Origin of the sequence: Streptococcus sp. X13SY08 (assembly GCF_001182825.2) — a bacterium.
Lineage (GTDB): Bacteria > Bacillota > Bacilli > Lactobacillales > Streptococcaceae > Streptococcus.
This window is the reverse complement of the sequence record NZ_LFYO02000003.1, coordinates 173,015-230,685: the sequence shown is the minus strand read 5'-3', so window position 1 is coordinate 230,685 and position 57,671 is coordinate 173,015. Positions and strand designations below refer to the sequence as shown.

54 protein-coding genes, 2 tRNA genes and 5 pseudogenes (2 of these 61 running past the window's edge) are annotated in these 57,671 nt (G+C 40.5%); 6 read left to right on the top strand and 55 right to left on the bottom strand.

What is annotated here, in order from left to right:
- The 15 genes from AEX56_RS06815 to truA all read right to left on the bottom strand — a co-directional run.
- A protein-coding gene (locus tag AEX56_RS06815) for a DAK2 domain-containing protein (RefSeq protein WP_049618458.1) crosses the window boundary here: on the bottom strand, positions 1 to 1,477 show its 5' portion. Its footprint begins 191 nt before the window's first position; only the first 1,477 of its 1,668 coding nucleotides appear in the window; its start codon is at positions 1,475 to 1,477; its stop codon lies beyond the left edge, outside the window.
- Positions 1,478 to 1,479: 2 nt separating this feature from the next.
- Positions 1,480 to 1,845 (bottom strand): Asp23/Gls24 family envelope stress response protein, encoded by a 366-nt coding sequence (locus AEX56_RS06810; RefSeq protein WP_049618457.1) that lies wholly within the window; start codon positions 1,843 to 1,845, stop codon positions 1,480 to 1,482.
- A 132-nt stretch (positions 1,846 to 1,977) separates the two neighbouring features.
- Positions 1,978 to 2,166, bottom strand: a complete 189-nt coding sequence (gene rpmB, locus AEX56_RS06805) for a 50S ribosomal protein L28 (protein WP_018164578.1) — start codon at positions 2,164 to 2,166, stop codon at positions 1,978 to 1,980.
- A gap of 282 nt (positions 2,167 to 2,448) precedes the next feature.
- Positions 2,449 to 2,521, bottom strand: a tRNA-Thr gene (locus AEX56_RS06800).
- Positions 2,522 to 2,600: 79 nt separating this feature from the next.
- Entirely contained in the window at positions 2,601 to 3,947 is a 1,347-nt protein-coding gene (locus AEX56_RS06795) for an APC family permease (protein WP_049618456.1), read from the bottom strand.
- Between the two features lie 160 nt (positions 3,948 to 4,107).
- Positions 4,108 to 5,412 carry a hypothetical protein gene (locus AEX56_RS06790; protein ID WP_049618455.1) on the bottom strand — a complete coding sequence of 435 codons (1,305 nt, stop codon included), beginning with the start codon at positions 5,410 to 5,412 and terminating at the stop codon, positions 4,108 to 4,110.
- A gap of 179 nt (positions 5,413 to 5,591) precedes the next feature.
- Positions 5,592 to 6,473 carry a class II fructose-bisphosphate aldolase gene (locus AEX56_RS06785; protein WP_049618454.1) on the bottom strand — a complete coding sequence of 294 codons (882 nt, stop codon included), beginning with the start codon at positions 6,471 to 6,473 and terminating at the stop codon, positions 5,592 to 5,594.
- 157 nt (positions 6,474 to 6,630) lie between these two features.
- Positions 6,631 to 6,716: transfer RNA gene (locus AEX56_RS06780), tRNA-Leu, on the bottom strand.
- Between the two features lie 100 nt (positions 6,717 to 6,816).
- Positions 6,817 to 8,424 carry a CTP synthase gene (locus AEX56_RS06775; protein ID WP_049618453.1) on the bottom strand — a complete coding sequence of 536 codons (1,608 nt, stop codon included), beginning with the start codon at positions 8,422 to 8,424 and terminating at the stop codon, positions 6,817 to 6,819.
- Between the two features lie 420 nt (positions 8,425 to 8,844).
- On the bottom strand, positions 8,845 to 9,426 hold the full coding sequence (gene rpoE, locus AEX56_RS06770; RefSeq protein WP_049618452.1) for a DNA-directed RNA polymerase subunit delta: 582 nt from the start codon (positions 9,424 to 9,426) through the stop codon (positions 8,845 to 8,847).
- Positions 9,427 to 9,546: 120 nt separating this feature from the next.
- Positions 9,547 to 10,830, bottom strand: a complete 1,284-nt coding sequence (tig, locus tag AEX56_RS06765) for a trigger factor (protein ID WP_049618451.1) — start codon at positions 10,828 to 10,830, stop codon at positions 9,547 to 9,549.
- A 139-nt stretch (positions 10,831 to 10,969) separates the two neighbouring features.
- Complete coding sequence (locus tag AEX56_RS06760; protein ID WP_049618450.1) at positions 10,970 to 11,533, bottom strand: TIGR01440 family protein; 564 nt, start codon at positions 11,531 to 11,533, stop codon at positions 10,970 to 10,972.
- A gap of 12 nt (positions 11,534 to 11,545) precedes the next feature.
- Positions 11,546 to 12,007 carry an ECF transporter S component gene (locus tag AEX56_RS06755; protein WP_049618449.1) on the bottom strand — a complete coding sequence of 154 codons (462 nt, stop codon included), beginning with the start codon at positions 12,005 to 12,007 and terminating at the stop codon, positions 11,546 to 11,548.
- Positions 11,988 to 12,758, bottom strand: a complete 771-nt coding sequence (locus tag AEX56_RS06750) for a bifunctional hydroxymethylpyrimidine kinase/phosphomethylpyrimidine kinase (RefSeq protein ID WP_049618448.1) — start codon at positions 12,756 to 12,758, stop codon at positions 11,988 to 11,990. The genes AEX56_RS06755 and AEX56_RS06750 overlap by 20 nt, the downstream gene beginning before the upstream one ends.
- Complete coding sequence (truA, locus tag AEX56_RS06745) at positions 12,748 to 13,497, bottom strand: tRNA pseudouridine(38-40) synthase TruA (RefSeq protein ID WP_049618447.1); 750 nt, start codon at positions 13,495 to 13,497, stop codon at positions 12,748 to 12,750. Before truA ends, AEX56_RS06750 begins: the two co-directional genes overlap by 11 nt.
- 132 nt (positions 13,498 to 13,629) lie before the next feature.
- Between truA and AEX56_RS06740 the strand changes: the two genes are divergently transcribed.
- A complete protein-coding gene (locus AEX56_RS06740; protein WP_049618446.1) occupies positions 13,630 to 14,079 on the top strand; it encodes a Fur family transcriptional regulator in 450 nt (149 codons plus the stop codon).
- A 90-nt stretch (positions 14,080 to 14,169) separates the two neighbouring features.
- Here the strand turns inward: AEX56_RS06740 and AEX56_RS06735 are convergent, their stop codons facing one another.
- The 25 genes and pseudogenes from AEX56_RS06735 to hisS all read right to left on the bottom strand — a co-directional run bounded on the left by AEX56_RS06735 (position 14,170) and on the right by hisS (position 40,547).
- On the bottom strand, positions 14,170 to 14,838 hold the full coding sequence (locus tag AEX56_RS06735; protein ID WP_049618445.1) for an amino acid ABC transporter permease: 669 nt from the start codon (positions 14,836 to 14,838) through the stop codon (positions 14,170 to 14,172).
- A 64-nt stretch (positions 14,839 to 14,902) separates the two neighbouring features.
- The gene (locus AEX56_RS06730) at positions 14,903 to 15,784 is read right to left on the bottom strand and encodes a transporter substrate-binding domain-containing protein (RefSeq protein WP_049618444.1); all 882 of its coding nucleotides are present in this window, start codon (positions 15,782 to 15,784) and stop codon (positions 14,903 to 14,905) included.
- 165 nt (positions 15,785 to 15,949) lie between these two features.
- Positions 15,950 to 17,389: an amidase gene (locus tag AEX56_RS06725; RefSeq protein WP_049618443.1), complete on the bottom strand. Its 1,440-nt coding sequence runs from the start codon at positions 17,387 to 17,389 to the stop codon at positions 15,950 to 15,952.
- A 119-nt stretch (positions 17,390 to 17,508) separates the two neighbouring features.
- Positions 17,509 to 18,657: a molecular chaperone DnaJ gene (gene dnaJ / locus AEX56_RS06720; RefSeq protein ID WP_049618442.1), complete on the bottom strand. Its 1,149-nt coding sequence runs from the start codon at positions 18,655 to 18,657 to the stop codon at positions 17,509 to 17,511.
- A gap of 570 nt (positions 18,658 to 19,227) precedes the next feature.
- Positions 19,228 to 21,051 (bottom strand): molecular chaperone DnaK, encoded by a 1,824-nt coding sequence (gene dnaK / locus AEX56_RS06715; RefSeq protein ID WP_049618441.1) that lies wholly within the window; start codon positions 21,049 to 21,051, stop codon positions 19,228 to 19,230.
- 351 nt (positions 21,052 to 21,402) lie between these two features.
- Positions 21,403 to 21,918: a nucleotide exchange factor GrpE gene (gene grpE / locus AEX56_RS06710; RefSeq protein WP_049618440.1), complete on the bottom strand. Its 516-nt coding sequence runs from the start codon at positions 21,916 to 21,918 to the stop codon at positions 21,403 to 21,405.
- A 64-nt stretch (positions 21,919 to 21,982) separates the two neighbouring features.
- The gene (gene hrcA, locus AEX56_RS06705) at positions 21,983 to 23,017 is read right to left on the bottom strand and encodes a heat-inducible transcriptional repressor HrcA (RefSeq protein ID WP_049618439.1); all 1,035 of its coding nucleotides are present in this window, start codon (positions 23,015 to 23,017) and stop codon (positions 21,983 to 21,985) included.
- An 87-nt stretch (positions 23,018 to 23,104) separates the two neighbouring features.
- Positions 23,105 to 23,785 (bottom strand): CPBP family intramembrane glutamic endopeptidase, encoded by a 681-nt coding sequence (locus tag AEX56_RS06700; protein WP_049618438.1) that lies wholly within the window; start codon positions 23,783 to 23,785, stop codon positions 23,105 to 23,107.
- Entirely contained in the window at positions 23,766 to 23,984 is a 219-nt protein-coding gene (locus AEX56_RS06695) for a hypothetical protein (protein ID WP_049618437.1), read from the bottom strand. The genes AEX56_RS06700 and AEX56_RS06695 overlap by 20 nt, the downstream gene beginning before the upstream one ends.
- Positions 23,981 to 24,415: a DUF2812 domain-containing protein gene (locus tag AEX56_RS06690; protein WP_049618436.1), complete on the bottom strand. Its 435-nt coding sequence runs from the start codon at positions 24,413 to 24,415 to the stop codon at positions 23,981 to 23,983. Before AEX56_RS06690 ends, AEX56_RS06695 begins: the two co-directional genes overlap by 4 nt.
- Positions 24,412 to 24,729: a hypothetical protein gene (locus AEX56_RS09120; protein ID WP_236683021.1), complete on the bottom strand. Its 318-nt coding sequence runs from the start codon at positions 24,727 to 24,729 to the stop codon at positions 24,412 to 24,414. Before AEX56_RS09120 ends, AEX56_RS06690 begins: the two co-directional genes overlap by 4 nt.
- A 159-nt stretch (positions 24,730 to 24,888) precedes the next feature.
- Positions 24,889 to 25,221 carry a PadR family transcriptional regulator gene (locus AEX56_RS06680; protein WP_049618434.1) on the bottom strand — a complete coding sequence of 111 codons (333 nt, stop codon included), beginning with the start codon at positions 25,219 to 25,221 and terminating at the stop codon, positions 24,889 to 24,891.
- 89 nt (positions 25,222 to 25,310) lie between these two features.
- Positions 25,311 to 26,012 (bottom strand): histidine phosphatase family protein, encoded by a 702-nt coding sequence (locus tag AEX56_RS06675; protein WP_049618433.1) that lies wholly within the window; start codon positions 26,010 to 26,012, stop codon positions 25,311 to 25,313.
- A gap of 104 nt (positions 26,013 to 26,116) precedes the next feature.
- Positions 26,117 to 27,454, bottom strand: coding sequence for a PFL family protein (locus AEX56_RS06670; RefSeq protein WP_049618432.1), 1,338 nt, complete (start codon positions 27,452 to 27,454; stop codon positions 26,117 to 26,119).
- Between the two features lie 10 nt (positions 27,455 to 27,464).
- Complete coding sequence (locus AEX56_RS06665) at positions 27,465 to 27,731, bottom strand: ACT domain-containing protein (RefSeq protein ID WP_049618431.1); 267 nt, start codon at positions 27,729 to 27,731, stop codon at positions 27,465 to 27,467.
- A 423-nt stretch (positions 27,732 to 28,154) separates the two neighbouring features.
- Positions 28,155 to 29,182, bottom strand: a pseudogene (locus AEX56_RS06660) (isopentenyl-diphosphate delta-isomerase).
- Between the two features lie 8 nt (positions 29,183 to 29,190).
- Positions 29,191 to 29,373 (bottom strand): hypothetical protein, encoded by a 183-nt coding sequence (locus tag AEX56_RS09115; protein WP_236683020.1) that lies wholly within the window; start codon positions 29,371 to 29,373, stop codon positions 29,191 to 29,193.
- A complete protein-coding gene (locus tag AEX56_RS06655) occupies positions 29,367 to 30,140 on the bottom strand; it encodes a phosphomevalonate kinase (RefSeq protein ID WP_236683019.1) in 774 nt (257 codons plus the stop codon). Before AEX56_RS06655 ends, AEX56_RS09115 begins: the two co-directional genes overlap by 7 nt.
- Complete coding sequence (mvaD, locus tag AEX56_RS06650) at positions 30,137 to 31,177, bottom strand: diphosphomevalonate decarboxylase (RefSeq protein WP_049618430.1); 1,041 nt, start codon at positions 31,175 to 31,177, stop codon at positions 30,137 to 30,139. The genes AEX56_RS06655 and mvaD overlap by 4 nt, the downstream gene beginning before the upstream one ends.
- Before the next feature lies 1 nt (position 31,178).
- Entirely contained in the window at positions 31,179 to 32,102 is a 924-nt protein-coding gene (gene mvk, locus AEX56_RS06645; protein ID WP_049618429.1) for a mevalonate kinase, read from the bottom strand.
- 147 nt (positions 32,103 to 32,249) lie between these two features.
- Entirely contained in the window at positions 32,250 to 33,530 is a 1,281-nt protein-coding gene (locus AEX56_RS06640) for an MATE family efflux transporter (protein WP_049618556.1), read from the bottom strand.
- 63 nt (positions 33,531 to 33,593) lie between these two features.
- Positions 33,594 to 35,081, bottom strand: coding sequence for a threonine synthase (gene thrC, locus AEX56_RS06635; RefSeq protein WP_049618428.1), 1,488 nt, complete (start codon positions 35,079 to 35,081; stop codon positions 33,594 to 33,596).
- A gap of 132 nt (positions 35,082 to 35,213) precedes the next feature.
- On the bottom strand, positions 35,214 to 35,921 hold the full coding sequence (locus AEX56_RS06630) for a hypothetical protein (protein ID WP_049618427.1): 708 nt from the start codon (positions 35,919 to 35,921) through the stop codon (positions 35,214 to 35,216).
- 491 nt (positions 35,922 to 36,412) lie between these two features.
- Positions 36,413 to 39,061, bottom strand: a complete 2,649-nt coding sequence (adhE, locus tag AEX56_RS06625; RefSeq protein ID WP_049618426.1) for a bifunctional acetaldehyde-CoA/alcohol dehydrogenase — start codon at positions 39,059 to 39,061, stop codon at positions 36,413 to 36,415.
- A gap of 251 nt (positions 39,062 to 39,312) precedes the next feature.
- Positions 39,313 to 40,547 (bottom strand): annotated as a pseudogene (gene hisS / locus AEX56_RS06620) (histidine--tRNA ligase).
- A gap of 305 nt (positions 40,548 to 40,852) precedes the next feature.
- Here hisS and rpmF point away from each other — a divergent pair.
- The 3 genes from rpmF (at position 40,853) to AEX56_RS06605 (ending at position 42,659) form a co-directional block, all read left to right on the top strand.
- Positions 40,853 to 41,035 (top strand): 50S ribosomal protein L32, encoded by a 183-nt coding sequence (rpmF, locus tag AEX56_RS06615; RefSeq protein ID WP_049618425.1) that lies wholly within the window; start codon positions 40,853 to 40,855, stop codon positions 41,033 to 41,035.
- 15 nt (positions 41,036 to 41,050) lie between these two features.
- Entirely contained in the window at positions 41,051 to 41,200 is a 150-nt protein-coding gene (rpmG, locus tag AEX56_RS06610; protein ID WP_049618424.1) for a 50S ribosomal protein L33, read from the top strand.
- 232 nt (positions 41,201 to 41,432) lie between these two features.
- Positions 41,433 to 42,659 carry a hypothetical protein gene (locus tag AEX56_RS06605; protein ID WP_201776494.1) on the top strand — a complete coding sequence of 409 codons (1,227 nt, stop codon included), beginning with the start codon at positions 41,433 to 41,435 and terminating at the stop codon, positions 42,657 to 42,659.
- Between the two features lie 42 nt (positions 42,660 to 42,701).
- Here the strand turns inward: AEX56_RS06605 and AEX56_RS06600 are convergent, their stop codons facing one another.
- Genes AEX56_RS06600 through AEX56_RS06585 form a run of 4 tightly spaced genes read right to left on the bottom strand, consistent with a single transcriptional unit; the run spans position 42,702 to position 46,532 of the window.
- Entirely contained in the window at positions 42,702 to 42,977 is a 276-nt protein-coding gene (locus AEX56_RS06600; RefSeq protein ID WP_236683018.1) for a hypothetical protein, read from the bottom strand.
- 9 nt (positions 42,978 to 42,986) lie between these two features.
- Complete coding sequence (locus tag AEX56_RS06595) at positions 42,987 to 44,822, bottom strand: hypothetical protein (RefSeq protein WP_049618422.1); 1,836 nt, start codon at positions 44,820 to 44,822, stop codon at positions 42,987 to 42,989.
- A 19-nt stretch (positions 44,823 to 44,841) separates the two neighbouring features.
- A complete protein-coding gene (locus tag AEX56_RS06590) occupies positions 44,842 to 46,071 on the bottom strand; it encodes an MvaI/BcnI family restriction endonuclease (protein WP_049618421.1) in 1,230 nt (409 codons plus the stop codon).
- Complete coding sequence (locus AEX56_RS06585) at positions 46,071 to 46,532, bottom strand: helix-turn-helix domain-containing protein (RefSeq protein ID WP_049618555.1); 462 nt, start codon at positions 46,530 to 46,532, stop codon at positions 46,071 to 46,073. Before AEX56_RS06585 ends, AEX56_RS06590 begins: the two co-directional genes overlap by 1 nt.
- Positions 46,533 to 46,722: 190 nt before the next feature.
- Between AEX56_RS06585 and AEX56_RS06580 the strand changes: the two genes are divergently transcribed.
- Positions 46,723 to 48,279, top strand: coding sequence for a DNA cytosine methyltransferase (locus AEX56_RS06580; RefSeq protein ID WP_049618420.1), 1,557 nt, complete (start codon positions 46,723 to 46,725; stop codon positions 48,277 to 48,279).
- 282 nt (positions 48,280 to 48,561) lie between these two features.
- Here AEX56_RS06580 and rpsI read toward each other — a convergent pair whose 3' ends face one another.
- The 6 genes and pseudogenes from rpsI to rlmB all read right to left on the bottom strand — a co-directional run bounded on the left by rpsI (position 48,562) and on the right by rlmB (position 52,049).
- Complete coding sequence (rpsI, locus tag AEX56_RS06575; RefSeq protein WP_049618419.1) at positions 48,562 to 48,954, bottom strand: 30S ribosomal protein S9; 393 nt, start codon at positions 48,952 to 48,954, stop codon at positions 48,562 to 48,564.
- 21 nt (positions 48,955 to 48,975) lie between these two features.
- Entirely contained in the window at positions 48,976 to 49,422 is a 447-nt protein-coding gene (gene rplM, locus AEX56_RS06570; protein ID WP_049618418.1) for a 50S ribosomal protein L13, read from the bottom strand.
- Positions 49,423 to 49,634: 212 nt separating this feature from the next.
- A complete protein-coding gene (locus tag AEX56_RS06565; protein ID WP_049618417.1) occupies positions 49,635 to 49,823 on the bottom strand; it encodes a helix-turn-helix transcriptional regulator in 189 nt (62 codons plus the stop codon).
- A gap of 95 nt (positions 49,824 to 49,918) precedes the next feature.
- Positions 49,919 to 50,779: a DegV family protein gene (locus tag AEX56_RS06560; RefSeq protein WP_049618416.1), complete on the bottom strand. Its 861-nt coding sequence runs from the start codon at positions 50,777 to 50,779 to the stop codon at positions 49,919 to 49,921.
- Positions 50,769 to 51,293: pseudogene (locus tag AEX56_RS06555) on the bottom strand (NYN domain-containing protein). Before AEX56_RS06555 ends, AEX56_RS06560 begins: the two are co-directional and overlap by 11 nt.
- Before the next feature lie 27 nt (positions 51,294 to 51,320).
- On the bottom strand, positions 51,321 to 52,049 hold the full coding sequence (rlmB, locus tag AEX56_RS06550) for a 23S rRNA (guanosine(2251)-2'-O)-methyltransferase RlmB (RefSeq protein ID WP_049618415.1): 729 nt from the start codon (positions 52,047 to 52,049) through the stop codon (positions 51,321 to 51,323).
- Between the two features lie 77 nt (positions 52,050 to 52,126).
- On the opposite strand from rlmB, the gene AEX56_RS06545 reads away from it, so the two are divergent.
- Positions 52,127 to 53,086, top strand: coding sequence for an aromatic acid exporter family protein (locus tag AEX56_RS06545; RefSeq protein WP_049618414.1), 960 nt, complete (start codon positions 52,127 to 52,129; stop codon positions 53,084 to 53,086).
- A 34-nt stretch (positions 53,087 to 53,120) separates the two neighbouring features.
- Here AEX56_RS06545 and AEX56_RS06540 read toward each other — a convergent pair whose 3' ends face one another.
- From AEX56_RS06540 to AEX56_RS09105, 5 genes and pseudogenes are all read right to left on the bottom strand, one after another.
- Complete coding sequence (locus AEX56_RS06540) at positions 53,121 to 54,500, bottom strand: glycoside hydrolase family 1 protein (protein WP_049618413.1); 1,380 nt, start codon at positions 54,498 to 54,500, stop codon at positions 53,121 to 53,123.
- 118 nt (positions 54,501 to 54,618) lie between these two features.
- Positions 54,619 to 55,636, bottom strand: a pseudogene (locus AEX56_RS06535) (ABC transporter ATP-binding protein).
- A gap of 117 nt (positions 55,637 to 55,753) precedes the next feature.
- Positions 55,754 to 56,623: a helix-turn-helix domain-containing protein gene (locus AEX56_RS06530; protein ID WP_053093950.1), complete on the bottom strand. Its 870-nt coding sequence runs from the start codon at positions 56,621 to 56,623 to the stop codon at positions 55,754 to 55,756.
- A 64-nt stretch (positions 56,624 to 56,687) separates the two neighbouring features.
- Complete coding sequence (locus tag AEX56_RS09110) at positions 56,688 to 57,119, bottom strand: helix-turn-helix domain-containing protein (protein ID WP_236683028.1); 432 nt, start codon at positions 57,117 to 57,119, stop codon at positions 56,688 to 56,690.
- Between the two features lie 468 nt (positions 57,120 to 57,587).
- Positions 57,588 to 57,671 (bottom strand): annotated as a pseudogene (locus AEX56_RS09105) (alpha-mannosidase); its annotated part runs 594 nt beyond the window's last position; the annotation flags it as partial.

Below are 57,671 nucleotides of genomic sequence, written 5' to 3'. Positions count from 1 at the left end.
TTTGCGTCATATCTGGATTTGACACGACGATTTTACCATCAACCATTCCCAAATTATCATTTTCATGAATTTCAAGACCGTCAATAGTCGTATCACGAACAGCCGTTGTCACGCTTCCGCTCTTCACATCTGCAAGTGACGCTGTCATGGTTTCAAAGTTAGCAGCGATATCTCGACTTGGATCAAAGGCCAACAAACTTGTTAAACCTTGAGGAACAGTACGTGTTTCAACAACTTTAATCGCCACTTCAGCAACTTCTGCTGCTGATTGAGCTGCCATGAAGATATTTTTATTGTTTGGCAAAATGATGACGTTACGTGCATTTACCAAATCAATAGCTTTAACAAAGTCTTCCGTTGATGGATTCATTGTTTGACCGCCAGAAATCACATAGTCTACACCTTGAGATTTCAATATTTCAGTCAAACCATTACCCGCTGCTACTGCAATAATAGCATATTCTTTTTGCTCAGTAGGACGTTGGAATTCATTTGTAACTTTTTCAACAACGGCGTCATGCTGTTCACGCATGTTGTCTACTTTCACTTTGACCAAACTACCATATTGAAGACCTGCTTGCATAACAAGTCCTGGGTCCTCTGTGTGGACGTGAACTTTTACGATTTCATCATCATTGACCACAAGAAGTGAATCCCCAAGATCGTTCAAATAATTACGGAAATCATCATAGTCGAATTCTTTTACGTAAGTCGGACCTTGACGAAGCGCCACCATAATCTCGGTACAGTAACCATATGTAATATCTTCCGTTGCAACATGACCCGCAACCGATTTATGATGTTCAGCATTGATCATTTCCGACATAACAGCAGGTGTTGCCTGAAAATCATCAGAAGCGATATATTCCCCTGTCAAAGCTGATAAGAAACCTTCATAAATATACACTAAACCTTGACCACCGGAGTCAACAACGCCAACTTCTTTCAATACTGGAAGCATTTCTGGAGTCTTTGCTAAGGCACGTTTAGCACCTTCAACAGTCGCACGCATAACCTCAACGGCATCATCTGTCTGCTCTGCTTTTTTAAGTGCCGCAGTCGCAGCGCCACGAGAAACTGTCAAGATAGTCCCTTCAACTGGTTTCATAACGGCTTTATAAGCTACTTCAACACCACTTTGGAAGGCTTGTGCCAAGTCTTTTCCATCTAGCTCTTCTTTGCCTTTGATAGATTGACCAAAGCCACGGAATAATTGAGAAGTAATAACGCCTGAATTCCCACGCGCACCCATAAGGAGACCTTTAGAAAGGATTTGACCGACCTCACCAACTGTATTAGCTGGTTTGTCCGCTACTTCTTTGGCACCATTTGTAATGGTCATGCCCATGTTGGTTCCTGTGTCACCATCTGGAACAGGAAAGACATTCAATGAATTTACATATTCGGCTTGTTTATTCAGACGGGTTGACGCAGCCTGCACCATTTCTTGAAATAAACTAGTTGTAATTTTAGACACAATTATTCTCCTACGACCTTAATATTTTGGATATAGACATTGACAGTATCCGCTGCGATACCTAATTGATTTTCCAAGTTGAATTTCACGCGCTCTTGGATATTGCGTGATACTTCAGAAATCTTGACACCGTAGCTCATGACCGTATAAACATCAACCACAATGCTACCTTCTTCAGTTGTTTTAACCACAACACCTTTTGCATAATTTTCTTTGCGAAGAAGGGCTTGGAAATTATCTTTGATAGCTGACTTACTTGCCATACCGACTACACCGAAAATCTCAGTCGTTGCACCGCCTACAACCGTAGCGATGACATCGTCTGTCAATTCAATTTGGCCGTCTTTTGTATTGATTTTAACAGTCATATTTTGTTACCTCAAATAGTTTTATCACACCATTTTATCATATTTTTAGGGAGCTGTAAAAAGAAGACTGTGACAACAGAAAAAGCAGGTTTCAGACAAAGAAAAAACAGCCCTAGTGGGCTGCTGTTTCTATTAAACGCGTTCAACTTTGCCTGATTTAAGAGCACGAGCTGAAGCCCAAACTTTCTTAGGTTTACCGTCGATCAAAACAGTAACTTTTTGAAGATTTGGTTTAACAGTACGTTTTGTTTGGTTCATCGCGTGTGAACGGTTGTTGCCTGATACAGTCTTACGACCTGTAAAGTAACATACTTTAGCCATTTGTATTTTCCTCCTACGTAGACATGTATATGTCCAGATTTTTCTAAATCAAAACAATATAAGGATGTGCTAGCACCACATACCTATCCATTCTATCAAAAGAAAGACCATTTGGCAATAGGCGCAAGCTATTTTTTTGAGACGAATTAAGAATAAGAAACTTTCTATAAAACAACAGAGTTCATCGTGCTTTATCCTATTTAACTGCTTTTGAACAAGTGTACTCTTCCTACAAATTGAAAAAAGCCTTCTCAAACAGAAGGCTTTTCGTCTTTTCCTAAATGCCGACTATAGGGATCGAACCTACGACCTACGCGTTACGAGTGCGTTGCTCTACCAACTGAGATAAGTCGGCTTACACCCCATATTTTATTCCTTCTCAAAAATTTGTCAACAGGATTTGAAAAAGAAAAAGTAGACTTTCATCTACTTTTCTAGTTTATTCCTTTTGTATTTTTCTTGTAAATAGCAAAGCTGATGAGACAAAGTCCCAGACAAACCAGAAGGAAGCAAGCTGCTGTGGCAAAGTTTGTCAATAGGCTTCCTACCAACAAAGTAATGGCAGAAATAATGGCTAAAATTGGTGCCACAAATCCTGTCAGACGATTTTTAATCTCGCCTTTTAAGAACAATCTCAAAACAATGAAATACAAGAAAATGAAGCAGGTATTATTGAAAACGATGGTAATTTCACTAATGTCACTTCTCGGAAGAAGATTGAACTTGCTCACCAAATAATGAATCCCCAACCAAACCAAGGTTACGCCTGCCACAGATAAGCTTGCTGGCACAGATAATTGGTATTTGAGATGGATTTTTGCCATTTTCTCACTCTTAATCCAGCCACGCTCCGCAAATGCCTGTGGCAACCGCATAGTTGCTAGTAGCATACCATTAGAGACACCCAAGACTGCGATAATGATGATGACCAAAAGGATTTTACTGATAAACGGACCATAGACCAGATTAGTCGCATGGATAACCGCATCATTACCGGTTGTCATGATATAAGTGGGTCCCAAAATTTGGGTCAAACCATAAAAGAAAATCAGGTAGAGCACCAAGATTAACATGGGTCCAATGATAAAGGCGCGAGAAAGATTACGCTTGGGATTTTTAATTTCTGGAGCAATATTAGCGACGACTGTCCACCCATCATAGGCAAAGTACAACGGCATCAGGGCTGAGAGCCAGCCAAAACCTACATCTCTTGGCTCAATAGGAGTCAATTCCTGAGGTAGTTGTGGCGCCTGCCCCTGCCAGAAAAGTCCGACCAAAGCAATAGCTAATAGTGGAACAATTTTAATCAGCGTAGACAGGGATTGAAAATAACCTGCAAGCATTTTAGAATAGATATTCAAGAACGTTAATATAACCAAGTAGAGAGCTGCTAACAAAGTCTGAGCTTCAAGACTTGATTGGCTACCCAGTGTAAAATTAGCTGCCACCCAAGCTACTACTGCAATCACCGTGGGCAGATAGACATAGGCTGAAAAAAGACCAAGAGAAGCTGCTAGTCCTGGACTAATATAGCGGGCATAGTAAGAAAAGATTCCCCCATTTTCATCATGGCGTGTTGCCAACTCAGAAATACCAAGGCTACCAAACACCACTGCAAAAGAGCCTAAAGCAATGACTAGCATCCCTAGCCAGACATTTCCACCAGCATATACTAAGATGTCATCCACCTTAAAATAAATTCCAGACCCAATCACCACTCCTACAATCATGGCAATAGCTGTCGTCAATCCATAAGTTTGAACAATTTCGTGTTTTTTCATTCGTTTATTTTCCTTAACAATCAATTTCCTATTCTGATTAACGATTGGTCAATCAATAGGATATCTCATTACAAATGTGTTTGGGACAAAAGTAATGCCAAGCCTCTTTTTGTAATAAAAAGCGAAAAGTGATAATCGCTCAGTGAACTCTAATGCATCGTTACCTTTGTATCATTTTTCGAGGGTAATTCCTACACTCCTGTAGGATATATAGTGATAACATAAAGAGAACATAAATAAATGGAACCAGAGTGCGATTTTTAGAGGCAAACATGGTAGCAGACATAGCCAAAGCTAATCTTGTTGCAAAGCCAATGACTAAGAAATAGAGCGCCCATATTCCTTTTCTCTTTTCTTTAAATAATCCATAAATCACTATTCCAATTAAGCAATACATGACGATATACAGAAGAGTGTAACGAATCGTCCGACCCGCAAGCAAATCTAGGTAAAATTTCTCTTTTGCCAAATGAATGACATGGCTCATATTATCCAGAAGATTAAACCCCAAATGGCTCATATTATCCAGAAGATTAAACCCCAATAGATTGAGGCAATCCGCTGCAATGAGCACACTTGGAATCATTCCCACAAGAAAAGCCAATCTACGTCTATTCCAGCAAGCAACTAGAAGCAACACCCCTAGGAATAGAAATAGAAACGGATAGGTAATAGCAAACAATTCATCACTAGTATGCATAAAGATCATCATGATTCGTTCCAGTAGACTAACCCGATCAAAATTTGGAAAGAAGACTGGAATTTCAGTTGCTTTTCGGATAGCATTGCCAGGACAGCACATTGCCGACCCCAGTCCAAGAAGTCCAATACCGAAAAAGATCATATTCCAATTCGTTAAGCTTCGTCTAATAAATAATTGATACACCATGATTAACAAAAGGAGTATCATAAACTGCTCCTGCATCATAGCCAAAATCAAGAAGGGAATTGATAGAGCTCTCATCCAAGGCAAGGGGCGACCTTTTAAATGAAAAGCGAAGCGAAAAGCAGCCATTGGAATATAATAATTGGTCATTGTGGCAACAAGACCCGCACTTACAAAAAATTGAATAGAAAACATTCCCAAAAACAGGATGGGAACCAAAAAACTCAACCAAGTCTGTCCAAATTTCTCTTCGAAATCCTTTACGTTAACCTTTATAAAGAAGAAAGTCGTGATAAAAATAGTGACAATAAACTGAACGATATGAACACTAAAATAAGCAGTCAACCCTTCCAGGAAAAAACGACTGGACCAAGTCATATAACGGTGCATCATAAAGCCAATATAGCCATAACGAAACTGCCCAATAATCTGAGCGAACCAAGCTTGATCTCCAGGATGAGATAATTGATCAATACAGATTATTGTAAACCAAAGCGCACTAAGTAAAATCAGCGCGGGCATAAGTATATGGCGATACTTCTCTATAATGTTTTTCACACCTATAAAAATTTTCTTCATCTAATTCATTACTATCTTCTTTTTAATATGTTCCATTATACTATATTCTCTATAAAAAGTCTCTACCTGTTTAAATATTTAAACACTCAATCTTTCTACTAAATAACAACCTAAATGGTGTATCAAAAAAGGCCTGTCCATTGGAACAAGCCTTTCTATTTTTATCGCATTAAATCGAATTAAGCTTTACCAGCTGAACCGAATACATCGATACGTTCTTCAACAGATTCTTGGATAGCTTTTACGCCATCAGCAAGGAATTTACGTGGGTCGAAGAGTTTTTTCTTGTCGTATTCTGCTTCGTTTGCTTCATAAGCAGCAGCAAATTTACGAGTTGCTTTCGCAAAGGCGATTTGACACTCAGTATTCACGTTAACTTTCGCAACACCAAGTTTGATAGCTGCTTGGATTTGATCGTCAGGAATACCTGAACCACCATGCAATACAATTGGGAAACCTGGAACGGCATCCGTCAATTTTTGCAAGTGCTCAAGATCAAGACCAGTCCAGTTTTCTGGGTAAGGACCGTGGATGTTACCGATGCCTGCTGCCAAGAAGTCGATTCCTGTAGCAACCATAGCAACTGCATCTTCGATTGGTGCCAATTCACCTGAACCAACGATACCGTCTTCTTCACCACCGATAGTACCAACTTCAGCCTCAACTGATACACCTTTAGCATGAGCCAATTCAACTACTTCTTTTGCTTTTGCAAGGTTTTCTTCAACTGGAAGGTGTGAACCATCAAACATGATAGAAGTGTAACCAACTTCGATACACTCAAGTGCATCTTCATAATGACCGTGGTCAAGGTGGATTGCAACTGGAACGGTGATGTTCATTGATTCAATCAAGTTTGCAATCAAGTTACGGGCAACTTTGTAACCACCCATGTATTTTGCAGCACCCATAGAAGTTTGGATAAGAACTGGAGCTTGTTTTGCTTCTGCTGCGCGCAAGATAGCTTGTGTCCACTCAAGGTTGTTTGTGTTGAATCCACCAACAGCATAGCCGTTTTCACGAGCTGCTTGGACGAATTTTTCTGCTGAAACTAATGGCATTAGTATCGCCTCCTAATAATTTTTTGGGCATAACCCATACCCTTTTATTCTACCACTTTTCGATTCAAAATGCTAGTTCAAATGTGATTTATTGCACAGTTTTCATTTTCTTTTTCAGAAAACAAAAAAAGACAGGTGCAAAACCTGCCTTACATGATGCGGAAAGGGGGACTTGAACCCCCACGACCTAAAGCGGTCACAGGATCCTTAGTCCTGTGCGTCTGCCAATTCCGCCATTTCCGCTGTCTCTTAACAACAGAAATTATTATATCAGTTGCTAGAAACAAAGTCAATACTTTTTTCAAAAACTATTTAAAATTTCTTGGAAAAATTGCTTAATCTTTTAGAGATTGTTTTCCATTGCAGCTGTAACAAAGGCTGTGTAAAGCTCTTCGGCGTGATTTGGACGGCTATGGTATTCTGGATGGTATTGAGCTGCCACGAAGAATTTTTTATCTGGAAGTTCCACGATTTCCATAAGACGGTTGTCTGGAGAGACGCCTGAAAAGACAAGGCCTGCTTTTTCAAAATCCTCACGGAATTTGGTATTGAATTCATAACGGTGACGATGGCGACGTTGCACCACCTCTTTATTTCCATAAGCCGCTGCTGCTTTCGAACCTACTTTTAACTTACATGGATAAAGACCGAGGCGGAGCGTGCCCCCCATATCTTCAATGTCAATCTGATCTCGCATGATATCAATGATTGGGTATTTTGTATCTGGATTAAGCTCAGCAGAGTTGGCATCTGTCATATGGAGAACGTGACGAGCAAATTCCACACAGGTCAGTTGCATGCCGAGACAGACCCCCAACGTTGGCACATCATTTTCGCGCGCATAACGAATGGCTTGAATTTTTCCTTCTGTTCCCCGTTGACCAAATCCACCTGGCACAATGATACCATCTGCATCAGCTAAGAGCTCTGCTGCATTTTCTGAGGTTACATCATTGGCATTGACCCAATCAATTTGAATAGCTGAATCGTTGACATAACCTGAATGTTTGAGAGCTTCAACCACAGACAAATAGGCATCTTGCAATTCCACGTATTTCCCAACCAAAGCAATCTTAGTTGTTTTCTTGAGGTTAAGAACCTTATCCACCATTGCAGTCCACGCTGTCATGTCTGCTTTTGGTGCATCCAATTTTAAATGATCACAAACGATTTGGTCCATCCCCTGCGCTTGCATATTAAGTGGTACTTGGTAGATGTGTTCCACATCCATGGATTCGATGACTGCCTCAGGTGCCACATCACAAAATTGAGCCAATTTATTTTTAACCCCTTGCTCAACAGGCTGCTCTGTACGGATCACCAACATGTTTGGCTGAATCCCTAAACCACGTAATTCTTTGACAGAATGTTGAGTTGGCTTAGTCTTCATTTCACCAGCAGCTTTTAGATAGGGAAGTAGAGTCGTATGGATATACATAACATTATCCGCACCAACATCAGCTTTCATCTGGCGAAGGGCTTCAAGAAATGGCAAGCTCTCAATGTCTCCAACTGTTCCACCAACTTCCGTAATAATAACATCAGAATCCGTGGTAATGGCTGCACGCTTAATTTTTTCCTTGAGTGCATCTGTAATATGAGGAATGACCTGTACAGTCGCACCTAAGTATTCTCCACGACGTTCCTTACGCAATACCTCACTGTAAATTTTACCCGTTGTTACATTTGAATATTTATTGAGATTGATATCAATAAATCGTTCATAGTGCCCCAAGTCAAGATCTGTTTCCGCACCATCATCCGTCACATAGACTTCACCATGTTGGTAAGGACTCATGGTTCCCGGATCAATATTGATATAAGGGTCAAACTTTTGAATCGTTACTTTGAGACCACGATTTTTCAAAAGACGCCCAAGGCTAGCCGCCACAATCCCTTTACCGATAGAAGAAACCACGCCACCTGTGACGAAGATATATTTTGTTGTCATAAGACCCTCCATTTTCTATTTTTGACAGTTGTCGAGTAATATCGATTGCAAAACATTGACCATCAATATTGCGTCACCCGAACATCCCCCACAACCATCATTTGAGCGACCTGTGGTCGCCACACAATTCTCTGGGAAAAACAAAAATAGCTCCCTAGAAACTAGGGAGCCTTTCTCTTGACCTCTAAATGAGGTGCCCGAACAATACTATATCGTAATTTTAAGAACTTGTCAACTTAGATGAAAAGGGAGTTAGATAAAAATCGGTCATTTCGTAGAAATTCGATTTTTCAGTACTTTTCATTTTAGAGTACTGACCTAAAACAGTCTACTAGACTGTTTTACTCCCACCTCCACACAGTTAGTCATTAAAATGAAATAAAAATAGAAAGCTGGGACTCTTATCCCAGCCTTTTCTTTTTATTCTTCCTCTTCAGAAAAATCGTCATCCTCATCATCTTCTTCATTCAATTCAACATCTTCATCCACGTCATCATCTGGAATGATTTTCTTGATTTCAGAATCGTATGATTCCACTTCGTCTTTTTCATCATCTGGATTTTCTTCATCATATTCTGAAGCATCTTCTGTTTCTTCGTATGAACCTTCATCTTCCGGATCATCGTTGCCATAATCAATGGCATCAGCATCGCCATCCATAAAGGCGTTGACGCGTTTTTTCTTACGTTTTGGTGCATCTTCATCGTCTTCTTCAAGTGTGATGACTTCTTCATCGATTTCATCAACACCATACCAAGAGCGGAGGCCCCATTTATTTTCACCGAGTGGGATAAAACTACCATCCACATTCAAGTCTGAGTAGAAAATTGGCAAAGCTGCACGGATTTCGCTGTTTGATTTTTCAAGATAGTTTTGAATCTCGTTAACCAAATCGTTGAAATACATTTCATTGTCACGGCCACGTTCCTCTAAAATGGCACGCGCTACTTCGATCATCGACAATTCACTTTTTTCTTGCCCTTTAAATACGTTTAATTCCAAGGTCTTTCTCCTTTTTTGTCTTTCCATACTATTTTACGCTAAAATACACAATTAGTCAAAGAGTTTATCAATGAAAAAACCAGACAAGCTTGTCTGATTTTTCCGGAGTCAGTTGAATCCTTATTTAACAGTTGCTGTTGAAGTGATAGCTTCTACTGCTTTTTTAACAGTAATATCATGTTTCAACATATCTTCTGAAAGGAGGCTACGTACTTGTGCTACTTCCATGTTGTAGTTTGCTGCTAATTCTTCGATTTCAGCTGTGATTTCCTCTTCAGTTGCGTCAAAGCCTTCTGCTTTTGCAATAGCTTCTACAACCAAGTTTGTTTTCGTACGTTTTTCAGCATCTTTTTCGTATTGAGCATGAAGATCATCTTTAGTTGTACCAGTAATTTGGAAGTACATTTCAGGTGAGATACCTTGTTGTTGCATGCTGCTCATGAATTCATTCATAGCACGGTGCACTTCTTCGTGAACCATTTCGCTTGGAAGGTCAACGATTTCAGCATTTTCAACAGCCAATTCAAGTGCTGCTGATTCAACTGCATCGTCAAATGCGATTTCTTTAGCTGCTTCCAATTCCTTACGGTACTTAGCTTTCAACTCATCAAGTGTTTCTACTTCTTCGTCAATATCTTTTGCCAATTCATCATCAAGAGCTGGAACTTCTTTTGCTTTTACTTCATGAACTGTTGTCACAAAGAGAGCATCTTTACCAGCCAAGTCAACTGCTTGGTAGTCTTCTGGGAATGTTACTTTCACATCAACTGTTTCGCCAGCTTTCGCACCGACCAATTGGTCTTCAAAATCTGGGATAAATTGGCCTGAACCAAGTTCAAGAGAGTAGTTTTCGCCTTTTCCGCCGTCAAATTCAACACCATCAACAGATCCAACAAAATCGATAACAACAGCATCACCGTTTGCTGCAGCATCTTCTTTGATCGTCAATTCAGCCAAGTTGTTGCGTTCACGTTCAATTTTAGCATCCACTTCTTCGTCAGTCACTTCTTTTGAAGCTTCTACAGATACTTCAAGGTTTTTGTAGTCACCCAATTTTACTTCAGGTTTTGTGACAACTTCAGCATTGACAGTCCAGTCTTGACCTTTTTCCATTGAAACAACATCAATTTTTGGTTGTGCAACGACTTCGATACCAGCTTCTTTAACTGCTGCTTCGTATGCTGCTGGCAAGAGTGCATTCACAACATCTTGATAAAGAGCTTCTTCGCCAAAACGTTGGTCAAAAATAGCACGAGTTACTTTCCCTTTACGGAAACCTGGAATGTTGATATCTTTTTTAACGTTGTTAAATACTTTTGTCAACTCTGGTTGGATTGCTTCTTGAGCGATAGTGAACGTCAAAACGCCACGGTTTGTTTCTTTTGATTCAAATGATACAGACATTGTGTCTTTCTCCTTAAAATTTTATTGTCATCCTACCAATTCTATCATAAAACAAGGAAAAATCAAAGGTTTTAACACATTTTATCATTAGCATACAAAATAAGCAGAGCTAGAACAGCCTGCTTGTTTGCATTTATTTTTACGCCTTTCGGATCGGGTCCGATTGATAGAGTGCTCGTGCACCACCAATTAATTTTGGTCGGCTAGCAAGTGCCGTCACATGTGCGCCGCCCAACTCACGTATAGTTGGTCGAACAGGAACCTGCACATGCTTGACGTGCATCCCAATGGAGGTATCGCCAATATCTAAACCTGCCTGTGCAGTGATGAATTCAACTTCGACAGGATCTTTCATGAATTTGAAAGCTGCTAATTGCCCACTGCCTCCCGCATGAAGACTGGGAAGAACATTGACAATTTCTAAGCCTTTTTGAATAGCGAGTTCACGTTCAACCACAAGCGCACGATTAAGATGTTCACAGCCTTGGACAGCAAGATAAATCCCACGTTTCGTTAAGATTTCTAAAATAGTAGCAACAATAACTTCTCCAACTTCCAGACTGGAATTTTTCCCTATATGCCCTCCTACGACTTCACTAGAGGATAAGCCCAAGACAAAAATGTGTCCAGACTGGATAGCTGACTTTTCAAGAACATTTTCTAATAGGAGTCTTGTCTTTTCTGCTAACAGTTCTAATTGCATACTATCTCCTTTCTAGGCTTTTAGACGTTTCAGTCCCATATAAAGCAAGTAACCGCCTATCATACCTACAATATTTTGCACGGTATTGGTCATAACTTCTGCAAGCGCAGCTCCTAGACCACTCATGACAGTAGATGCTAGAAAATAGATGGCAACCATAAAGACTGTCGCCCCCACCAAGCCTAGCGCACGCTTTTTGCCAGAAAAACCAGCTAAATACCCTTGACCTCCATGTGCCAAAAGGGAAATGAACATCCATTGGGGATAACCCGCTAAGAGGTCAAAGAGAAAGGCAGAAAACCCACCGACAATGGCTCCTTCTTTTCCACCTAAATAAAAGGCAGTGAAGAAAATCCCTACATCTAAGAGTGTGGTTACGCCAGTTGGGGTCGGGAGCGTGACAAACATACCGAGAACAATAGTGAGGGCAGTCAAAATGGCTAGCAGGGTCAAATCATTGGTTTTTGTTTTCATAAAGAGTTACTCCATAAGAATTTGCATGTTTGATGGTGCTTGTAACATAGCTTTTTGCTAGGGAAACCGCTGTAGAGATATCATCGCCTACTGCTAAATGACTCGCGATAGCAGAAGAGAAAGTACAACCTGCTCCGTTATTATTTTTATTCAATAGCGGAGCTTGAAATGTTTCCAGCCCATCCTCAGTTAGAAGGACATCTATGGCTTGATTCGTATCCAAACGATTGCCACCTTTGATAACGACATTGTGTGCTCCCCTATTTTTGAGCACTTGCGCGGCTATTTCCATGTCTGCAAGACTTGAGATTGACATGTCAGACAATATTTCTGCTTCTTTAAGATTAGGTGTAATGACAGTGACTTGTGTAAAAAATTCTTGAAAAATTTCTTGCATAGTAGACACACTATCATCATCATTTTCCTTAAATACAAGAACAGGGTCTAAGACGACAGGTACTTGCGGACGTGATTGAATGAAATCTAGAACCGCCAAGGCTATCTGCGGCGTTGGTAAGAGACCAATTTTGATGATTGCAAAGTCTACTGTTGACAGACTGTCCAATTGCTTTTGGAAAGGCACCAAGTCTGTCGGGATAATTTCAAAACCATCTGGACCATTCGCTGTCATACATGTTTGTGCCAAAAAACCAAACAAGCCATGGTTGGCAAAAGTAGCGAGATCGGCTTGAAAACCGCCACCGCTGAGAACATCGTTGCCTGCAATGGTCAAAATATAATTAGTCTTCATAACGAATCTCCTTCAGATAAAGACCATTTCCTGCTGCGGTTGGACCTGCCAATTCGCGATTTTTTGTTTCCAAAACTCTGCGAATTTGGCTGACAGGCATGCGTCCGTTGCCAATTTTTAGAAGAGTTCCAACCATGTTCCGCACTTGCTTGTAGAGAAAACCATTTCCAGAAAAGGTAAAAATCAGGAAATTTCGCTTCTCGTCATAGTGAATAGTGGCTTTTGTAATGGTACGAACCTTATTTTCCACGCTAGTACCCGATGCGGTAAAACCTGTAAAATCATGGGTCCCGACCAAGTCTTTGATTGCTTCTTTCATAGAAGCTATCCCTAGTGGGAAAGAATAATGCGTTGCATAGTTTCGCATCATGGGATTTTTAGGTCGCCCAATATCCACTAAAAATTCATAAGTTTTGCTATGTTTATGATAGCGAGCATGGAAATCGTCTGCTACTACTTCAACTGCTACGATATCAATATCCTCTGGGCATTGAGTATCCAGACCGAAGCGCAGCTTTTCCACATCCCTCTGACCTGGTAGATCAAAATGAATGACCTGCCCATAGGCATGAACACCGGCATCCGTCCGTCCTGCACCATGGACGGTCACTACTTGACCGCTATTCAGACGCAAGAGCGTCTTTTCAATCTCTTCTTGAACAGTGCGCGCATGAGGCTGACGCTGAAAGCCGCTAAAATTGGTCCCATCATAGGAAATAATCGCTTTGTATCTAGTCATAAAAGAATTGTACCTCAAGACAACCTATTTCACAAGTGGAGCAACCTCGAACTGTACTAGGACAGAAATTGTGTGATTTTTTGTCGCGTTTATGCATAAAATAGTGTATAATGACTGGAAAGGAGGCGTGCCATGACACATGCATTTGAACCAAAAACGACGGCTTATGAGCACGTCATTGACCATTTACGAACAAAAGGAATCCGCATCACAGAAACCCGAAAAGCGGTGCTAGCCTATCTGATTGATAGCAAGGAACATCCTAGCGCTGAAATGATTTATAGGGACCTGAGACCAGATTTTCCAAGTATGAGTCTCGCTACCGTTTACAACAATCTCAAGGTGCTAGTCGACGAAGGATTTGTCACAGAAATTAAGCGCAATAAGGACACGACCACCTATTACGACTTTATGGGGCACGACCATCTCAATGTCATCTGCGAAAAATGTGGTAAAATCACTGATATTGACGTGGATTTCCCATCCTTCAACCGCATTGCTCAAGAACAGACTGGCTACCGTATTACCAAGGAAGTCGTCACTATCTACGGCATCTGCCCAGATTGCATTGCAATAAACTAAGGAGCTTGACCTCGGTCCATGCTCCTATTTTTATGAGAAAGAACAGCAAAATGAAACTATTCTAACCAACAGACCATTCCAAATCTTAGCTTAATAGGTTGCCAAGCGTTTTTCCAGCGCAGCTTGCCCAAAAGCATATAAAGTACAAATCACCCAATAAAGCAAGGCAACGCAAATATAAACCGTCATATAATCTGACTTAGCTCCGCCGATGATTTTCGCCTGATTAAACATCTCCGGAACAGTAATCATAGCTGTCAAAGACGTACTTTTGACCATATCCAAGAGAACATTGCTAAGAGGTGGTAAAGCAATCCGAAAGGCTTGTGGGATAATGACCTTACGATAAATAATGGACTTCTTCAATCCGAGCGAACGCGCGGCTTCCCATTGACCATTGTCAATAGCCTTGAGAGAGGAACGGATAATTTCCGAAATATAGGCACTGGACATAAAGGTAAAAGCGATGATGGTGGACATGATAGCATCCAGCTCAATTCCCATAAATGGAAGTCCGAAATAAATGAAAAAGAGGAGAACCATTAGAGGAATGCCACGCATGAGTGAAACATGAAGACTGGAGATCCATCGAAAGAGCGGTAATGGAGACATCCGTAAAAGGGCTACAAAAAACCCAAAGAAGGTCCCCAAACCAAAACCAATGAGAGATAAAGCCAAGGTATAAGGCAGACCTTTTAGGATTTCAGGAATCGCCTCCAAAGCTAATGTCAGGTCGAAGAGCGCTTGCCAATTGATCATAGAAAACTCCTAGAGAAAAAGCTGGGCGTGCCCAACTCTCTCTATTTTATCATAAAATCTAAGTTTATTTGACGTCAGAAACGTCTACAACTGGCAAATCTTCTGTTCCTTCTGCTGGTTTTGTCAAATCTTGACCAGCATAATATTTCTCAGAGATACCTTTCAAAGTACCATCTTTTTTCATTTCTTCAATGACCTTGTCCAACTCTTTTTTCAAGCTATCGTCATCTTTTTTCATGACCATTCCTTGCTCAGTTGGATTATATTTTGCTTCACTCATCTTGACTTTGATATCTGGGAATTTTTCAGTGATGAGTTTAACAGCAATCACTTGTGTGTAGTAGTCATTTGGAATGAAGTCTGTACGACCAGTTGATACATCACGAAGGTAAACATCATTGGTCACATTGTCATAGATAACTGGATCAGCACCTAATTTTTCAGCGATTTTCATATACTGTGTACCAGCACCACCACCAGCTTTTTTGCCTTTCCAATCTGACAAATCAGCTGCGCTAATGTTGGAAGAGCCATCTTCGCGGACAATCATACCACTGATTGAATATTTGTAAGGAATAGAGAAGTTATACTTTTCGAGACGCTCTTTTGTTGTGTCAAAGTTGTTCACAGCCACATCCACTTTTCCACTATCCACAGATGTGAAGGCTTCTGCAACACCAATTTCTTGGTATTCGATTTCGACATCCAAACGCTCGCCGATTTCATTCATCATATCGATTTCATAACCAACTAATTTATTTTCATCATTGTAAAATGAAGTCGGATAAAGAGTACCGGGCGTTGCAACTTTCAAAACTCCAGCTTCTTTAATTTGTTCCCATTGGGTCATCTCAGCTTTTGAAGCATCTGTTGACGACTGATTCGAGCAAGCAGCAAGAGCCAACGAGGACAATAGCAAAGCGGAAGTAAGAATTTTCTTGAACATTATAAAATCTCCTTTTCTTTTGGTGTTAAATCACCAACGTTTTCAGGTTAACATAATGAAAAGGTTTTATCAATTATTTGAACTGATATTTTTTCACAATTTTTTCCACTTTTTTCGTGCAATTATGCTTCATAAGAAAAATAGTTTCTTATTTTCACAAATTATTTAAATCAAGCCATTTTCTTTCAATTGCTGAGCGACTTGCAAAAGTAGATCTTCGCGACCTTTGGCAGCTGTCAGTTGGACACCGATAGGAAATCCTGCTGCCGTTTGGTAAGTCGGCAAACTGATAGAAGGTTGTCCCGTCAAATTAGCCTGTTGAGTAAAAGGCGTCCAAGCTAGACTTTCCGCAAACATTTCCCAAATCAAGTCTTGCTGCTCATTCATTGAAAATTGATCCATGTGCAGCAACTTATCCTTTAGAGTTTCCTTCAAGTCAAATTGACCATGAAGCGGCGCTATATCCGCTACAGTGGGTGTCAATAGTAGATCATAGCTTTCGTGGAAAAGTGCCATCTGAGCACTATAACGGTCCCAATCCTGCAAAACTTTAGAATATACCTTGGCCGGAATGCTTTGTCCACTGCGGAAAATAGCCCAAGTCATGATTTCCATATCCTTAGGTTTCATATCACGCGCAAACCCTGCTTCAATCTCATCAAACATCTGCGCTGTCTCAACGCTATTCATGATATAGTACGATTTCATCGCTTCAATTCCATCCAGTGGTTGTCTAGTTAGTTCAACAACCTCATGCCCCAACACTTCTAATTGTTTCACCAGTCGATAAACAGCCTCCCGCGCATCTTCAGAAACAAGACTTCCAATAGGAGACTCAGTGCTAAAAGCAATCTTGAGCGTTTTTTTCAAAGAACTGGTCAATTGATCTTCATCCAAAAGCGGCAATGGGAAAGGACTTTCCAACTGGCAAGTTTGCATTCCCATCAGAAGATTCCGAGTATCGCGCACTGACTTGGTCAAGGCAAAATGACAGGAAGCCCCCTGCCAACCTCGGTAAGGGCCGGGACCAGCCGGCAAGCGCCCACGCGTTGGCTTGAGACCAATTAAACCATTAAAACTTGCCGGGATGCGGATAGAACCACCACCATCAGAAGCACCAGCAATTGGCACCATACCAGATGCTACTGCTGCTGCCGCACCACCGCTGGATCCACCAGCATTTCGACTAATATCAGCAGGTAGATTGACTGGACCGTGCAAAGAGCTATCCGAGATATTCTTAAACCCAAACTCTGGTGTATTGGTCCTTCCTAAAATGATGAATCCCAATTCTTGAAGCCGTTTGACATAGTTGTCTGTTTGACTTGCTTTGTTCTTCGCAAATAAACGAGAACCGAAAGTACTTGGCTGACTTGCTTGCGTTTGACCTAAATCTTTTATCAAAATCGGCACACCACCAAATGACTTCCCAGCAAAATTTCCTGACTCTGCACACCACAAAGCTTCTTCATATCGCTTGGAAACAAGAGCATCGAGACGTGGGTTCTCTGCTTCAATCTTTTCAATGGCATCTTCAACTAATTCTCTCGGGGATACTTGTTTGTCACGAATGGCTTCTGCCATCTCTGTCGCATCTTTCCACATAGACTTCTCCTTTCTTTGCCTTCAGACTAACATGTTTTAATGGAATGAGCAAGTCTCGCGCAGCAATTTTCCACAAGAAAAAGAGTTTGAAACCCTGAGATTTCAAACTCTAATACTTTTTATAATTCTTCAAAGGCGTCTTTGACTTTATCGAAAAAACCTTTTTTCTGTGGATTTACCGCGATGTTCCCTGCATTGGCAAATTCTTTCAAAGCTGCTTTCTGGCGATCATTGAGACCAGTTGGTGTAACCACATTGATGGTCACATACTGGTCGCCTTGGACTCCGCCACGAAGGCTTGGTGCACCTTTTCCTTTTAGACGGAATTTCTTACCAGTTTGTGCCCCTTCAGGAATGACCAAATCCACATCCCCGTGAACTGTCGGCACATGAACAGTATCGCCCAAGGCAGCCTGTACAAAGTTCAGATTGAGTTTATAGTGGATGGTCGTCCCATCACGCTCAAATTTGTCTGAAGCTTGAACTTGGATGACCACAAAAAGATCCCCATATGGCCCTCCATTGAAACCTGCTTCACCTTGACCAGCCAAACGAATTTGCTGACCAGTTTCAACCCCTGCCGGGATTTTCACGGTGACAGTGTGCGCTTCTTTTTCATGACCAGTTCCGCGACAAGTTGGACACGGTTCTTTAATTTCTTTACCGGTACCATGGCAGACATCACAAGTTACCTGACGACGCATGGTTCCAAGTGGCGTATGGGTATCTACGCTAATGACACCCGAACCATGACAGCGCCCACAAGTTACAGGACTAGTCCCTGGTTTAGCACCCGAACCTGTACACGTATGGCAAGTGGATTCACGATTGTAGCTAACTTCTTTTTCCGCACCAAAAATCGCTTCCTCAAACTTGAGATTGACACGATACTGAAGATCATCCCCTTGACGAGGTGCATTTGGATTGCGCGCTGCACCGCCACCAAAGAAAGAAGAAAAGATATCTTCAAATCCTCCGAAGCCACCAAAACCTCCGGCACCACCACCGAAGCCACCATTAGCTCCAGCACCACCACCGAAGCCACCATTAGCTCCAGCAGGACCATATTGGTCGTAAGCAGCACGCTTTTGAGTATCACTCAAGGTTTCGTAAGCCTCTTGAACATCCTTATATTTTTGCTCTGCACCCGCTTCCTTGTTGATATCTGGATGATATTTTTTTGACATTTTGCGGTATGCTTTTTTAATCTCGTCCTGTGACGCATCCTTGGAAACACCCAAACGATCGTAGTATTCTGTATTGTTCATAATTCAAGATACCAAGCCCGGAAAAAGCAAAGTGAAAATAGGAAATCGGCAGAAAATCCTGATTTTCTAGACGATTTATCTTTTTCACACAGTTTTTAGGGCGGGTTCATTTCCTTTCTATAATAAAGATTCTTCTCTCGATAAATTCCTAAGAAATAGGAGTTTTGATATCAGACGACTTGCGTTCAAAGAAAAACGATCTTTTTGGCACAGTCTGAAGCCCGTGTTCAGTTTAGAACACCTGTATTCCTTTCTGTAAAGATTTAAGCGGTCTTCGACCGCCTGCTGTCGAAGATAGCGCAGTAGATAATGGGCAGTCCACGACGCTTTCGCTTGTGACCGACCTCATCACTCTTGCGGAGATACGGCGACGAAATCGCAGTCTTGCTGACCAATTTCTGCCGTATTCTCAAAAACAGAGGCTGGTTTTCAACCTCTGAATTTGTACTTTATTTACAAGATGAATTGAGCACGACCTAAAATCCTAGTGAAAAAGAGAAACTTTCTTGTGAGCAAGCACACAGCGTCAGTTTCCTATTTTCATACAGATTTTTTAACGGTCTTTGCATCTTACTTTTCCGTAAATTCTCCGTCTACAACGTCATCATCTTGGCCGCCAGTGGCTTGGGCACCTTCTGCGCCACCTGCTGCTTGTTGTGCTGCGGCTGCTTGTTCGTAAAGTTTCACTGCAAGAGCTTGTGCTTTTTCGTTGAGAGCTTCCAATTTTGCTTTCATATCGTCGATATTATTTGCTTCTTGAGCTGCTTTTAATTCATCAAGAGCTGCTTGGGCTGCATCGCGTTCTGTGTCAAAGCCTTTGCCTTCTGTTTCCTTGATTGTTTTTTCAGTTGCAAAGATAGCTTGATCCACGTTATTGCGGAGATCCACTTCTTCTTTACGTTTAGCATCTGCTTCAGCATTTGCTTCCGCATCTTTCATCATGCGGTCAATTTCTTCGTCTGTTAAACCAGAGTTTGATTGGATAACGATATGTTGTTCTTTTTGAGTACCAAGATCTTTGGCTTTTACAGAAACGATACCATTTTTATCAATGTCAAATGTTACTTCAATTTGTGGAATACCGCGAGGAGCTGCAGGAATATCAGTCAATTGGAAACGTCCAAGAGTCTTGTTATCTGCTGCCATTGGGCGTTCACCTTGAAGGACATGAATATCAACAGCTGGTTGGTTGTCTGCTGCTGTTGAGAAGACTTGTGATTTAGAAGTTGGAATCGTTGTATTACGATCAATGAGTTTTGTAAAGACACCACCCATTGTTTCGATACCGAGTGATAATGGTGTTACGTCAAGAAGGACAACGTCTTTGACATCACCAGTGATGACACCACCTTGAATAGCAGCACCCATAGCCACTACTTCGTCAGGGTTCACAGATTTGTTAGGTTCTTTACCAGTTTCAGCTTTAACAGCTTCCACAACTGCAGGAATACGAGTTGAACCACCGACAAGGATTACTTCGTCGATTTCTGACAATGAGAGGCCAGCATCAGAAAGAGCTTGACGAACTGGAGTTTTCGTACGTTCTACAAGGTCACGAGTAAGGTCATCGAATTTAGCACGAGACAAGCTCATTTCCAAGTGAAGAGGTCCCGCAGCGCCAGCGGTAATAAACGGCAAGCTGATTTGAGTTGTTGTTACACCTGACAAATCTTTTTTAGCTTTTTCAGCAGCATCTTTCAAACGTTGCAAGGCCATTTTATCAGCAGCCAAGTCAATGCCGTTTTCTTTCTTGAATTCAGCTACTAACCAATCAATGATTTTTTGGTCGAAATCATCACCACCAAGTTTGTTATCCCCAGTAGTTGCCAAAACATCGAAGACACCATCACCGAGCTCTAGGATAGAAACGTCGAAAGTACCACCACCAAGGTCAAATACCAAGATTTTTTGGTATTTGTCTGTCTTATCCAAACCGTATGCAAGAGCTGCGGCAGTTGGTTCATTGACGATACGTTCTACTTCAAGACCAGCTATTTTACCAGCATCTTTTGTTGCTTGACGTTGCGCATCATTGAAGTAAGCAGGAACCGTGATAACGGCTTTCGTCACTTTTTCACCAAGGTAATCTTCTGCGTAGCCTTTCAAGTATTGAAGAATCATAGCTGAAATTTCTTGCGGTGTGTATTCTTTACCATTTGCTGAAACTTTTTCAGAAGATCCCATTTTTGATTTAATAGAGATAATGGTTTCTGGGTTTGTAACTGCTTGGCGTTTTGCTGCATCACCGACGATGATTTCGCCGTTTTTGAATGAGACTACTGAAGGTGTTGTGCGGTTACCTTCTGGGTTTGCGATGATTTTTGATTCAGTTCCTTCAAGAACTGCAACCGCTGAGTTAGTTGTTCCTAAGTCAATACCGATAATTTTACTCATGTTTGTTTTCCTCTTTTGATATTTTTTCTTTTTATGACACTCAGTTTAGGTGGTACGGACGCCATGAAACCTTCGGTTTCATGGCTAAGATTTGAGCCAAAGGTCTCAAATCTTCCGTGAGTTAGAACACCTATGTTCTAACTTTTTTACCACGACAGTGAGTGTCAGATTCAGTAAGCCTTCGGCTTACTCTCTGTTAACAATTTTAGGTAGTTTATAGTCATTTCGGACAAGTGTCTATTACGACGTAAAATAGCAAAATCGATATCATTTTGCTATCAAGCTAGTAAGGCAAGCCGCCATAGCGATTCCCGTTTTCTGATGAGGTGCTTCAGCACCTATAAGAAATAGCTAGTTATATACCACCACCATTGCCGGTCTCAATAGACGTTCATGGAGTTTGTAGCCTTTCTGGAAGACTTGTGCAATGCTATCTACCGGATGGTCCTCATCCGCTTGTAGCGTTTGAATAGCCATGTGAAAATTAGCATCAAAAGTTTGCGTTTCAATCTCTTCAATTCCCTCCTCTTTGAGAGCTTGGATTAAGCTTTCTTGAGTCATTTCAAGGCCTTTTCTAACATCTTCTGTCAAACCCTCAACCGCAAGCGCTCGCTCCAGATTATCCAAGCTTGGCAAAATTTTCTTAGCCAAATCTTGCGAACGATAACGTTGCAAGGTCTGGCGCTCCTCATTAGCACGGCGTTGAATATTTTGCATCTCGGCATGCGCTCGAAGATACTTGTTTTCAAGTTCATCTGCACGCTCATTTGCTAATTCTAATTCCGATTTCTCAGGAATTTCTTCTGCAACTGTTTCTGCCGCTTCAACTTCCTCAAGAACCTCTTCGTTTTTTATTTCTTCTGACACTAGAAACCTCCTTTTATATCATTAGCTTTGAGACATCCGCTTTTCTAAGCATCTTTCTCTTAGCTTAATTCATTTCATAATGATTACTATTTAAGTAACGATAGTAGTCGCTCAACTTCAAAAAAAGAACACGACTAATGATATTAATCAGACTCACTTGACGCCTGTAATCCATTTCCACAGGACCAATTAAGCTCATCTGTCCCATCCCTCGATAAGGTATAGGAAGTTGATGATGAATAACCGTTACATTTTTTAATTCGGAGTCTGAACTTTCTCCCACAAAGATACTGGTCTGCTCAAACTCGTTTCGATCAGCTCGTAGACTGAGAGCTAATGATTGCTCATTCTCTAAAAATTGGTAAGTTGCAAATGCCCCATATTCTAAAGCAGCTACTTTACCAGCCACAAAAACTGATTCCTGGAAAAGATTGGTAAAGATATAATCCATCAAATCGAGGACATTATCGGTTGTTGTGAAATATTTTTGCACTACCTGCGGAATTTCTGTACGCAATTTGTAATGGATATCGAGGACGGTTTTCCCACGAAAACGCTCATACACCAAATCCCTCAAAATCACCAAATCTTTTGCAAGAAAATTCTTTGGAATAGCAAACTGGACAGTCAGCGGACGCGAGTCATCCAAGGTCAAAACCGCTAGGGCATCGTGAGACGAAAGCTGCACGATATCAAAAGAGGTCAAAGTCTGAACTTTTGGCTCCACATCCAATATCACTGATGTGTAACCTGTCAAATCTGCCAAGACTTGACTAGTTCGCTCTAAGATATCTTCCAACTTGAAAGCCTCGAAATCAAACGCCTTCATCACCTGATAGATATCTTCTTCTTCAATCAAGTCACGATTGAGAGAATGGGTAACAAAGTACTGATAACCTGCTCGACTGGGTAAGCGCCCACTCGAGGTATGTGCTTTTTCAAGCAAGCCAAGCTGTTCTAACTTAGCCATATCATTACGAATGGTAGCACTACTAGAGGAAACGACTTCCTGCAAAGCCTTCGACCCTACAGGCTCATGATAGCGAGTGAAAAGGTCCACAATCAAATTCAAAATGTCATGTTGACGTTCTGTAATCATGAGAATCTCCTTTCTAGTTTTGAGTTAGCATTCTGACATATCGAGTGCTAAGTCTATGATTTCATTATACGCCGAAAAAATAGAATGTCAAGATAAAAACCACAACATATAAATACCTGCTAGGAGATTGTTTAAAAAATGAACAAAGATAGACTCTTTGATCTCTCCTCGACGCGCATAGGCTACAAACAGAACACTGCCCACCGCAAAATAAAAGAGTATTTCAAGGATAGTTGTAGAATGGAGAAAAGCAAAAATTCCTGTCGTCACCAGCCAAGATAACCAGCCCGTGGAGCCATTAAATAGCAGTTGGATATAATTCCCACGAAAAATCAATTCTTCCACAATTGGTGCAATGACAGCAATGACCAATATATAGAGAATAGCAAATGGCAGAAATCCACCTTTCATCATTTTGCCTAATTCCAATAAACCAGCATCATTTGCTGAAGTAGCCCGTCCAGACACTAACCGAATGAAGATAGTTCCCGCAATAGCAATCACCCGTCCAGACACTAACCAAAGAAAGGCAAAACCAATATCTCTCCACTTGATAGATAAATTACTTGGTTGCAAGCGGTGGTAATACTTCCATAAAAAGACCACAATCACCATCACTAAAACGACATAAAGAATAGCTAGACTGCATGACAGGCCTAAACTAAAAGCTTTCTGATATTGTAAAAAGAGCATGGGTGGTAAGTTTGTAACAAAGACAAGTGCCATTAGTCCAATCGCTTTTACTATTTTAATAAGATTTTGTTTCATTATTTCTTCCTTTTTGAAAAAGACCAAACAATTGATAGACTAGACCCGCTATGACTAACAATTGAAAAACTGCAATTCCATTTACAGCCCAATCCCAACCATTTTGAGGAGATAGACTCGTTCGCGGCCAGACAAATCCTCCGAAAGTCAGTACATTGAAAGCCAACACAAGAACTACTTTTTGATAATTTTCTTTCATTTAACTATCCCTTTCAATAATTTCTTTAGTTGGTAAAAACGCCAGCCAAGATACATCAATAGGGGAACAAGAACCGTTGAAAAACCGAAAACAAAACTTGGCTCTCGCCCTATCATAGTTGCCAAAACCAATAAATAAATCCCCAGCACAAGCAAGTAGCAACGTCTGAAAATCAGTTTGACCATTTGATACTGACTATCTCGATCACTGTAAATCTGATCTTCTTGGTCAGTCGAAAGAGCTTTTCGAAAAATAGAAAAATTATTGCAAGTGGCCACGTATTGCCAACCATAATCTTGGTAGATTTGCTGATAGGAGGCTTCATCGCTCCTATTTCCTTCCTTGAAATCCAAGCGATAGACCATATCCGCTGGTTCAACTGACTCAAAGTCTGTTATCCAGAACAACTTCCGTTTAGTTTTAGTTATCATGCTTCTTCCTTTCTCGCTTGATAAAATTGCCAGGTGAAATAGCCGACATAGGCTGACCAGCATAGCAAGACTAATATCAACCAGACAAATCTGGGCCATTTCCAGCTAGACATGGTCAACAAATCCATCGGACCAATCCCCAATATCAAAAAGGCAATACTCTTGCTAATCTGGAAAAATAAAATCCGTTTTTGATACTGTCGGAGACTGGATCTATCACTATACAATTCCAGCTCTTCTTCACTTGAGGCGAGCTCAGCTGGTTTTCGGAAAACAACGTAAGGCAAGAGCACACCAACCAACTCCCAACCCATTTATTTGGTGCCTGATAGAAGTCTAAACGATAAACGACATCTTCTGGTTGGCACGGCACAAATACCATCTTCCCCGTGAATGGACTAATTTCTTTGAGGGCTTGACCATTTTTATGTTGCTGCATCAGCAATTTTTCCATCTGTTGAGGTCGTAGCGGATTAAATCTTATCTTTTTCATACACAGCTCCTCGACTATTTTGATACAGGCGCTCAATGCGTGCCAGTTCCAAATTTAAAATTTCTTGCCCCAAATCCGTAATATGGTAGATTTTACGTTTATTTTCCTCACGAATAAAAGCGATCACCCCATCTTTCTCCATTTTAGACAAGGTTCCGTACATAGTTCCCGGACTGATTATCACCTGACCATCTGTCGTTTCCTTTGTTTTTTGGATGATGTCATAGCCGTGCCTCTCTTCTTGCAAAGCAAACAGGATATAAAATGCCGTTTCCGTCATGAGAACATAGACACGTTTTAATTTTTCATTCATAAATACCTTTCCGGATTTCGATATATCGCACCTCGATATAATTGTCAAGAATTTTCTACAAAAAAAGAAGGTCTCCCTTCTTTCCAACTTTATTTTGCTTCTAACTCGGCAATTATTTCCGCTCCACGTGCACGATAAGACATATCCCCGACTGTTTCAACTGTGAATTGATCATCTTTATAAGTTAGAACTGTTACACTACCATTGTCCAATGCTAAATCTTTTGGACGTTCTGGTTCCAGTAACTGAACCAAAGTTGCAATGGTCATTCCGTGACTCACTACAAAGGCATTGCCTCCGCCTTGCTTTTCCAAATCCTGAGCAATAGTGGTAAAACCATCCAAAATACGTCCACTCAATTGCTCCCATGTCTCCGCCCATTTGGCAGAATCCGCTTCATAAATACCATTGGCAATTTCTTCAAAAGTCATTCCTGAACCTTCTGCAATACCATTAATACGAGGTAGGACACCACTAAAGAGATCCGCATCATACATGCCTTCGTAGCTACCAAAGCACCATTCGCGAATGCGCTTATCTTGGTAATATGGAATTCCCCCTAAAATGCCCATCTCACGCTGCGCAATGGTAATAGTCTGAACTGTGCGCCCTAAATCGCTGGACACAGCAACATTGAAAGAAAGCCCTGCATCCTTGAGACCCAAACCGAGCTGACGAATTCCCTCCTCACCAACGGTGGTTAGTGGTGTATCACACCAACCTTGAATGCGTCCAATTGTATTAAACATAGTCCGTCCATGGCGGGCAATATATAATTTTGTCTCTGTCATGTCTGCTCCTCCTCACTTTTTTCCTATATTATAGCAAAAAAGAGTTGGGGACAAAAGGTTCCAAACTCTTTTTTATATGATTTATTTGTCTCACTCTTCTTGGACTAGTTTTTGAAGGAATGGATGGGTGCTGGGATTTGTCCACCACGCGCAATAAAATCTGCCGATGAATGGTGATTGACTTTCATAACAGGAGCCGTTCCTAAGAGCCCACCAAACTCAATCATATCCCCCTCTTTACCTTTTGGAATAATCCGTACTGCAGTGGTTTTTTGATTGATGACGCCGATAGCAGCTTCGTCCGCAATCATGGCCGCGATGGTTTCGTAAGGCGTATCTCCCGGAATAGCAATCATATCCAAGCCAACTGAACAAATCGCTGTCATAGCTTCTAATTTTTCCAAATTTAGCGAGCCAGTTTGCACCGCAGCAATCATCCCTTCATCCTCGGAAACAGGAATGAAGGCACCCGATAAACCACCAACTTGGTTACAAGCCATCACTCCACCTTTTTTGACTGCATCATTGAGAAGTGCCAGCGCAGCCGTTGTTCCGTGGGTTCCGACCATATCCAAGCCCATTTCTTCGAGAACACGCGCAACTGAGTCTCCCACTGCAGGAGTCGGTGCAAGCGATAAATCTACAATTCCGAATTTGACACCAAGGCGCTCAGATGCCATTTGACCCACTAACTGTCCAATCCGCGTGATTTTAAAAGCTGTTTTCTTGACCGTTTCTGCGACCATATCAAAACTCTCACCACGAACTTTTTCAAGAGCACGCTTGACCACACCAGGTCCAGATACACCGACATTAATGACCACATCAGCTTCTCCAATACCGTGAAAGGCACCCGCCATAAAGGGATTATCCTCCACTGCGTTAGCAAAAACAACCAACTTAGCCGCTCCCATATCAGAAGCATCCGCTGTCTCTTTAATAATTCGTCCCATATCACGGACAGCTGTCATGTTAATGCCAGATTTAGTGGAGCCAATATTGACCGATGCACAGACCTTACTAGTTTCTGCCAAAGCTTGTGGGATGGAGTTAATGAGAATTTCATCTCCCTTTTGATAGCCTTTTTGGACCAATGCAGAAAATCCGCCAATAAAATCCACTCCAATTTCATGCGCAGCTCTATCAAGCGTATGTGCCAATGGTAGATAGTCATCACTATCCGTCGCTGCACCAATCAGTGCAATCGGTGTAACAGATACTCGCTTATTGACAATAGGAATACCCAACTCAGTCGCAATGTCATTTCCGACCGCCACTAGGTTTGCTGCTTTGGTCGTAATTTTATCATAGATTTTTTGCGCAGCTTTCTCAATATCTGAATCAATACAATCAAGAAGAGAAATCCCCATCGTAATCGTCCGAATGTCAAAGTGCTGCTCCTCAATCATCTCAATTGTTTCACGAACTTGTCTAATATCCATCATTCACCTCTTATAAATTATACATAGCATCAAAAATGGCTGCGCTTTGAATATTAATTTTAACATTCAGAGTCTGACCAAACTGTTCCAATTCTGTGCGAAGAGCTGTGAAATCATAAGTTTCCTCAGTGGATACTACCGCCATCATGGTAAAATACTGATCCAAAACAGTCTGCGATATATCATCAATGTTGAGTCCTAAGGTAGCCAATTTCCCTGCTACTCCAGCAACAATTCCCTTACTGTCTTTCCCAACTACTGTCACAATTGCTTTCATCGTCAAACTCCTTTTTATTTTTTCTTATTTTATCATAAATATGCGTAAAAATGTATAAAAAAATGGAAACTGGATAAAAGTCTTACTTCGTTTCACTTTTTGAGCGATAGCAGTTCGACACAGTGATTGATTGGAAGTTCTAATTCTTGCACTGCAAGAGACAGCAGCCTCCCTCATCCACTTTACGCAGATGGGAGTAAAAAATCTGAGGATAGACCTTTTTAGGTTGAACACTTTAAAATAAGAAAGTGGAGACAAAATCGGAATCGTCATTTTACGTGATTTACCGCTCTTGACTTGCTCTCTTTTATTCAAGGATGAGAATACCGATTTACCAGTGGATTAAAGAATACTCCATCACCGCGTCTGCAAAATAAACGGTTCAAAAAAAGAATCTGGAACCATTTCTGTTCCAGATCCTTGTCAGTTTCTTTTCAAACGTGAACGGTTAGCATAAGATTGCCAATCAATTCCTCGTGCCTGACACCAGTTTTGGACATCGGACCCTAAAAGCATATCTTTTTGGCGCAACTCGGCAATCGTTTTCGCGCCTGCCAAGGTCATCAACTCACGTGTGAAATCTTTGAAAGAAATCATTTGATTGAGTGTGCTTTCTAGTTGATGAGTTTCACGGAAATATCTCAAGAAACGATTGGACATGCCGACCAGATCTGCACCGAGCGCCAAAGCCTTGACAATATCTAACGGATTTTTGACACCACCGGAGGCAATGATTTGCGGACGAATATCTTCAGGAAGAGACATGGCTTCGACAATCGATGTCACCGTTGATTGTCCCCATTGTCCTTCTAAAAAGTCATAAAAGTCCATAACACGACGCGTGTTTTCAATTTTAATAAAATCCGTACCACCCGTACCCGAAACATCCACCGTTTTAACACCGACCGAAGCTAATTGTTGGACCGTCTCACGACTCATCCCAAAGCCAACTTCTTTAACGATGACTGGAACTTCAATTTCCCTAACGATTTTTTCAATATTGGTCAACCACATGGAGAAATCGCGATCTCCTTCAGGCATGACGATTTCTTGCGGCGCATTGAGATGAATTTGAAGAGCGTTGGCTTCTAACAAATCCACTGCACGCTTAGCGTTTTCAACATCATGGTGAGCACCCAAATTAGCAAAGATAATCCCATCAGGATTTTCAAAGCGCAAGACTGAAAAAGTCTTTGCTACACTTGGGTCCTTGATGCCCGCACTGACAGAACCCGATGCTACGGGAATATTTGCTAAATAGCTAATCACGGTACATCCATCTTGATGCCGGCAACGGTCGTAGACATATCCACATCATCTACCTTCATTTCCGGTAGCGATTGATGAACAAAACGTGTTTCCGCAAAATCCTTAGCCGGTTCCATCGTAAATTGCCGATTTGCTAGACCCACATGCTGATCCTTGCGATTCATAGCTGTGTAATGATACATAATTCTCCTTAAGCCCTCGGGGCGATTGAAATAGTCAGTGGTTGAATCCCTTTTTGGCTCCATTCTTGGGCAATAGCGGAGCGCATAAGGGGCTGAGCCACAAAACAGATACCACAGTCTCCACCACCAGCGCCTGATGTTTTAGCTGGCGCACCGTGCCGACTAGCCACCTCACAAAGGGTCTTTAACAAGGGTGTCTCGATGACCAAGCCCATGGCCTGTGAAAATTCTTGTAAAAGCTGGCGATTTTCAAGAAGTGCTGAACCAATTGGTCCGTTGAAGCTGACGCCCCTGTCCATCCCACCATCAACTGAATAGACATTGGCAATTGAACTGCTCTAATCTCCAGATTTTTCCACTCTGAGTCCACAAGTTCCTTGATGGATTGCCTAGCCATAGCTTGGGACAACCAAGTACGATTGACAGAAGAATAGGCAATGACACCCCCAAAGCTAGATGCTGCTATATCCCCAAAAGATCCAGTCATTTCTAGCTTCATCTGAGCTAGGACTGCTAGTTTATAAATGACTAGCGGATGCTTAGAAAGACCATAATAGGCCAAGAGGGATTTTATAACTGCTACCGTTACCGCACCCGATGAACCGAGTCCGTACTTGGTTCCAGTTTCAGCGTGATCCAATTCAGAATCTACCGAAAGGTGGTAATGTCCTTGCGCCGAGCAGCCTTGCTCAACTGCATAAGTTTCCGCTGTCCTCATGGCACTTTCTATTGAAGCATAAGGATGCTTCATCGAGAAAGAAAGCTGTCCACTTTCCCTTTTCCACGCTAGCACCAGACTGGGATTTTGACTTGAATAAAGTCTGCCACTTTCAGATTTTTCAGCCGTCACTGTGATATATTGATCCATGGCAGCAATAAGAGCAGGATACCCCGCTTCTACAACTGCATATTCCCCAGCTAGATAGAGTTTCCCCGGCGCTTTTTCTTGAACTCTCATACCATGATTTCCTTCTGATTGTCTGCAAATGCGGCAAGAGACGAACGCCATTCCTTTTCTGTCAAAGTACGTGCACCATCACCTGGAAGAGAGGGGATGATTCGCTCAGCCGGCAGATAGGTTGCTAGGGCACTTTGGAGATCATCCATATCTTCTTGACGGCAGAGCACTTTGACATTTGGGCCCGCATCCATGGTCATATAGGCAGGAATTCCCAAATCCTCACGCACGTTTCGGACAGCTTCCTGTGCTTTCAAAGTATCTGTTGTCCAATAGGCAAAAGGCGGATTGGCCGAAAGAGTCGTCGCGTGCATTTTCATGCCGTTGTGCTCTGTAATGCGTCCAACTGCCTCGAAATCATGCGCCTTGATGGCTTCTTTAATCGCACGTAAATCCTCTTTAGCTGTCGCCACCCAAGCCTCATAGAATGACGAGGTTGCCACCGTATGATCCATACCAACACGACTAGCAATTTTTTTCTGATTAGTATCAACTGCCAAAATTAGCATCCCGATTCCCCAATCTGCATCGTCAATAGGACGAGCCATTGAATCTTCCGAACTAGTCCCCATGTCCCATTCGACAAAACCACCGAACAAGCTACGAGTGCTTGATCCTGAACCGCGACGAGCAAATGTAGATAATTGTTGTGATGACATCTGCAAGTCCAATGCCTGATTGATGGCCATGGCAAATGCTGCAAAGGCTGAAGCTGAACTAGCGAGTCCTGCTGCCGTTGGTACAAAATTCAAACTCTCCACGCAAGCAAATTTGTCCTCACCTATATATTCGCGAAATAAATCTAAAAAACGAGAAATTTTTTCAATTTCTTTTTGAGATTGTAATTTCCCATTGAGATAAAAGCTATCTGACTCAAATTTGTCATCAAAAATGACCTTTGTATCTGTATAAAAAGCATCCAAGGTCAAAGACAAACTCGAATTCATGGGCAAAAATAATTCTTTATCTCGTTTGCCCCAATATTTTATTAAAGCAATATTGGTATGTGCACGCGCGATACCTATTTTTTGCGTCATCTTATTCTCCTAAAAATTGTATCCAGGTTTGCTTGGCACTTGCTTCCATGAGTATATCTGCCAAGTCTCTAGCCTGTAACTGATCTTTTACCAAGGCAATCATGCATCCACCACGACCACCACCTGTTAATTTAGCACCGAGAGCACCATTTTCTTGAGCAATGGAAATAAATCCGTCCAGTAGAGGATCAGAGACACCCAAGTGTTGCAAATAAGTATGAGCTTGACTCATAATAGCTCCCAAATCTTCAGGCCGATTTTCCAGTAAACATCTCTTAGCCTCTTGGGTCAAGGCTCCCAATGCCTCAATCCACTCTTGCGCTACGGCATTTTCCGCCAACAACAGAGCTACATCCTCAATAGCTTCTAACGTATGACCCGTTTTACCTGTATCTGCCACTACCAAGTATGCATCTAAATGAACATTTATTGGTTCAATGGGTTGGTTTTTCACAAAAAAAACTGGTGAAGTTCCACTCGTTGTCGCCGCATCCACACCCGAAGGATTACCGTGGGCAATTTTTTCAGAAGACTGTACGATATCCCACAATTCCTCATTGGTCAACTCCTTGTCATAAAACGCAAAGAGAGAGCGTGCTACTGCAACCGCCACTGCTGCACTAGAACCCATTCCGCGTTCTGCAGGAATGGTCGACGTAATTTCGATATGAATAGCGGGATCAGTAGGCGCCCCGATGCGGTAAAGAGAAAAGCGAATAGCATGTTTTAAACTTTCCCATACTTTGGGCATCTCGTGAACTAAACCACTATAAAAATCACAGGAGACTGTAAGCGCCTGCCCAGCTTCTGTAACCGTTGATACGATTTCAATTGCAGAAAAAGGCATGGCAATAGCCGGCTGCCCATAGACAACCGCATGCTCCCCCATTAAAATAATTTTCCCAGTTGATTTCCCTTGAATCACAAAATTTCCCTCTTTAGTATGTTATCTTACCTATTATACCATTTTCTCTAAAAAGCAGAAAATTTCAGGAGACAAAGTCAAAGAGACCAAGTAAAACTTGGTCTCTTTGGGAGATATATGAAAAAGAATAACTTGAGTATACAAATGTTAACTTAAAGAAACCTTAAATTGTTTTAAAAACATGAAATATAAAAAGAACCAACGAAAAATGTTATCTAAAATCGTGGCAATCCATACGCCTGCTACTCCAAAATCAAGCATCTGCGTCAAAACATAGCCGACACCAATGCGAATACACCACATCCCAATGGTCGTTGCGTAAAATGGCAAGCGTGCGTTGCCTGCACCCTGCCAAGCCGCTGTGTAAATCAGTGTTCCAGCAGTTGCAGGAGTTCCCACAAAAGAGGCTAAAAGCACTATCAAACTAGCTGCTACCGCATCGGAATGATCCGTATAGAGATAAGTTAAAGATTGCCCAAACGAAAATAGGATTCCTGAAATCAGCAACATGAAAGTAAGAGAAAGTAGAAAACTTCGTTTGATAATCGATTTTACAGCAAGCAAATCCCCTGCTCCACGAGCATTGGCAACCAAGATAACAGTCGCCGTCGCGAATCCAAGTCCTGGCATATAATTGAATTGTGTCAGTGTCTCCCCAATGGAATTCCCCGCCACCGCAGCTGTTCCCAAAGAAACAATCAAGGCCACGATGACGACATCACCAGCCCGCATCATAAGGCGTTCACCAGCAGCAGAAAATGCTATGTGGAACAAATCAAGCTCCCATTTTTTTGTCAACCTTGGTAGCTTAAACGGCAAAAGTTTCCATAAGATCAAGGCTCCCACAGCTCTTGCAATGACTGTCCCAAGCGCCACACCTGCTACACCCCACTGGAGAATGAAAACAAAAAGCGCAGACAAAGCTAGATTAAGAGCGTTGGATAAAAGACCGACATACATGGGCACCTGCGTCCGTCCGCTAGCTCGTAAAATGCTACCCAAGGTCGTCATTAGCCCCAGAAATAGTGATGCTCCGCCAACCCAAGCTAGATAGAGACCTCCAATGCGAGCGACTACCGTTTCCGTCCCTAAAAGGGCTAGCATAGAATTTCCTCCAAAAAGGGAGAGCATTCCCAAAAACAAACTGAGAATTGTCGTCAATAGCAGAGCTTGACTGGATTGCTTAGCAACTTCCGCTTGATTTCCTTGCCCAAGATACTTGGCAATGACGGACGACACAGCTGCACCAAGCGCAATAAAAAGCGCCTGATAGATGCTGAGAATATTTCCAGCCACCGACACTCCTGATAGAGTGGAAATTCCTAAAAATGCAATTAAATAAGAATCCACCATACTCATCAGCATCTGTAAAAAATTCTCTGCCATCGCTGGTAAAGCCAGTCCTAAAATTTTCTTCGTTTCTGTCATATTATCGTTATACATCATTTCTGTACATTAGAAAAGAAGCAATTCGCTTCTTTTCTTTATTCTTTAGTTCAATCCCAGATAGTCTTCCACCTCGGTCTGCATTTGGTCAATAGAAACAACCGTATCATGCACGACTAATGCATTGTCTAATCCCTTAACAGCTGATGGGATCGCCACTTTTGAGAGGGCAAACAATTCCAAGACTGCTGTGAAATCATCTGTCGATTTTCTGCCGTTGATGGCTTCAACTACCACTTGAGGAAATTTATAAGGACTAGCTGTCGAGGCAATAATAGTCGGAGTTTTGTCTCCTGTACGCTCTACATAATCTCGGTAGACAGCTGATGCCACTGCCGTGTGAGGGTCTTCTACGTAACCAGTCTCATCGTAGACACGCTTAATTTCCTGCGCTGTCTCACTTTCTGTTGCATAGCCTGCTTCAAACAAATCCAAAATTTCTTGACTAGCATCTGTCAATCGATAGTTTTCTTTTTCCGAAAGTGACGTCATCAATTCCTTAGTCTTGGCCGCATCATTACCCACCAAATGGAAAATAAGACGTTCCAAGTTTGATGAAACTAAAATATCCATAGAAGGACTAGTTATCACCTTAAATTCACGTTTTTTATCATAGATTCCAGTCGCAAAGAAATCCGTCAAAACCTTATTTTCATTGGAAGCACAAATCAATTTATGGACAGGAAGCCCAATACGACTAGCGTAATAAGCCGCTAATATATTCCCAAAATCCCCCGTAGGAACCGTGATATTAATGGCATCACCTACCACAATAGCGCTTGTTTTCACCATTTGTGCATAAGCATAGACATAGTAGACAACCTGCGGTATCAAGCGACCGATATTCATAGAATTGGCTGAAGAAAACTGCGCTTGATGATCCCAGAGTTTTTGACGCAACTCCGCATCATTAAACATGCGTTTAACGTCCGTTTGAGCATCGTCAAAATTTCCTTTGATCGCAACCACATGTGTATTGGCACCTTCTTGCGTCGTCATTTGCAATTCTTGAATCTTGCTAACAGCACCATCTGGATAAAAGACAATAATTTCTGTCCCAGGGACATTTGCAAATCCTGCCATAGCAGCTTTTCCAGTGTCTCCAGAAGTAGCCGTCAAAATGACAATTTTACGGTCTACGCCTTGCTTTTTAGCTGCAGTGGTCAATAAATAAGGCAAGATAGACAAAGCCATATCTTTAAAAGCAATAGTCGATCCGTGGAATAGTTCTAAATTGTACTGATTACCCAGTTTAACAATCGGTGCAATGATATCTGTATCAAATTTGTCATCATAAGCAGATGCAATACAAACATCTAGCTCCTCTTCTGTAAAATCATCCAAGAAGACAGACAAAACAAGCTTGGCTACTTCCTGATAGCTGGCGTGTTTCAACTGGGAAAAATCTAGATTAACCTGCGGAAAGTCAACAGGGGTAAAGAGTCCACCGTCCACTGCCAAACCTTGCAAAATAGCCTGACTAGCTGTAACGCGATTGGTCGCGTCACGCGTTGATTGGTAGAGTAATGTCATGGGAAAACCTCTTCTCCATAGTCTTTTTACCATTATATCATAAAGTTAATACTAAATCGTCAGAAAATTTGCACTTATTTTCAAAACTATAAAAAATGAGTTTGGATTGCCGTCTCTCCAAACTCATTTCTTTTATTTGACTAATTCAAAAACCATATCTTTGCCGTCTACAGCCGCGCCATTCAAGACAAGTTTATCGCCACCTTCATAGATATAAGATTGCTTATCTCCGTCTTTCAGGCTATAGCCCGCTAGGCTATTCATGTCCGTCAACTCAATTACTCGGCTATTACGGTTAACCTTTCCTTTGAACAATTCAGTTGTAATCATTCCAGCTTCTTTATCATAAGTCCTGTCCATCCCAGAAGCCATCATTTCAAACGTTTGATCAATCAGCTCATTTAGTTTTTCTTCCGTTGGCATGGACTCATTGTAAAGTTTTTTTGAAGCATCATCCAATTCTTCATAGGTTAGTCCTGAAGAAGCTAATGATTCTTCCAATCCAGCCTTATATTCATCAGACATTGCTGTTAAAAATGCAGCGTGATCTACCATCATACTAATCTGCATCACAGCCTTATCGTTTTTTATCGATAAATCCACTGAAGCGTCCGTCAAAATTTCCGAAAAAGTATGATCTGAATAGGTAAATATTTCTTTAACATTTGCCTCACCCATAGCTTCTGATAACAATTCTTGTGCAGCAGTCGGGCTAGTCCACTTTCCATCAATGCTTTGACCTTTAAACAATGAACATGCTGCCAGACTCAACACAGCAAGAAGTGCAAAAAACGAGGCAAAAATTATTTTAAGACTTAGGTTCGATGATTCTTTTTTCATATTTCCTCCTAGGAGATCTCCGCTCCATAAAATAGTAATTTATTATACTACTTTTTTGAGAGCAACTCAACTATGCGTTGCATATCATTCAAAAACAAAAACAGCAACCTCTCCCTTGGTTGCTGTTTTGACTTGACACGTTTCACAACATTTCAAGTGGGAAATAAATAATATCAGAGAACTAAGTTAAGTTATGGTAGAGGATGCGCAAAGCAACACTCCACTCTGTAATACTGCTGTTTCTTTTGCTATATTCCAAAGGGGAAGGGAATATCTCACAGCAAATCTATCTTTCCAAGTCACAGATTTCAAAGATAGGCTAGGCAAGAAGTCGCAGCTTGGACTGAAGGTCAGCAAGACGACTTAGCAAAGACCCGCACCAAAAATCTTTACTTTTTAAAATCGATTTTTTCTATATAGTTTAAAGCAAGGCTTCTCGATAGAACTTAGCTCCATCGAGAAGCCTTAACGAAGAACTGGGATGAAAACATTTATTTCAAGCGACCTGGACGCTCAGCGTAACCATAGTAAGCATCCGCTAAAATTTCTTCCATATCTTTTACAAGTGGCAAGCGCGGGTTAGCAGGTGAACATTGGTCTTCGTAAGCAAGCATAGCAATTTCACGGAGGCCATCTTTCCAAACTTTTTCATCAATTCCTTGATCTTTAAAGTTCATCTTGATGCCGACAGCTTCACCGAGTTCGTAAACTGCTTTGGCATATGATTGAACCGCTTCTTCTGGAGTTGATGCTGGCAAGCCAAGCATGCGAGCGATATCTTGGAATTTTTCGTCTGCTTTCCAGTAGTTGTACTTAGGCCATGTTGTTGTTTTAGATGGACGAGTACCGTTGTAACGAATAACGTATGGCAATAGAATAGCATTTGTACGACCATGGACAGTATGGTGAATACCACCAATCTTATGCGCCATTGAGTGGCTCGTTCCAAGGAAAGCATTGGCGAAAGCCATACCAGCCATTGTAGAAGCGTTATGCATTTTTTCGCGTGCTTCTGGATCAGCTTCCAAAACAGATGCTTTCAAATATTGGAAGACCAATTTAATAGCTTGAAGTGCAATACCGTCTGTGTAATCATTCGCAAAGTTTGAAGTGTAAGCTTCTGTTGCGTGAGTCAATACGTCCATACCAGTATCTGCAGCGATAAAGCCAGGAACTGATTCTACCAAAGCAGGGTCAACAATAGCAATAGTTGGGGTCAATGAGTAGTCAGCAAGTGGGTATTTACGGTTGTTTGCTTTATCAGAAACCACGGCAAATGGTGTTACTTCAGAACCTGTACCAGATGTTGTTGGGATACCAATGTATTTCGCTTTCTTACCAAGTGAAGGGAATTTGAAAGCACGTTTACGGATATCCATGAATTTTTGGACAAGGTCACGGAAGTCCACTTCTGGTTGCTCGTAGAAGAGCCACATAATTTTAGCCGCATCCATTGGAGAACCACCACCAAGAGCGATAACTGTGTCAGGCTCGAAGGCTTTCATGACTTCAGCACCACGACGAACCGTTGTGATATCTGGATCTGGCTCAACATCTGAGAAGACTTGAACAGTTACTTTATTTGGACGCAAGTTCAATTGGTCAATAACACGTTGAACAAAACCGAGTTTTTCGATTGATTTATCTGTCACGATCATAACGCGTTCTAAACCTTCAGCAGTTTGGAGGTATTGGATAGAGTTACGTTCGAAGTAGATTTTTGAAGGAACTTTAAACCATTGCATATTATTTCTACGTTTCCCTACTTTCTTGATGTTAAGAAGGTTGATAGCTGATACGTTATCACCAACTGAGTTGCGGCCATATGAACCACATCCAAGTGTCAATGATGGAATGAATGCGTTGTAAACGTCCCCGATACCACCAAATGTAGATGGAGAGTTCCAGATGATACGCATTGCTTTCATTTCCGTACCGAAACGTTTTGCAAGTTCTTCGTCTTTTGTATGGATAGCAGCTGAGTGACCAAGACCGTTGAATTCAACCATTTGACGTGCTTTTTTGAGTCCGTCTTCCACATCTTCTGCTTTCAAGACTGCGATAACTGGAGACAATTTTTCACGAGTCAATGGCTCATCGACACCAACTTCTGCACATTCAGCAGCCAAGATATTTGTTCCTTCTGGAACAGCAAATCCTGCTTGTTCTGCAATCCAAGTTGCTGGTTTACCAACGATGTCTGCATTTAATTTAGCACCAGCACAGTTTTTGCTGTTGGCTTTTGTGCCGAAGCAGAATTCTTCAAGAAGAGCTTTTTCTTTTTTATTAACGAAGTAAGTTTTGTAAGATTTGAATTCAGCAACAAATTCGTCATAGATTTCTTTATCGATGATAACTGCTTGTTCTGAGGCACAAACCATACCATTGTCAAATGATTTAGACATCACGATATCGTGAGCTGCTTGACGGATATCTGCTGATTTTTCGATGTAGGCAGGTACGTTACCAGCACCTACACCAAGAGCAGGTTTACCACAAGAATAAGCTGCGCGAACCATTGCATTACCACCAGTCGCAAGAATTGTTGCGATACCATCGTGGTTCATGAGAGCGCCTGTTGCTTCCATAGATGATTTTGAAATCCATTGGATACAGTTTTCAGGAGCACCAGCTGCGATAGCTGCGTCACGAACGATGCGTGCTGCGTGAGCAGATGATTCTTGAGCAGATGGATGGAAACCAAATACGATTGGATTACGTGTTTTCAAAGCAATCAATGATTTGAAGATAGCTGTTGAAGTTGGGTTTGTTGTAGGCGTAACACCACAGATAACACCAACTGGCTCAGCAATTTTTGTCAAACCAGTCATTGGATCATCTTCGATAACACCAACCGTTTTGACACCACGCATGTTATTCACAACGTGTTCACAAGCAAAAAGGTTTTTAGTCGCTTTATCTTCAAAAACACCACGACCAGTTTCGTTGATAGCATGCTCTGCCAAGATACCGTGAGCATCAAGTGCTGCTACAGAAGCTTTCGCTACGATGTAGTCTACTTGCTCTTGGTTTAATTTACGGAATTCATCAAGAGCCACAAGCCCTTTTTGCACCAACTCATCTACGTGAGCCTGTGCTTCTGCCATTTTGTCTTCAGGTGATACATTTTTATCAGCCATTGAAAAGTTCCTCCAATATTTTTTCTGTTAACTATTATTTACTAACTTTTTCACAACCTTATTATATCGTATTTCCAGAACTTTGCAAAGAGTTTGTTAATAACTTCACAATTTGTTTTTGTTCAATTTGTGAAAACAGTATCAAATTCTTTTCGTTATCAGTTTTTTAGATAATCAATTGTGAAATGTTTTCCAAACTTTTTTTGTTTCACAAGAAAAAATCTTCCCTTTTCGGAAAGATTTCATTTTTATTATAGATTTTCTGAAGAATCATCATTTAATTTCGCGAGAATTCCTGAAAATTCACTTTCGATTTGTTCAAAAGTTGCAACAACTTCTCGACGCGTCGCATTATTTTTAACGATGACTTGACTTGCTTCCACTTCGCTCCCACCTAGAGCAATCAGGGCTGTAGCGTTGAAAACATCTGCGGATTTAAATTGGGCTTTCAGCTTGCGGTTAAGGACATCACGCTCTGCTTTAAAGCCTTGCTTGCGGATGGATTGAACAAGCTCCAGCGCTTTCCTATTAGCCTCCGCGCCTAAAACTGCGATATAAACGTCCATGGCGTCTTCAATAGGAAGAGCGATTCCTTGCTTATCAAGCACCAAAAGAAGGCGTTCCAAGCCGAGTCCAAATCCGAAACCTGATGTTTCTGGACCGCCAAAATACTCAACCAAACCATCGTAGCGACCGCCTGCACCAAGCCACGAACCATATTGGTATCGATGATATAAGGAATGTTGAGAGTTTCCAGCATGCTACGTACTTGATCAAAATGAGCTTGGCTCTCTTCATCTAAGAAATCCAAAATAGAAGGCGCATTTTCTACCACAATTTTATCTTCTTTTTCTTTGGAATCTAGTACGCGCAAGGGATTTTCATCCAAACGACGCTGGCTGTCTTTTGACAAGCTCTCACGCATAGGCGTTAAATAATCAATCAAGGCCTGACGGTAAGCCGCACGGCTAGACGGATTTCCTAGGCTATTGAGATGAAGAACAAGATCCTTAATCCCAAGCGTTTCAAAAAGGTGATAAGCCATGGCAATCGTTTCCACATCCGTCGCTGGATTTGGCGAACCAAAAGCTTCCACACCAATCTGGTGGAATTCACGTAAGCGCCCTGCCTGCGGACGTTCATAACGGAACATAGAGCCGATATAGTACATCTTGACAGGCTTTTGTACTTCTGGTGCAAAAAGTTTGTTTTCTACGAATGAACGAACAACCGGAGCAGTTCCTTCCGGACGAAGCGTGATATGACGGTCTCCCTTGTCATAGAAATCATACATTTCCTTGGTCACGATATCGGTCGTATCGCCCACTGAACGAGAGATGACTTCGTAGTGCTCAAACATAGGCGTACGGATTTCGCCATAATTGTATTGTTTAAAAATATCTCGCGCTAGATTTTCTACATATTGCCATTTAGCAGCTTCCTGAGGCAAGATGTCTTGGGTTCCTTTAGGTTTTTGTAATCGCATATTCAAGATACAAAGAGCGTCCAAAAACGAGACGAAAATAGGAAACCAATGCTGTGTCCTTAGACACGAGGCGGTTTATCTTTTTCGCGACATTTTTAGCTCGTGTTCAGTTTGAACACACGCTCGATTCCTTTCTCTTACTGATTTAATCTTTATTATTTTACCATGTTTCTAGCCCTTTTTGGAGAATAGCAGAGCTTTTTTTCAAAAAAATCTGTCAAGTAACTTTACTTTACAAAAATCTTCTGTTATACTATTAGAGTTGATGAAAATTAAAACCTAACATTCGAAAGGAAGACATAAAAATGGCAGTACCTGCACGTCGCACATCAAAAGCGAAGAAAAACAAACGTCGCACTCACTACAAAGTAACAACTCCAACTGTTAAATTTGATGAAACTACTGGAGATTACTCACGTTCTCACCGTGTATCTTTGAGAGGATACTACAAAGGACGTAAAATCGAAAAAGCAGCTTCAGCTGAATAATAGAAGGGAGATACCATGCGCGTAAATATTACACTTGAACACAAAGAATCTGGTGAACGCTTGTACCTTACTTCAAAAAACAAACGTAACACTCCGGACCGTATCCAATTGAAAAAATACTCACCAAAATTGCGTAAACATGTTGTGTTTACAGAAGTTAAATAATTGATTAAAGCAAGAGCCTATGAAACCAACGTTTCAAAGGCTTTTTTCTTTTGATTTTAGCAAAATAACTGAATTTTAACTGATTAAAACTATGGCCTTTAAGATATGACATAATTACCCTAAGAAAATTTTTTATGGAGATAAATATGAAAAAAATAATGGTGTAGATTATTTAGAAACAATACCAGAAATTTCCAAGAAAATTGAAAAAATAAAGATAACTGCTTTTTATATGTTAAGTACCGACTTGTACAAAATCAAAAATAGTAAGTTAACAGAAATAATAACTCAAAAATTCGAAAACCATCCCGCTACAATAATAGTGTTGATAGGCACTAAAGATAGTCAATTTTCCACCAAAAAACATAAATCTTGGGATGTTCCTTCTGATATAGCTAATTTAAAAGAGGAAATCGATAAAAAAAACAACGACTATTTAGATTTATACTTCACAAAGCTAGAGACGAAAAAACAAAATTGGTTATCTAATGTAGAAAGCAATCAATTTATTAAATTTGTCTTCACCCCTCTTATAGAAGTTGGTATAGATGATGAAATATATCTTTATTTCGTTACACTTACCGTTTACCAAAATGGTTCAATAATAATTGAATTATTTGAGGATTTGAGAGAGTCCTTTTATAATATCGACTTTCTTTACCCTTATACTAAAATGGCAGCCAGTCTATTTCCTGACTTTACAAAGAAAAAGAAATCTTACTCTTTAAACTCTGCCCAGCAATTAGACGATATTTTAAATTACATAATAAAAGAATTATCTTCAATAAATGGAGGGATTCAATTAAGCGAACGTTTTTTTATGTTGCACTTCATTACTAATATGAGTGCTATGAATACATTGGAGTTCTTTAAAAAAGACAAATTATACACATGGATGATTAACGCCCCATATAGTTTACAATCTCTATCTTCTAAAGAAAAATCAAGACACTATCTAACAAACTATTTTAATTTAGAGCCTATTAATTATATCAATAAAGGAGCAAATTACATCATTTGGAATAGCGATAATTCTAGTGATTTTGAATCTAATTTTCTACAACAAGCTAGCTTCTTTTTATCTTCTGCTACTCCCTTTTTCCAATTAATTTGTCTCGAAGAAACTATAATGGACGGTCTTGAAAAATTCCACCTCTCAAATGAAAAACATCTCATTCGCTTTAACGAATGGGTTCACAATTATAAAAAATCGTCTCTTTTTATGTATCGACTTCCTATTAGGAGTGTTTTTGACCTTTTCAGTCATCTTAAAGAAAATTCAGATTTCGCTCATGATGAATACATAGAAAAGTTGAAACAAGAGGAACTTAGCTTAATCAAAGAAAAACATCAATTTAACGATTCACAAAATACTAAGATTATGGAAATCATGCTTTTCATAATTGGTTCAGTATCCATTATTCAAGTAATAGACATCCTACTGCATTCTTATTACTAATAAGTATCCTGACTGCAATCATTTATCAACTAAAAGATAATATTAACCAAATTGTTCTTCAGTATTTAAGATTGGGAATGAAGATTCTATATCCTGTTTTATTTGTTCCAAATTATTAACAAATTCAATAACTTTTTGAATAATTTGACTAATAATTTCTTTTTCTACCGGATTTTTGATGTTATCAATCTCATCTTCCTTAGGAATCTGGATTGCATCTATATCTTCTAACTGGTAAATTTCATTGAACAATTTCAGCAAATTGCTTTTAGATAGGGCTTCTGGCTTTATCCTATCGTTATCTATCAAAAATAACACCCTTTATCATCAATTATTAAGATTTGTATATATCTCTCCTTTCTTAGTGTAGGAATCCATTCCAGACTCCATCGCTTCAATAAATTTATCGTGACTTTTTTCCTCAAGACCATTAATAGAGTCTTTTATTTTACTGGAACTGAATTCCCCTGACATAATAGAATAATTTCCATTATTGTCTTTTAAAGTGATAATCAAATAATCTGGCTCTAGTAATGTACCTAATGTAGAATTATGTGTTATAACAACAACCATACTATTTCTTGCAAGTTGCTTCAATTCTTTATTCAACTCATTTTTTATATAAGCGTTATCTAAAGATGATTCTGGCTCATCTATTAGTATAATCGGATTATTTTTAGCTTCATTTAATCTTAACATCAGAGCAAAACCTACAGCTTGCCCACCAGAAGCAGGAATCCCATCTGAATCAAGCAGACGTTCATTTTTTAACGAAGTCTCAGCAACAATACCTTTTAGAAATTCATTTATTTTTTTCTCTAATTGTTGCCTATGAATAACTTTGTTAATACTGCATTTTTGAACATTTGAAATTCCAGTACGAGCTGTAAGAGTAGTTTTGACCTCAACCATAACTTCATTAACTTTTTTCTTAATCTCGTTCTCTTGTTTGAATTTCAAGTATCGCTCTCTAAGCTCTGAATAAACATCAATAAAATTATTTTTCTTTTTAATACTATTTAGCAACAAACCCCATATTTCATCTTTTTCAATAACCTCTTTAATATTTACAAGTGCATTTTTTATAAACTCTATGTTGGATAATTCATATTCGGTTTCTTGAAATAATAAATATTTTTGACTTGATTGACTCCTAGCCATTTCATTAGCAAATTTTTTAACATCGTTCAAAAAGCCTCCAATGTTTTCTTGTTCCGTTTCATCATTATTTAAATAGTCTTTAACTTTCAAAAATTGAGTTTTATATTTTTCTTGCCAAGAATGTAGAGCCATTAAACTTTGTTCTTTTCTTTGTTTCTCAATATATTCGTCAGCACGAGCGGTTTCAAATTGTTTTATTTCATAGTATTTATCCTCGCTATACTCCTCCTTTATCTTTTCCAAAAAATGAGTTTTACCAGTCCCACGTTTTCCTACTACTAAGTTAAGACCTGAAGAAATATTTACTCCGTTAATGTTGATAACATCTTGCAAATTATCCTTATTTACACTTATTTTACTTCTATCACGCAAACATCTTTTTATATCCTCCAATTCACATGAATCAACCTGTAGATAGGTCTGTTTGTTTTGTAATTTTTGAATATCATTTCGGTCATCCGTATCATTATCTGTTGCGTGAGCATCACTAAATAAACAAGGGATTAAACTATCAGGATTATTATGAGCGACATTGAACCTTAGTTGGTTAGGGACACCACCAACATGTACAACGCTACTTAATACACTTGGAATTTTTTTAATTCCTTTACTCTTTCCGAGTTCAAATATATAGATACCTTGATTCCAACAAGGCAATTGTTCACATAACTGTTCGCTTGTTATGCTGTCTGACTGGGTTTGATGAATTTGAAATAACCAATCTGAAAAAACAGATAATTCATCAATGCAAGTAACAGGAAAGACGATATTTACATGTCCAACATCTAAGGCAAGCTCAATTCCAGGATAAACTTTAACTTCATCTAAAGCTACCGTAATTTCTTCAAAATTTTTCTTATCAAATAAGTCATGGTTTGTTATTGCTATAGCATCTAATTCTGTTGCTTCAACATATTTTTTCAGCCACTCTAACGAAAATACAACCCCAGAATCCTTTATACTTGAAACAGTATGGATATGAAAATCAATCTTTTTAGTCATTAAGCAACCCTCAACCTTTCTAACTGTTTACTTCATCTAATTGAATCACTTCTGTACTACCAAATAACAAACTTCTTTGCTTATTTTTTATCCGCCAAGCATTACCATGATTCTTGCCTGCGTACTTGCCTGACGGGGTTGTATAACCTCGCCAGTCATAGATAATTGCTCCTGATTTTATCAGAGAAAGAAAAGTCATAAATTGTGGTGAACGAGTTAACTCAGCCTCAACATACTTGAATCGACCTATTTCACCATCCATTTGAGATTCAACTTTCACCCATAAGGTAGCTGGGTGTTTTTTATGTAATTCTTCCTCCAATGCTTTAAATGTCCAAAAGGCAGACAAAACACTTCTCTTATTTTCTTGTTTTCGTAACTCGACAATATTATCTCCATCATTAACTGCCAGATAGAATCCTTGGTTATTTTGAGGATTTTCTTCTGAACCTATTGTAATATATAAGCTCTTATATCCTAAATGCTTGTCTGAGTCATAGCCATACATGCGAGCAAATGCTGATGCTCTGCTTCTGTCGTTCAGCTCAAACTCTGCAACGGGTGTTCCTTCAAAATCGGGACGTAGAGTGAATAGAGTATCCAATGTTTTAGCGGATTTTGATTTTAGCTCAATGATTCCCTCAAAATCAGCTTCTTGATTATTATTAGTTTTAATTCCCAAAAGTGACTCCAGAGTATCCCCGGCATCTTTCGGAGCAATCTTACCTACACCTTTAGAATTTCTATGAAATCCTTGTTTTGCTATAGATTTAATCAATGGAATCAACCTATTTAACGAATCTTCGACTTTATCTTGTCCAAACAGGTGTATAATAGTGCTACTTCTAGGAATACTTCGTGTAACATTAAATAAAGTAAGTTCTTTTTGATTATTTACAGTAATATAAATCAAGTCGTTAACACTGATTTGAGATGACCTTATAAACTCCCCCAATCCGTATATCCAAAATCGCTCATCGCCTCTTTTATTGGCTTTATAGAAGCTGATTTTTACTTCGTGTTTTTGATCACCCAACACCAGATTAGCTGTCAAATAAACTTTATCCGTTAATTTTTTAAAATCCAATAAGTCATTATCTAGCAGCAATTTCCTCAAAAAACCATTTGCATCGATGATGCTTTTATTTAGCATTGTTTGCGTCAATCTGATAACAGTATAATCGTTATAATTATATTTATGTATCATGTTGATAACCTCTAACTCATCATCATATGGAATAAATTGCATTAGTTTTCTCCCCTCTTAAATAAATCAGCAAGCGAAACTTCCATTTCCTCAGCAAGACTTTCTATTGTTGAAAAATAAATATCGGAGTATTTACTATTTACAAGATTACTTATAGTAGATTCTCTAACTCCACTTGAATTACTCAATGAAAACTGCTTCCAACCTCTCAAATATAACTTCACATTTTGCATAAGTATATTTTTGTAATCCTCCACCGAATTTAGATAAAAATATTTAGAGGCACTGATTTTATCGGTTCTAGTAAGAAGCTCTGGAAAATTAATTGATAAGGCATTGGAAACCTCTATTAAAGTTGAAAATTTTGGGCTATGATCTGTATTAGAAGATAATAATTTATTGACCGTTTGCCTGCTAAGTCCCGTCTGCTTAGCTAGATCATTTTGTGTTAATTCACTCGAATAAAGTAATCGTTCAATATTTTCTTTGATATATCGCTCCATAACCATTCTCCAACTATCATTTTTCTTTATATTACAACTTTTGTTTATGTTGAAATTCATTTTAATTTACATTTTGACTGGCTTTAAAACTCTTTTACGGATATATAAATAGAACAGTGGCAACTCCTGGACTTTTCAATAAAATTCTGATATACTACTAAGGTAGTAAATACACAATTCGAGGTAAATTATGCCCTATGCAATAGACTTATTCTGTGGTGCTGGAGGATTTAGTGAAGGAATCCTCCAAGCTGGATTTGATATTATCTTCTCCAGCGATAAAAGCCCTATGGCAGAAGAAACATATACGAACCGACATCAACAATTAGGTTTAATTGAAGGTGTCGATACACACTTTGAACTTGCTGATATAAAAGAACTTACTTCTGATAAAATTTTTCAATCAATCAACTCCTTGAAATATGGGAATATTTTTGAAAAGGGAACTGTGGATGTTATTTTTGGCGGTCCCCCTTGCCAAGGTTTCAGCCGTCTAGGAAAAAGAGATTCAAAAGACCCTAGAAATATGCTCTTTCATGAATATCTGCGAATTATTAAAGACGTTATGCCACGTTATGTAGTTATGGAAAATGTGACCGGTATTTTAGATATGCAGATGTTAGACTTTCCAAGCGTACTTGATAATAGAATTTACGAAGGACAGAATTTGGTTCAATCCATTCTTAGAAATGAATTGGAAGAACTGGGGTACACTTTACTTGATGTTCAGGTTCTGAATGCTGCGAACTTTGGCGTTCCACAACAAAGAAATCGAGTTGTATTTTTAGCATATCGCAACGATGTAACTCCTATAGAATATCCAGAAAGTGACAATGATATTCCATGCGTTACTGTTTACGATGCTTTAGGTGACCTTTATGACGGGGGATTTAACTATGAAACAGATTATTCCTTACAAAGTCAATTGGGGAGAACACCCAATGTTAATGGCCATCCCATTGTAAATGTGAACCCATCGAATATGGAAACCTCAAAACACGATGATATTGTGATGCAACGATTTTCATTATATCAACAAGGCGAGAACAGGGCTAAAGCTGTTAATAGAATCCAATTAGAAGGATTAGAATTACAGAGAGATTATCCCAATCTATTCATCGAAAGCTTATTTCAACTCAATGGCAAAGCAAACCAACCTCACATTCTCAAACAACTAAAAAAACAAGATCTGTTTCAAGAAAGTTTTAAATCAGAACGATGGCTACAATTTACAAATCGTCAACTTGGTTTATTGTCAATGAATGATAATGATAACTCAGTAGTTAGACAACATATTTTAAAATCATTAGCACTCAGATTAAAAACATCATTTGAGGACGCTGAACTATTTTGGAATGAAGTCAAGAGTCATTTAAACTCAGAAATTACAGGAGATAAGTTTTCAAAAATGCTAAGAGATGGAGATTTAACTCCTGCAGCAATTGAAGCAATCTTTACTAAAAAAAGCATTCGAGTTCGCCTTAGCCAAGTTACTGTTTCTCCTACTATGGTAACATTGCCAGATGACTATATTCACCCATTCTTTAATCGTGTTTTAACCGTTAGAGAAATGGCAAGACTACAATCTTTTGATGATAGCTTTGAATTTTTAGGAAAGCGCACTACCGGAGGCGATAAGCGAGCAAAAGAAACACCACAATTCACTCAAGTAGGTAATGCCGTCCCGCCGTTACTGGCTAAAGTAATTGCCGAACAAGTGATGACAGCGATAAATCAACAACAATAGAATGAGGGATCTGAAGAGTGTCCCCAGATATTAACAAACATCAGGAAAAACGCTGCTCTGGCCTTTCCTGACGTTTATTTTTTCGATAGCGTGTATACACTATCTGAGCTCACAAAAACTGAGATCTATTTTTTAGGTCATCTTTGAATTATCTGTACTAGATACGGTAACTGACGTTATAAGTACAAGCAATTTTAATAAAGTAAACTTTTCGAAAATTCACGAAAAAAGCACCCCTGAGGTAAAACTCTTGAGTGCTTGAAACGTTGATATAACAATATATTAACGTTTTGAGAATTGTGAAGCTTTACGAGCTTTCTTAAGACCTGGTTTTTTACGTTCAACCATACGTGCATCACGTGTAAGAAGGCCAGCGCGTTTCAATGAATCGCGGAAGTCTGGGTCTACTTGAAGCAATGCGCGAGCGATACCGTGACGGATCGCACCTGATTGACCACCGTATCCACCACCATTAACGTTAACGAAAACGTCGTATGCACCTTCAGTTGAAGTAACTGCAAATGGTTGGTTGATAACAAGACGCAAGTCAGCGTGCGGGATGTACGCTTCTACATCTTTTTTGTTAACTGTGATTTTACCAGTACCTGGAACCAAACGAACGCGTGCAACAGCGTTTTTACGACGGCCAGTACCTGCATATTGTGCTTGTGCCATTATTTATTTGCTCCTTTCTTCTTAGATAAGTCCTGAGATATCAAGTACTTCTGGCTGTTGTGCTGCGTGAGTGTGCTCACCGCCAACGAAGACTTTCAATTTCATGCCTTGTGCGCGTCCAAGAGTGTTATGTGGAAGCATACCTTTAACAGATTTTTCAATCAAACGAACAGCATTTTTAGAACGAAGTTCACCAGCTGTGATTGATTTCAAACCACCTGGATGCAATGAGTGAGTGTAGTAAACTTTATCTGTTGCTTTTTTACCAGTCAATTTAACTTTTTCAGCATTGATAACGATCACGAAGTCACCTGTATCAGTGTGTGGTGTGAAAGTTGGTTTGTTTTTTCCGCGAAGTACACTAGCAACTACTGCAGAAAGACGTCCAAGAGGTACATCAGTAGCGTCTACTACGTACCATTTGCGTTCAACTTGGCCTGATTTAGCCATGAAAGTTGTTTTGTTCATGATCTCTCCTATACGAATTCGTAATATTTGTTTACAGTGTGATGGGTGTTCCGTCCCATCGAAGGTATTTGGAAGGTTCCGGGGCCTTTCAAATGGGGTAAACAATACCGTTTATCATCATATCAAAACAAAAGCCCAAAGTCAAGGACTTTTGGCTTGATTTTTTCGGGAAATAGCAGAGCTATCTTGCATATTCGATTTCTTTTCTAGTCTTACCAAAATAGCTGATCTAGGGTAACATCCAGAGCCTCACAGATGGCAATACAGAGGTTGATAGTAGGGTTATAATCTCCTTTTTCCACCGCAGCGATAGTTTGACGCGATACCCCAACTTGTTCAGCTAAATCCTGCTGAGATAAATCCTTACCCGCACGCGATGCTTTCATTCTTAAGTTCTTCAACTATTGCTCCTCTTTTTTATTGAGGTGACTGCCTTTGTCTTTTAAATGACTTAAAACCATCATAAAAAGTAGCTGCACTGCAACTACTTCTATTTTTATCTTCTGCTTTTTCCAATAGAGAGAAGTGCCAAAATATTATTACCCGTGTGAGCGGCAATAACAGGACCAAGAGGCGCAACAATTACTCGTTCCACTCCACTTTCTTGGAGGAGACGTTCCTTCAATTCTTCGGCCGCTTGTTGGTCTCCAGTATAAGCGATGAGAATAGTGTCATCATTGAGGTCAGATAGTGTACGAGCAACCATTTCTGCCACGCCTTTTTTGCGACCACGGATTTTTCCAATCGACTCTAGACGACCTTCGCTATTGATGGAAATCAAGGGTTTGATATTCATCAATCCACCAACCATGGCAGCCACCTTGGATAGACGACCCCCACGTACCAGATGTTCCAAATCGTCGACAATCATATAGGTGTGAAGATAAGGCGCTAACTGCACGATTTCATGGATGGTTTCTTCCAACGTTTTGCCAGCCGCACGCGCCTCAGCTGCCTTCATAACCAAATAGCCCTCTCCTATCGTCGCTGCTTTGGTATCAATGATTTGAATCTTTGCTTCTGGATGCTCTTCACGAATCAATTCACGCGCAATCACTGCACTTTGATAAGTTCCTGATAAGGCTGATGAAAAGACCAGATATAAAATTGCTTCTCCCTTATCAACTGCTTCCTGAAAAACTGCCTCAAACTGTCCCACATTGACTTGGCTGGTTTTTGGCTGGGCACCTTTTTCCATCTCGCGCAGTAAAATTTCACTCGTTAGTCGTGCTGGTCCGACTGTTTCAAAAGTTTGATCGTTAAGTTGGACGGCCAAACCCATCACCGTTACATCATTTTCTCGGACCCATTTTTCCGGCAAGTCAGCCGTCGAATCCGTCAGTATCTTAAATGTCATTTTTCATATTCTCCATCATTTCTTGTAAAGCTTGAAAATTTCCCTCAGACCAAGGATTAAGTCGAGGTGTATACAAATCAACTCGGTCCACAAATCGCTTAAGTTCTTTTTTCCCTGCCGATACGCGCTGTTCCAATTCTCTAGCGGAAACCCGAAGGGCACCCTGTGAGAAGACCGCCCATTGTTCGTTGAGATCACTGGTTGCGACAGATACCGTTAGCTGAGAGGTATTGAGCTCCGCACTGAGGCGTTCAATGTAGCTGTCTGCTGTTTCCTCTTCTTCCGTAAAAATCACAGTCACATTAAATTCATCATAGCGCTGACGCAGACCCGGTACATGCTGAGCATCGAAAACGCAAATGACTTAGATATTTTCAAAAGAGGCGTAATTGGACAATTGATTGAGCAAAATATTCCTAGCTTGATCTAGTTTTCCTTGTTTGAAGGCTTGTTTGGTTGACTGCCAGAAAGCAATCATGTTGTAGCCATCCACAATGAGAATTTTTTCTTTCATAGTCTGGCTCACCTTCCTGAACTTTGATTAGATTTTGTGACGAAATACTTCATACATAAGGACCGCCGCTGCAACACTAGCGTTGAGACTTTGGACATGCCCCTTCATCGGGATGGCCACCATCTCATCCACCTGTTTCTTGATATTAGGAGAGATGCCTTTCCCTTCATTACCAATAATCAAAGCCAATTTGCCAGCCGTATTCCATTTGTGACTTGGTGTGCCATTCATATCGGTTCCGAAAATCCAAAATCCAGCCTCTTTCAGTTTATCCAGAGTCTGGCTAAGATTGGTCACACGAGCAATGGGAACATGGGCCACTGCGCCTGTTGAGGTCTTAGATACAACTGGCGTCACACCAACCGCACGGTGCTTAGGAATGATAATACCTGCCACCTGCGTTGCGTCAGCTGTTCGCAAGATAGAACCAAAATTATGAGGATCTGTCAGCCCGTCCAAAATGAGAATCAGTGGATTTTCCTCAGCTTCCGCTTTGGCCAAAATATCCGCAAATTCTGCGTAGGCAAATTCAGAAACCCGCAAGACAAACCCTTGGTGGACTGCACCTTCTGTCATCTCTGACAAGGTTTTCTTAGGCGTCCAAGAAATGGATACTTTCTTTTCCGCTGCTAAACTTTTAATTTTTTCTACATTTTTACCGCGCAAATCATCCTGAATGTAGAGTTTATTGCCTGTATTAGCATCTAAGCTCTCCACTACAGCATGCACGCCATATACTATATCATTATTTTCCATGCTTTCATTATAGCATAGATTAAAGTCCCCATCCTAAAATGTGGTACAATATTTTGAGGAAGGAGACTGCTATTGCCATGCCCATTTTACAACGGACCGTTAAATTGATTCTAGCGACGATTTTATCCATTTATTTGGCCAATTTTCTTGGTTTGCAAAATGCGACTTCGGCTGGAATCATTGCTATTTTGAGCGTTCTAGATACGCGCAAATCAACTTATTTGATTGCAGTGGAACGCCTTTTTTCAATCTTATTAGCACTTGCCATTGCGGCTGTGGTTTTCGCCATTTTTGGTTTTGATACCTGGACACTCATCCTCTACATGGCTCTCTACATCCCGCTGGCCTACCGTTTCGGTTGGGAGATTGGTATTGCTCCTGCTACCGTCCTCGTTACTCATCTCTTGCTAGAACGGGATATTTCATGGCCTTTTTTGGGAAATGAGCTGACGCTTTTTCTGATTGGTGCTGGGTTGGCCCTCATTTCTAACCTTTATATGCCATCAGAAGAAAAACGCATTACCCTCTACCATGATCAGGTAGAAGATTTACTCAAACAAATTCTCCTGCGATTCGAATCCTTTTTGCTCAACGGTGATGGTCACAACGAAGCTCTTCTGATTAACCAACTAGACGATCTCCTCCATGAAGCCTTGGAAGTGGTGTATCGTGATCGCCATAACCAAGTATTTAACAAGACCAACTACCAAGTCCACTACTTTGAAATGCGGAGTTCGCAAAATAAAATTTTGCGCCAGATGGCCCAACATATCAATCACTGCCTACTAGAAGGTCGTGAATCCATCATTCTAGCCAGCCTCTTCGAACGAACAGCTCAGCAACTAAGTCGAGAAAATTCTGGAAAGGAATTGCTGGAAGATATCGACTTATTCCACCAAGCATTCCGTGACCGACCTCTGCCGCAAACCAGACAAGAATTTGAAACGCGGGCGACCCTCTTTCAACTTCTCCACGATATGGAAACTTTCATTCAGCTAAAAGTGGATTTCTACCACGATTATCCGGAAAATCAATAATGGACCCCTAGCCCTGCTAGAAGTCCATTTTTTCTTATTCAAAACCATTCTGCTGGCTGAGTTCTTTAAACCAGTAACCTGATTTTTTGATGCGTCGTTCTTGAGTTTCTAAATCCAATTCGACCAAACCATAACAGTTTTTATAGCTATTGAGCCATGACCAGCAATCAATGAAGGTCCAGATTAAATAACCTTTACAGTTGGCACCATCTTCTATAGCACGGTGGAGTTGAATCAGGTGATTTTTGACAAAGTCAATGCGATAATCGTCTTGGATAGTGCCATTTTGGGCAAACTTTTCTTCGCCTTCAACGCCCATACCATTTTCCGTCAAAATCCACTCAATATTCCCATATTCTTCTTTAATATTTTGCGCAATGTCGTAAATGCCCTGCCTATAGATCTCCCAACCACGGCGAGGATTGATCTTACGTCCCGGCATATCATAGTGCTCATAATAACAGTCTGGTAAAAATGGAGCATCCGGATTTGGCGCATACTTAGGCGCCATGACCCGTAAAGGTTGATAATAATTGATCCCCAAACAATCGACCGTATTTTCCTTAATATCCGCAAGTTCCGATTGGGTATAGGTTGGCATGAGATCATGCTTTTTGAGAATGTCGATCAACTCTTTTGGATAAACTCCCTTAACCGATGGATCCAAGAAAGACTTAGCTTGGAAGAGCTCCGCTACGCGCGCAGCCTTGAGATCAGCTGGATGCTGACTACGGGGATAAGCGGGTGTGAAATTAAGAACAATCCCAATCTTCTGATTTGGTAATAATTCGTGGCAAGCCTTAACAGCAAGCGATGAGGCTAGTTGGGTATGATAAGCCACCTGAACAGCCGCCTTAGTATCAACCTTGTTTGGATAGTGATAATTATAGAGATAACCACATTCGACCGGAACAATAGGCTCATTGAAGGTAATCCAGTCATCTACTAAATCACCAAATTCTTGGAAACGCAGGCGGGCATAGTCCACATAGGCATCGACGGTTGCACGGTTTTCCCAGCCCCCTTCTTTTTGCAGAGCAAAAGGTAAGTCAAAATGGTAGAGATTAACCAAGAGACGAATTCCCTTCTGACGAATTCGCTCAAATACATCCCGGTAAAAGGCAATGGCTTTTGGATTGACCGCACCGCGTCCCTCGGGAATTAATCGAGACCATTGAATAGAGGTACGAAAAGCATTGTGCCCCGTCTTTTCTAACAGCTCAATGTCATCTCTGTAATGTTGGTAAAAAGTCGAGGTCTGACTAGGTCCGATTTCATTGTGGAAACGATAAGGTTCAATAGAAAACCAGTAGTCCCAGTCGTTATCCCCTTTTCCGTCACCCTCCAGACGACCCTCTGTCTGCGGTCCAGAGGTTGAGCTACCCCAGTAAGAATTTTTCGGAAATTGAAACATATTATTTCCTTCCTATTCAAAAATACTATTTTATTTTCATAACCCTATAGACAAGAAAAAGGGAATCTTTTCTGTTTCTAAAAACAGGAAGGATTCACCTTTTGATAGATTTTGTTGATTAAACAATGGTTGCACTTGTCACATCATCGAAGAAGTGAGCTTTGTTGAGATTGAAGGCAAGACGAACCAATTCACCTGGATTGTGGAAGTCACGCGCATCAACACGAGAAACAAATTCTGTATCGCCAACACGGCTGTAGAGCATTGTTTCTGCACCGAGCAATTCAGATACCACCACCTCAGCTGTTACAACACTCTCTGGGTATGCTTCCAATTCTAAGGCAGATGCGTTGATATCCTTGAAGAGTGACTGGGAAGAAGTTCATTGCTGGGCTACCGATGAAGCTTGCAACAAATTTATTAACTGGTGAGTTGTAGAGTTCTTCTGGTGTACCGATTTGTTCTACGCGACCGATGGTACCAGTACCTGCGTCATTTTTAGTAGCGCTCATTATAACGATACGGTCAGCAAGTGTCATAGCTTCTGTTTGGTCATGCGTTACGTAGATAATAGTGGCACCGATACGGCGGTGGATTTTAGCAATTTCTGTACGCATGGATACACGCAATTTAGCATCCAAGTTAGAGAGTGGCTCATCCATCAAGAATACTTTTGCATCACGAACGATGGCACGACCCATGGCAACACGTTGACGTTGACCACCTGAAAGGTCGGCTGGTTTGCGTTCTAAGAATTCTGTCAAACCAAGGATTTCAGCGGCTTCTTCTACACGTTGTTTGATTTCGCTTTTGCTGTATTTACGCAATTTAAGACCAAATGCCATGTTATCATAAACAGTCATGTGTGGGTACAAAGCGTAGTTTTGGAATACCATGGCGATATCACGGTCTTTTGGAGCCACGTCGTTCATGAGAGAATCATCAATATAGATTTCACCTTCTGTGATGTCTTCTAGACCGGCAATCATACGAAGAGTTGTTGACTTCCCACATCCTGAAGGACCTACGAAAACGATAAATTCTTTGTCTTTGATATCCAAGTTGAAGTTTTCTACAGAGTAATGCTCGCTGTTTGGATATTTTTTATAAATGTTTTTAAGATTCAATTGAACCATGTTCATTCCTCACTTTCTTTATTCTATTACAGTATAAACGAAAGCGCTTGCTTTGTCTTTGTCAAGTTGACCAAAAATAAAAAGACTTTTGTGCAACTTGCCCAAAAGTCTTTTATATTAAAACAAATCCGACAAAATCAAGTTATAACAGAGTGACAAATCGGTTAATTCTTTGAGTTGTAAACCACTGATTTCATGCCATCTGTCCAAACGATACTGAAGTGTATTGCGATGAATATAGAGGCGTTGGGCAGCTTTCGTTAAGACTGCTCCTTCTTTCCACAAAGCCAAGATAATCTCATCCAATTGATCTTGTGACATAATCATAGCGCTCAGGGTTTGTGCTAAATAGTCAAAGTCTTTGCTAGCTTGTGCCTGTCCCCATAAAAAGAGCTGACTAAAAGTTAAGACAGTTGAAGACTGATAGAAACTCTGCCATTTGTCAAACCAATCAAGCTCTGCCTGAAAGAGGCGGGGAAGGTCCTGAACTCGAGCCCAGATTTGTCCCAGAAAGAGGGTCATACGTAGACCAAAGTCAAACTCCATGGCTTCAATGGTATCCACCAAAACTTCTTTGACGTCCAGCAATTGCCCTTGATCAAGAACAAAGATATGGTCCCGCTGATTTAGCTGAAAATGTGCAACTTGATGAGGCAAGAGTTGGGCCATCATTTCGAGCCATTCTTTGATAGTCGTCCCATCCGCCTGCGTCCAGAGACGAGCATGAAGAAATTGCAAACGGGTCACGTCCTGCGGCATTTCCCCTCGACCTGTCATCAAATAAACTTGCCAAGGGTTAGTCGCTTCTTGCGGTGTGTGATGTTCACGAAAAAGTGATACTAAAAAGCGTTCGCGCTCCGTTAAATCAATTTCATCCACCTGCCAAAAACCGTGTTCTGACAGGGGAAGATTGATTTTTCCTTCTTGGTGTCGTGCGGTCGCAAGTAGCTCCCCATTAGGGAACCAATCGCGTATAGTTTGTTTCATAGTCTTAGTCCTTTGGCGTTTTCAGGCTCAAATACCCCATCTTCTGACGATAGGATTTAGGAGATTATCCACAGAAACGTTTAAATATTTTGTAGAAGTAGCCGATATTCGTGTAACCAACTCGGAAACAGATTTCTTCGATTCCATAATCACCTGTGACCAAAAGTTGTTGAGCCATCTTGATGCGTTTACGATTGAGCAATTCCGCAAAGGTAGCCCCCGTTTCCTTCTTGATAATTTGACCTAGATAAACCGTATTGAGAAAGAGACGATCGCTAACTTCCTTGAGGGTCAACTCTGTCTGGTATTCTCGCTTGATGATGTCCAAAACTTCTTCTACATGATGACTATACTGATGTCTCTCGCGAATGTCAAGTAAATGACTGAGCGTGACAGTCAGAAGTGTTTGTAAGTCTTGGCTACTTTCGATTTTTTGGAAGTAGTCTTCCAAGCGGCTGCGCTCTAATTGCTTGAAGCGATGATAGACATCCGTCATAATCTGGTTGAATAATTGCTTGGTCAAATAGACAGCTGGAGCTGCGCTCTGCAATTTTTCAACTATGTCTGGCAAAGCTTGTTCCAAACGATGTACTTGTCCTGATTCCAAATGGGGGAGCAATTCTTGGTAAAAAGCTCTCGTCGTTGCCTGCAATTTCTTTGGAATATGACCGTAGAACAATTTCCGCTCAATCTTATCAACGACGACATCCATGCGGCTGGTCGCATCTATTTCTTCTACAAAAAATACCGATTGATGAGGCAATTGAGGAAGGAAATAAAAGTAGAAACTTTGTTGACCAATCATGCGCTCAATAGTAAACTGATCCGTCACAGGTGCCGCTTCTGCCAGCAAATAGAGTGGCTGGTCAACAGTTAGTAAAGTAGCTAGTTCCTCTCTTCCCCTGACAACTTCTCGCCATCGTTGATGCTGATTCTCTTGATTCATTTCTTCTGTACTGACGCGCAACAAGATCTGTGCCAATTCTTTTTTATTGATGGGTTTGACCAAATAGTCCAACGCCCCGAGGCTGATCGCTTTTTTGGCAGG

Coding starts and splice junctions, on each gene's coding strand:
- AEX56_RS06810 (WP_049618457.1), bottom strand. CDS start 1,845: ATGACTGTTAAAATCAATACAAAAGACGGCCAAATTGAATTGACAGAC.
- AEX56_RS06675 (WP_049618433.1), bottom strand. CDS start 26,012: ATGACAGAGACAAAATTATATATTGCCCGCCATGGACGGACTATGTTT.
- dnaJ (WP_049618442.1), bottom strand. CDS start 18,657: ATGAACAATACAGAATACTACGATCGTTTGGGTGTTTCCAAGGATGCG.
- dnaK (WP_049618441.1), bottom strand. CDS start 21,051: ATGAGTAAAATTATCGGTATTGACTTAGGAACAACTAACTCAGCGGTT.
- rpmG (WP_049618424.1), top strand. CDS start 41,051: ATGCGCGTAAATATTACACTTGAACACAAAGAATCTGGTGAACGCTTG.
- AEX56_RS06775 (WP_049618453.1), bottom strand. CDS start 8,424: ATGACAACAAAATATATCTTCGTCACAGGTGGCGTGGTTTCTTCTATC.
- AEX56_RS06655 (WP_236683019.1), bottom strand. CDS start 30,140: ATGAGAGTTCAAGAAAAAGCGCCGGGGAAACTCTATCTAGCTGGGGAA.
- tig (WP_049618451.1), bottom strand. CDS start 10,830: ATGTCTGTATCATTTGAATCAAAAGAAACAAACCGTGGCGTTTTGACG.
- AEX56_RS06790 (WP_049618455.1), bottom strand. CDS start 5,412: ATGAAGAAAATTTTTATAGGTGTGAAAAACATTATAGAGAAGTATCGC.
- thrC (WP_049618428.1), bottom strand. CDS start 35,081: ATGACATTACTCTACCAATCAACGCGTGACGCGACCAATCGCGTTACA.
- AEX56_RS06585 (WP_049618555.1), bottom strand. CDS start 46,532: ATGGAGCGATATATCAAAGAAAATATTGAACGATTACTTTATTCGAGT.
- AEX56_RS06730 (WP_049618444.1), bottom strand. CDS start 15,784: ATGTTCAAGAAAATTCTTACTTCCGCTTTGCTATTGTCCTCGTTGGCT.
- AEX56_RS06785 (WP_049618454.1), bottom strand. CDS start 6,473: ATGCCATTAGTTTCAGCAGAAAAATTCGTCCAAGCAGCTCGTGAAAAC.
- mvaD (WP_049618430.1), bottom strand. CDS start 31,177: ATGACGCAAAAAATAGGTATCGCGCGTGCACATACCAATATTGCTTTA.
- AEX56_RS06590 (WP_049618421.1), bottom strand. CDS start 46,071: ATGCAATTTATTCCATATGATGATGAGTTAGAGGTTATCAACATGATA.
- AEX56_RS06540 (WP_049618413.1), bottom strand. CDS start 54,500: ATGTTTCAATTTCCGAAAAATTCTTACTGGGGTAGCTCAACCTCTGGA.
- AEX56_RS06560 (WP_049618416.1), bottom strand. CDS start 50,779: ATGACATTTAAGATACTGACGGATTCGACGGCTGACTTGCCGGAAAAA.
- AEX56_RS06750 (WP_049618448.1), bottom strand. CDS start 12,758: ATGAAGACTAATTATATTTTGACCATTGCAGGCAACGATGTTCTCAGC.
- rlmB (WP_049618415.1), bottom strand. CDS start 52,049: ATGGAAAATAATGATATAGTATATGGCGTGCATGCTGTAGTGGAGAGC.
- AEX56_RS06695 (WP_049618437.1), bottom strand. CDS start 23,984: ATGAAAGAAAATTATCAAAAAGTAGTTCTTGTGTTGGCTTTCAATGTA.
- AEX56_RS09120 (WP_236683021.1), bottom strand. CDS start 24,729: ATGGGTTGGGAGTTGGTTGGTGTGCTCTTGCCTTACGTTGTTTTCCGA.
- AEX56_RS06690 (WP_049618436.1), bottom strand. CDS start 24,415: ATGATAACTAAAACTAAACGGAAGTTGTTCTGGATAACAGACTTTGAG.
- AEX56_RS06755 (WP_049618449.1), bottom strand. CDS start 12,007: ATGAAAACAAAAACCAATGATTTGACCCTGCTAGCCATTTTGACTGCC.
- AEX56_RS06640 (WP_049618556.1), bottom strand. CDS start 33,530: ATGACAGAAACGAAGAAAATTTTAGGACTGGCTTTACCAGCGATGGCA.
- AEX56_RS06680 (WP_049618434.1), bottom strand. CDS start 25,221: ATGAATGAAAAATTAAAACGTGTCTATGTTCTCATGACGGAAACGGCA.
- AEX56_RS06545 (WP_049618414.1), top strand. CDS start 52,127: ATGCCCATTTTACAACGGACCGTTAAATTGATTCTAGCGACGATTTTA.
- AEX56_RS06530 (WP_053093950.1), bottom strand. CDS start 56,623: ATGAAACAAACTATACGCGATTGGTTCCCTAATGGGGAGCTACTTGCG.
- AEX56_RS06580 (WP_049618420.1), top strand. CDS start 46,723: ATGCCCTATGCAATAGACTTATTCTGTGGTGCTGGAGGATTTAGTGAA.
- rpmF (WP_049618425.1), top strand. CDS start 40,853: ATGGCAGTACCTGCACGTCGCACATCAAAAGCGAAGAAAAACAAACGT.
- rpmB (WP_018164578.1), bottom strand. CDS start 2,166: ATGGCTAAAGTATGTTACTTTACAGGTCGTAAGACTGTATCAGGCAAC.
- AEX56_RS06700 (WP_049618438.1), bottom strand. CDS start 23,785: ATGAAACAAAATCTTATTAAAATAGTAAAAGCGATTGGACTAATGGCA.
- AEX56_RS06630 (WP_049618427.1), bottom strand. CDS start 35,921: ATGAAAAAAGAATCATCGAACCTAAGTCTTAAAATAATTTTTGCCTCG.
- AEX56_RS06740 (WP_049618446.1), top strand. CDS start 13,630: ATGACACATGCATTTGAACCAAAAACGACGGCTTATGAGCACGTCATT.
- AEX56_RS06665 (WP_049618431.1), bottom strand. CDS start 27,731: ATGAAAGCAATTGTGACAGTAGTTGGGAAAGACAGTAAGGGAATTGTT.
- hrcA (WP_049618439.1), bottom strand. CDS start 23,017: ATGATTACAGAACGTCAACATGACATTTTGAATTTGATTGTGGACCTT.
- AEX56_RS09110 (WP_236683028.1), bottom strand. CDS start 57,119: ATGACGGATGTCTATCATCGCTTCAAGCAATTAGAGCGCAGCCGCTTG.
- AEX56_RS06595 (WP_049618422.1), bottom strand. CDS start 44,822: ATGACTAAAAAGATTGATTTTCATATCCATACTGTTTCAAGTATAAAG.
- adhE (WP_049618426.1), bottom strand. CDS start 39,061: ATGGCTGATAAAAATGTATCACCTGAAGACAAAATGGCAGAAGCACAG.
- AEX56_RS06670 (WP_049618432.1), bottom strand. CDS start 27,454: ATGGATATTAGACAAGTTCGTGAAACAATTGAGATGATTGAGGAGCAG.
- rpsI (WP_049618419.1), bottom strand. CDS start 48,954: ATGGCACAAGCACAATATGCAGGTACTGGCCGTCGTAAAAACGCTGTT.
- AEX56_RS06795 (WP_049618456.1), bottom strand. CDS start 3,947: ATGAAAAAACACGAAATTGTTCAAACTTATGGATTGACGACAGCTATT.
- AEX56_RS06735 (WP_049618445.1), bottom strand. CDS start 14,838: ATGATCAATTGGCAAGCGCTCTTCGACCTGACATTAGCTTTGGAGGCG.
- AEX56_RS06760 (WP_049618450.1), bottom strand. CDS start 11,533: ATGCAATTAGAACTGTTAGCAGAAAAGACAAGACTCCTATTAGAAAAT.
- AEX56_RS06725 (WP_049618443.1), bottom strand. CDS start 17,389: ATGTGGAAAGATGCGACAGAGATGGCAGAAGCCATTCGTGACAAACAA.
- AEX56_RS06605 (WP_201776494.1), top strand. CDS start 41,433: ATGTTAAGTACCGACTTGTACAAAATCAAAAATAGTAAGTTAACAGAA.
- truA (WP_049618447.1), bottom strand. CDS start 13,497: ATGACTAGATACAAAGCGATTATTTCCTATGATGGGACCAATTTTAGC.
- rplM (WP_049618418.1), bottom strand. CDS start 49,422: ATGAACAAAACAACTTTCATGGCTAAATCAGGCCAAGTTGAACGCAAA.